Source organism: Acinetobacter sp. Lyrl_1, assembly GCF_051948795.1.
GTDB lineage: Bacteria > Pseudomonadota > Gammaproteobacteria > Pseudomonadales > Moraxellaceae > Acinetobacter > Acinetobacter towneri.
The window spans coordinates 1-42,990 of the sequence record NZ_JAYJLK010000022.1 but is presented as its reverse complement, the minus strand read 5'-3'; the positions used below and the strand labels follow the sequence as shown (position 1 = coordinate 42,990).

The window sequence follows — 42,990 nt, the reverse complement described above, 5'->3', positions numbered from 1 at the left end:
AGCCACCATCCAAAAAATCTTTGAGCATTATGCCAGCCAAAACCCAACGATTGATCAAACCGATGGCGTGAGTCTTGACTTTGGGGCATGGCGTTTGAATGTACGTGCTTCAAATACTGAGCCATTATTGCGCTTAAATATTGAAAGCCGTCGTGATCAAAACCCACGCCCAATGCAGGACTATGTGGATGAGTTGACGCAATTGATTCAAGCTTAATCTGAAAAATTAAAATAATATAAACAATGGGAGTCAAAACTGACTCCCATTTTTATGCTCTAAACCTTGTGGCTGAGTGTATAGCTAGAATCACTCATCTTAACAATAACCATTCGGATTCTGCTTTTGCCAGTTCCAACTATCGGCCAACATATCTTCTAAGGCATATTGTGGTGTCCAGTCCAGTTCTTGCACGGCACGACTATTATCTGCAAAAGACGTGGCCACATCGCCTTCACGACGTGGTGCAAACTCAAATGGAATCTGCACACCATTGACCTGTTCAAAAGTATTCTTCACTTGCAGCACCGAAATTCCATTACCCGTACCAATATTCCAAGCACGGCAACCCTGGGCAGTCAAACGGTTATTCAAGGCACATAAATGCGCGTTGGCCAAATCGACCACATGAATATAATCGCGCACACCAGTACCATCTGGTGTGGCATAATCCTGCCCAAAAATTGACAGTTTTTCACGACGTCCCACCGCCACTTGGGTGACATAAGGCATTAAATTATTTGGAATACCTTGTGGGTCTTCGCCAATGCAGCCACTTTTATGTGCCCCCACAGGATTAAAATAACGCAATAGCGCAATCGACCAACGTGCATCGGCAAGGGCTGCTTTTTGTAAAAGCTGTTCCACAATCAGCTTGGTATAGCCATAGTTATTGCTTGGCATACCCGTTGGCATCTCTTCATTCAACGGCGAAATATTGGATTCGTCATATACTGTAGCCGATGAACTAAACACCAGTTTAAACACATGCGCGCGTTGCATCGCCTGGATCAAGCTAATTGAACCCGCAATATTGTTGTCAAAATAGCTCAGTGGAATTTGTTGGCTTTCTCCCACTGCTTTGAGTCCTGCAAAATGAATCACTGCATCAATTTGATGTGCAGCAAACACAGCATCCAAAGCAGCAGCATCACGAATATCACCCTGAATAAACTGCAAGGTTTTGCCCGTCAGTTGCTGCACCCGCGCCAATGACTCTGCCGAGCTATTGGACAAATTATCTAGCACCACCACGCTGTGCCCTGCATTCAGCAACTCGACACAGGTATGTGAACCAATATAGCCAGCACCGCCTGTTACTAAAATATTAGCCATCTATTTTTCCTAATAAAATTTTTAATAAACCTTGAGTCGATGCATCGAGTGCCGATAAATCCTGCTGCTGCCCATTTAAAATAGGCAAGAGCTGATTGGCAATTTCCTTGCCTTTTTCTACACCCCATTGGTCAAAGGGATTGATATTCCACAGCACCGATTGCACAAAGACTTTATGTTCATATAGAGCAATCAACATGCCCAAGCTATACGGATTGAGTTCTTGCAATAAAATACTGCTACTTGGCTGATTACCACTGTACTGCTTATATGCAGCTAAGCCATCTAATTCCTGCTGATCTAAAGCCTGATTACCAAAGGCCAAAAGCCGCGACTGTGCCAAGCAGTTGGACAAGGCCAAATGATGCTGCTCCACCAAAGCCTCAGCATTTTCGGCATAAGTAAATTGATTGGCATTATAACGCTGCACAGGGGCAATAAAATCACAGCTGACCGCATGTGTCCCTTGGTGCAATAATTGATAGAACGCATGCTGTGCATTCGGCCCAACTTCACCCCAGACAATTGGGCAGGTATCTCGCTCAACTGCTGCACCATTGCGCTGAATGGATTTACCATTCGATTCCATTTCCAATTGCTGTAAATACGAAGCGAAGTATTTTAAACGTCCATCATAAGGCAAGACCGCATGGGTCTGAATATTCAGGAAATTATTATTCCATACGCCCAGCAAGCCCATCAGCACTGGGATGTTCTGATCAAATGCAGCTGTTTGAAAATGCTGATCAACCGCATGTGCACCTGCTAAAAACCGCTGAAAACCCGCAACGCCAATGGTCAGGGCAATCGGTAAGCCAATACACGACCATAACGAATAGCGACCACCCACCCAATCCCAAAGCAAGAGCTGATTTTCAGGACAAATGCCCCAAGCGGTCATTTTATCTGCTTTGGTGGATACCCCAATAAAGTGATGTTTCAGAATTTTCGCGTGTGTGCCCAAAGCCTTTTCTAGCCATTGTTTCACCGTTTGCGCATTGGATAAGGTATCAATGGTGCCAAAAGACTTGGACGAAATAATAAATAAAGTGGTCTCAGGACGCAGACGATGCAGCAATTCAGATAGTTGGCTGCCATCCATGGTGGACACAAAATGTACATTCAGTGGTTTTTCTGTCGCCACTTTAAAATCAGATAAGGCTTGGGTCACCATCAACGGGCCTAAATCTGAGCCACCCACACCAATATTGACCACATCCTGAATCACTTCACCCGTGGCACCACGGTATTGGCCTGCATGGATTTTTTCCACCAAGGCATACATACGCTCAAGCTGGGTATGCACTTGCTCAGTCAATGCAGCGTAAGCATCGGTCTGATCGGAAGCACTTGCTGCTGGGCTGGTCGCAGGCAAACGCAAGGCCCAATGCAAAGCGGGTGCCTAAACCTGCAACAGGTAAAATGGCTTTTTTAATCATCTCAGATACCTAATTTCACACAAATTTTTTAGTTAAATTTTACTCATCAACAAGTTGAACTGACTTACTTCAACTTAGTTTTTGAAATTTAGTTCACCTTAATTTCTGTCCCACGGACATAACCATCCACATAGTGTTCAAGCTGAGCTAAAGCCCAGTCGATATCACTTTGAATTGCGGTTAAGTCATGCATACGCTCAAACACCATCAGTAATTCATCCAACGGATACATTTTTTCATAAGAACGTAAAATACGACTGTGCTGGGTCACTTCGGTATTATCGGCATCAATCAACAATTCTTCGTAAAGTTTTTCGCCTGGGCGTAAGCCTGAATATTGAATTTCAATATCACCTTCCTGGCTGCCTGTTTCTCGTACTTTTAAACCACTCAGTGCAATCATTTGACGGGCCAAGTCCTGAATGCGTACAGGTTCCCCCATATCCAGCAGGAATACATCGCCGCCTTGCCCCAACGCACCCGCCTGAATCACCAATTGCGAGGCTTCTGGAATGGTCATAAAGTAACGGGTGACTTCAGGATGAGTTACGGTAATAGGCCCACCTTTGGCAATTTGCTGTTTAAACAACGGCACCACCGAACCCGATGAACCCAAGACATTCCCAAAACGGACAATGCTAATTTGGGTCTGATCTTGCGCTTCTGCCATGGCTTGACAATACAATTCTGCCATACGTTTAGACGCCCCCATGACATTGGTGGGACGCACGGCTTTATCGGTAGAAATGAGTACAAATGTTTCCACACCTGTTTTGACCGCTGCATTTAAGCTAAATGCCGTACCAATGGCGTTGTTTTTCAAACCTGCCAATGGGTTACATTCTACCAAAGGCACGTGTTTGTAAGCAGCTGCATGGTACACGGTTTGAACCCTATACTGTTCCATCACTCGCTCTAGTTTGGCCTGCTCTAGCACTGAACCTAAAATTGGGATAATCGTGACATCGCTATTTAAGCGTAATTCTTTGTCAATGCTGTACAACGCAAATTCGGTCAGTTCATAAATTACCAAGGCTTTGGGTTTGTTTTTGACAATTTGACGACACAATTCAGAACCAATGGACCCCCCCGCCCCTGTAACCAAGACCATTTTGTCTTGAATATTTTTAGCCAACAGTTCGGGGACTGGCGGCACAGGGTCACGCCCGAGCAAGTCAATAATATCGACTTCCTGAATATCCGATACGCGAATTTCACCATCGACCAGTTTGGTCAGTCCTGGAATTTCTGTAATTTTAATATGTGCAGGTTCTAAAAATTTGACGATCTCGCTTTTACGCATCCGTCCTACAGAAGGCAGCGCAATCAGAATTTCATCGACATTTTTTTTAGCTAACAATTTTAATGCGCTGTCTGCGTCATAGACTTTTAAACGTCCCAACTGCTGCCCAGTGAGTGACGGATCATCATCTATAAATAATACGGGTAAGTGTTCATCGGAATTGTATAGTGCCGCTGCAATTTGCTGTCCTGCATTGCCTGCACCATAAATCGCCACACGTTTTTTTTGTACATCGGCTTGTAAATAAGAACGCACGATAAAGCGAATAAAACCGCGGCTAAACCAGACCCATGCGAACATGAGAAATCCGAACATGAGCGGAATAGAAGTGGGAATAAAGGCATCGGTAAAGTAAGCCAACGCATATAACCCTGCCACAGTCAAAGCAGTACCCAACCCCAATTTGACCATAAACAGTTCACTGTAGGTACGCACAATAAAGCGATACACCCCAAAAATAAACAGCGATACAACGGCAATCACACTTGCCCATACCGAACCAAAAGCCAAGTTAGGCACCACTTCTGCGCCTAAATCAAACTGGCGGATGGCATAACATAGCCACAGCAAGACAGGAAATATACAAAAGTCCAGCACCATTAAAAATGCAAGTTTGACTAAGCGGGGGGATTCTACAGCAGGTTCGAAAATGGATTTCATAAATATACAATTATTAATATTTGAATTTTAAAACACCGTATTACTTTAATGCAGAATACAGGTTCCAACCTCTAAAAATGAATGTGCGGCGATAGTTTGACCACCTGCGACTTTTACCCCCACGCTTAAATGGGCAAATTGCTCAATGACCACATCATGATCTAATAATGTACCAATATTTAAAATTACGCCATCGTTGATCACAGTTTTACGACTAATTACACACCCTGCCATCACACTCACCCCTAGACCGATGTCAGCTGTTGGACTCACAACTGTTTTAGGATGAATCACCGAAGTCAATTCTATACCCAAGGCTCGCAAGGTCTGTTGCCATTGCTGCCGTAATGTATTATTGCCTACCGCCACAATCGCTTGAAGCTGCGTATTCTGCAACTGATTTAAATTGGCAATATTTGTCACAATGTTATATTCCGCCACATGCTGTATTTCAGGCCAACGGTCATCAGCAAACATAATCTCTTGCCATTGTCCACTCAGTTCTGCAGCTTCTGCAACGGCCAAACCGTAACCCCCTGCACCTAAAATTAACAAGCTGGGTTTATTAAGCATCTGGATGACCTGCCTTGAATTTTATAGCCACAATTAACAATGGTATATAGGCAATCAGTACTGCCAATTCAGGGTACGCCCATGCTTGTGTAACCGTCATATAAGCGATAGGAAATAACCACAATAGGTTAATCGCAGCAACCGCCAACGTCACGGGGGTATGACTCCCGCATCTACGCGATAAAATTTGATAGCTATGGCTTCGATGTGCATCATACATTTTATAGCCGCTCAATACGCGTTTTATGAGGGTATAGGTCGCATCGACCACAAATACACCTAGACAAGTGATCCACGCACAAAACAGTGCCAAGTTTTCTTTGAGGGCGATGAGTGCCAAAATACCCAAAGTGAGGCCGAGAAATCCGCTACAGGCATCGCCCATAAAAATTTTAGCTTTGGGAAAGTTCCACAATAAGAAGCCAAATACACAGGCGGCCAATAACCACAATATGTCTGAGTTCAATGTGGTGTTCAGTACATAATACAAAATGGCCATGCTAACGACAGTGGTAATGGCTTCGACACTGGCAATGCCGTTAATGCCATCCATAAAGTTGTATAGATTGAGCAACCATACCAAAAATAATACTGCAATAATATTGGCGATAAAACCAAGTTGCAGACCATTAAAAGCTGTAACTTCGCTAAAGCCACCCAAGCTGATGACCACACCAATGGCTACTAAGAAATGTACGGCTAAACGCAGCATGGAGTTAATATGCCCATGGTCATCTAAAAAACCAAGTAAAGCGATGACAAAACCCGCTGCCATAAGAGTTAAGCCAATATGTAGTGTCAATTGTTGGCTATAGATTAACACCGACAGTGCCAATAAGTAGCTACACACAACCGCAACACCACCACCGCGTGGCGTAGGTACACTGTGGGAACTACGTTCATTGGGGTTGTCTATAATATTTTTCTTTAGGGCGTAATGCCGCATGTAGCCTGTGAACAGTAATGTCAGTATAAAAAATACGATGCTCAGTGCAAAAATTGACATGCGTAAATTACTCTTTCATTTTTAAATAATTTTGACCCGCTTGCAGCATCGCTTGCTCGGTACTCAATGGCGCTGTCCAACCCAACAACTTCTGAGCTTTAGTCGTATCGACCTCTAGTGACTCAAACAACTGCTCATAGAGTTTGGATTTGCCAATACATGCTGCGCCTAGTTTCATAAGCGGTTGCGGAATATAAATAAAACGTGCGGGTTTTCCCATGCCCTGCTTTAAATATTGCACTAGCTCACGTGTAGAAATACGAGCTTGATCTGCGACTAGAAATGTTTGATTGGCTGCATTTGGATGTCCAATACAGGTTTGAATAAAGTCTACCAAATTTTCAAGCGCAACAAAGCTGCGTTTATTGTTTGTGCCTGCAAAAGGTAAAGGTAAATTGCTCGCAACTAGTTTGAGTAGTCGAGCAAAGTTACCTGGTGCATGAGCGGCATAAACTAAAGGTGGGCGAATAATGACGAGCTCTGTGTCTGATTCTGCAAACAGCTTTTTGAGCTCTTGTTCGGCTTCTAGTTTGGAAACTGCATAATCTGCATGAGGTTGTGGTATAGCATCTTCTGTAAATAGCTGCTGTAATGTTACTGAACCATTCACACCTATAGAGCTCATAAATATAAAGCGTTTTACTTTTTTATCTAAAGCCTGACGTGCTAATTGTAAAGTACCTTCCACATTCACTTTGCGAAATTCGCTCAACGGGTCTGTTGTTTGTTCATTTAAAATATGGGCACGGCCAGCTAAATGAATAATGACGTCTATATTGTTGGGTAAGTCTGCTGCAAAAATACTAGCAGCAACAAGTTGTTGGATATTTTCAGAAAGTACGTGATTCTGAGTGCGGACTAAAGCAATCGTGTCATACACACTACTCACCCGTTCAGTCAGAGCTGTACCAACAAATCCTGTTGCACCTGTAATTAAAACTCTCATTATTTTAAAGACCGCATTGATAATACCTGAGTATAGACATCTAATGTTTTATGCAACATTGTATTAAAATTAAATTGAGTTTCATACAAATGACGACTGTTATTACCTAATTGTAGACGCAAATTTTTATTCACAATTAGTTCTTGAAGTGACTGAACTAAAATATCAATATCCCCTTTTGGGATAAGATATCCATTTTTAGAACTAACACTTTCCTTTACCCCTCCCACATCAGAAGCAATAATAGGTAAAGATGTACTCATTGCCTCCAATATAGTCAAAGGAAAGCCTTCATAATTTGAAATTAATACAAAAATGTCAGCCAGATTCAAAACCTCTTTAACTTTAAAACTTTGACCATGAAAAATGATTTTTGAATCAAGATTTTCATAGGTAGCCAATTCTTGACATTTTTTAAGATTTGGTCCATCGCCTAAAAAATCTATTTGCCAAGTTAAATGAGCAGGTAGTTTTGAAAGTGCTTGTATCAAAAAATATTGATCTTTAGGATCTTCAAAACGTGCAACCATAATCAATCTTACTATAGAGCTAGATTTTTCGATTGCAGAAGTTTTTATATCTGGTACACCATTATGAATAGTCTGAACCAACTCTGGTGTTCCAACGTTATGTTTAAAACCATGTTGTCGGTCATATTCTGAAACTGTAATAATATGATCTGAAAACTTAGTCATGAAACGTTCTAAAGTCGCATATATTTTTTGTTTTCTAGGGCTTACTCCATCAGTAAAAGCCCACCCATGTGCCGTAAACACTACAGGTAAATTTAAGGATTTAGCTGCTAAACGACCCAATAAGCCAGCCTTACTCGAATGGCAATGTACTATATCTGGCTTCAGCTGTTTTAAATGTTTTTTTATTTCCCAAAAACCTAGTAAATCATCTTTTATAGAGATTTCTCTTTTTAAGTACTCTAATGAACTGAAATTTATATTATTTTTTTTTATCTCTTCAGTAAAAGCTCCTTCTCCACCTACCAAGATATGAACTTGATGCCCTTGACTGATCATACCTTTCGCTAGATCAAGTAGGTGTACGCTCGCACCACCAAGCACGTCTGAACGAGTTATAATATAAACTATGTTTAACATAAAGTTTTCATTCATTTCTATAAATTTTTAACCAGTTTTTAACTGATTTTTCTAGAGAAAATAATTCTTCCACACGTTGTCGTGCTTTTAAGTTATTTTCTTGTATCTCTAAAGGTGTTTTACTCACTGCTTTTTCCATTGCTTTAGCTAGCGCCTCACTATTTTGGGGTGGAACTAAAAGCCCTGTATCACCCATGACTTCAGCCACGCCACCACTATTTGTCGCAATAACAAAAGCGCCACATGCCATTGCTTCTGCAATTACCAGACCAAAGCCTTCGTAAGATGAAGATAATACAAAAAAATTAGCGATTGACATTAGAGCAGGAATATCTTCTCTTCTACCCAGGAGATTAACATTAGTGTTTAAATTATATTTTTCTATTAAAGCTTTTAGTTCCAATCTAGCTTGCTCATCACCATCACCTGCTATATAAAGTTTTAAATTATCAACTTTTTCTTGATGCTGAAGATAAATAGAAAATGCTTTTAATAAATTGGGATGGTCTTTTGCTGCATGAAAACGACCAACTGCAAGAAAAATAGTGGTAGAAGCATCAACACCTAAGTTTGATCTAACCTCATTGAACTCATATTTACATTTATTGAAATAATTTAAATCTATACCGTTATAAGTGGTTAAAATTCCACCTTTAGGTACGGCACCTAAATTCTCAAAATTTTGACTCGCTGCCAGACTAACGTTTGTTGTTATATCCGCTAAATTATGTGTTAAGCGATAAGCGCACATTCTCAAACGTCCACCCTCATTATTGCTGTGTGCAGTACATATAAGGCGTGGAGTTTTCACAAAAAAACGACAAAGGCGTGCAAAAAGATTGGCATGTACCATATGGGCATGTACAACATCAGGTTGAAAATCTTGAATTAGTTTTTTATATTTTTTTGATGCTGAATATAATCCATAAAGATTATTCAAATCTAAAGGTATTATATCCACATTAACATTTTTAGGACGTACTAAGACTTCTCCTGTAAGGTAAGCAATTTTAACTTGGTGACCTAACATAAACATTTGATCGGCCAAGTTGGAAACAACTTTTTCAGCACCCCCTCCTCCTAGACCAGTAATTAAATATAAGATTTTCATTTTTTTGATTTCAAACTAATTAAAAAATATATTATAGTATAAAAAATAATTAAAGCCCATAGCCCAGATATACTTGCTCTATTTAACATAAAAATTTGAGTTAAAAAACAGATAAATAAACCCTGGAAAAAACCATTATGGTTAAATCGATCTGATATTTTATATAAAACAACCCCCCAATAGTAATTAAATAACAAAAACAATGGAAGAAACCCAAATGAAAAGGCATAAAAATCACCTAATAAAGACCACCCTAGACCAAACCCTTGAGAAAATGTAGAAGGCGACAATCTATAAAGCAAATTATTTGAAAAAGTTAAATTATAATTATATATGTCATAAAAAAAACTATAAAATATCTGAATACCGGGTATTAAAACTTTTAGATAAGCTAAAATAGGATAACTATCGTTTAATACCCCCATATTAAATACCATCATAGTTGTACCCTGATTATAAAAAATATCTTCTAAAATAATTAAGAAAAAATCATTATCACTAGTTGCTTGACGAGCCCCAGACAAGGAAGCCAAGTCGTTGGCAAAAAACATTAATAAAAAAATACTTAAAACAAATAATATATGCTTTAAATGAATTTTTTTATTTTGCAGATATAGCCATGTCACAAAAAAAAGCCCAGCAATAAAACCAGAACGTGAACCCTGTAAAACAGAAGACAACATTATTAATAAATAAATAAAAACATTTAACCTAAAAAATATTAAACAAAATTTATATTTTTCCTTATAAACATATTGTATAGCCATCATGGAAACAAATAATGCAAATACTATTAAACCTAAGGAGGAAGAGTAAACACCATCTTGACTTTCGAAAATAGACATATATCCTTCACTAATAGCCTTAGAGATTAATAAATATGAACTATATAAAGAATACCCACCTAAAAATGGACTTATTACACTCAAAATAAATAAAGTATTAGTATTTGGATCTAAAATAATATTATTATCACTAGTTTTCTTGACATTATTCAAAAAACCATAAGTAAAAAATACTAAAGCTAAATTAATTAAAAAAATTGATTTAATTTTCTCTTCGTCAGATAAACAATAATAAAAACCAAATTCTAAACAAAAAGTATCCGACTGCAAAAACAGATTAGAAAAAAACCTCCCACAAATAAACAACCCAAAACCAAGCAAATAGATTAACACTAGTTTAAAAATATGGTTTTCCGGTGAGTTTTTAACACAATAATAACCACTAAATAAAATATTTATAATAGTAGAAACTGAAAGTATTATATCCATAGAAAATAAATGAAAAAAAAGCAATGCAACAAAAATATTCGTTAGCATAAAAACTAGGAGAACATACTTATTTAAATTCATGAATATACCATTAAAACAAAATATTAAATCTTGATAAAATTAACATAAAAAATCTAACAAACATGCTTAAGAAACCTTTAGGTTTATTTAAAAATTTATCATCAGTTTTAGATAGATAGTAAAACCTCCAAAAATTTAAAAGAGCCCTAAAATTATGATAAAAACTTAAATTGTAATTTATAAATTCATAATAATATAATAAGGTAGAGTTTGGTGAATTTTTTCTAATATTAATAGAATTATGTGACAACCCCTCTTCTTGATATTCACAACAATATATAATATCATTAAAAAAAAGCATATTATATTTGGTAGATATTCTATTCCAGATCAAGGCTTCTGGACAAAATTTCTCTCGCTTATATACAGGAAATTTGTAATCTAAGAGAATTTTCTTTTTAAATACTTCTGCTTTATCACCTATAATATTATACTTATATCTAAAGTCCAAATAACTACAAACTATATCTTTCGTCAAATTATTACCTACAACTTTTCCATTAAAATCAGATTTCAATCCACATATACCAGCTAATCTAGTATAATCTGGTCTATTTATAATCTCTTTTATTTTATTAGAAATAATATAAATACTATTTTCAGGTAAAATATCGTCGCTATCTACAAAAAAAATATAATCATATCTTGCTGCTTCAATTCCGATATTCAATGCAGTATGCTTCCCACCATTATTTTTTTTAATGTAACTGATCTCTATTAATTTTTCAGCTTTAACTGTCATTATAAATTTTTCAGTATCATCTACACTTCCATCATCGACAACAATCCACTCAAAGTTTAAACTTTTTTGGCTCTTTAAACTTTCATATAACCTTGGCAATAAATGAGCTCTATTGTAGGTAGCTGTTACAATGCTAATCATATTATACTCTTTTAAACTTTCTAAACTTCAAATTGAATACAATTTGTAATATATATGCTTTTCCATATCCAAAACAAAAAATCAAAGATAATAGCTCAGATATTGTTACCGCGTATGCTGCACCATTAACCCCACATTTAGGAATAAGATTAATACATAAAATAAAATTGAAAAACAACGCCATTATTGTTTTTACCGCTAAAAAACGATAGCCTGAATATTTAATTATTAAACGAGACAAAAAGAAGTTTAAAACCCAAAATAATTGACCAAACAAAAGTATCTTAAACAACTGCACAGAAGGAAAATATTGTTCCCCATATAAAAATAACACAATATATTCAGCTGAAAAAATTAAAAAAAACACAAAAAAAACTGCAATAAAAAAAATAAAGTAAAATATTTTTCGGCTAAAAGCAATATATTCATCCACTGATGATGTTGCTATTGAATATATACTTGTCATATAAGATAAAATAAGCGTAGTACACACAATACACCAAGCACCTGCCAATATGAATGCCACATTATAAAACCCAACGTTTTTTACATCTAGTAGTATTGCTATTATATAGTTCGCTATCTGTGAATTAAAAACTGATGCTAATACAGAAAGCGTAAGAGGAATCCCTACTCCAAAAAAATACTTATAATATTTTTTCCTAAACTTAACCCCACCCACTTCTATTTTTTTAATATTTTTATTATAAAAATTTAATTTAATTAAAAAAGGGATCAATGTCATTGTTACTATTGGAATAGCCAAATAGTAATAACTAAACTCAAAAATTACAATTAGATAACGCAATATAAGAGTTACTATTAACCCAACAATATTTGCCAATACATTAAACTTAGCACGTAGCGTACCCTCAAAATACGCATTAGAAAGATCAATACTATTAAAATAGTAAGCTATTGCTGTTGCAACTATAAATATAAAACCCAATAAGCTTGCATTAAACCATGAAAAAATCAAAACCAAACTACTAATAAAGATATATATATAAGTTATTAAAATTAGAGAATTAGTGAAAAAAAAATGAATAAATGGTTTGTTTTGACTAACATATTTAAAATAAATTTGATCTAAACCTAATTGAGAAATAGGCTTAACTACTAAAAAAATTGAGCCAGCTAAAGCAATTTCACCATAAATAGTTGGACCTGTATATTTTGCAACAGCTGAAATCACAAAAATTAGCCCAAATAAGGATATAGCTTTTTCTATAAGCATCCACATTGAGTTTCTGATTCTTGGGTCATCTACAACCTTTTTAATTGAAACATACATTTTATTTATAATCGAATATCCACATCTAACTGATTTAGAATATATTTTAAATCGTATAAAACATATTTTTCTTTTGCCACTGCTTTAAACTCATCTATAGACATCAGTTTAAACTGATCATGCGCAACTGCTAAAATAATGGCATCATATTTAGCGTTCGCCAAACTAGAAACAGGGTCTATACCATATTCCTTTGCTGCGTCTAACGGATCTACCCACGGGTCATAAATATCTAAATCTAAATCATATTCTTTTAAAGCTTTGACCATATCTACAATTTTAGTATTGCGAATATCTGGACAGTTTTCTTTAAAACTCAAGCCCATCACTAAAATTTTTGAACCAACCACTTGTATACGCTGCTTCACCATCTCTTTAATCAATTGTGTTGCAACATATTCACCCATACGGTCATTTAAACGACGTGCCGCTAAAATAATTTCTGGATGCAAGCCTAAAGACTGTGCTTTATGCGTTAAATAATACGGGTCTACCCCAATACAGTGCCCACCGACTAAACCTGGACGGAAAGGTAAAAAATTCCACTTGGTTCCCGCAGCCTGTAAAACCGCTTCAGTATCAATACCCAACTTATTAAAGATCACGGCCAATTCATTAATTAAAGCAATATTCACATCACGCTGGGTATTTTCAATGACCTTAGCGGCTTCAGCCACTTTTATACTCGGTGCTTTATGCGTACCTGCAGTCACAATCAGTTGATAAACTGCATCCACAAAGTCTGCAACTTCCGGGGTAGAACCCGATGTTATTTTTAAAATATTGGTCACACGGTGCAGCTTATCGCCTGGGTTAATCCGTTCTGGGCTATAGCCTGCAAAAAAATCCTGATTGAATTTTAATCCAGACACTTGTTCCAAAACTGGAATACAGGCTTCTTCGGTAGCACCTGGATATACCGTAGACTCATACACCACCACATCGCCTTTTTTAAGTACCTTCCCAATACTGGTAGAGGCTTTAATGAGCGGGGTCAAATCAGGTTGTTTAAATTCATCAATTGGGGTTGGAACAGTCACAATAAAAAAATTGCAACTGCATAAGTCATCTAAATTGGCTGAGTAGCTTAAATGTGTCGCTTGTTTAAGTTCTTCTGACGACACTTCTAAGGTATGATCATGCCCACTTTGTAATTCTTGTATGCGTTTTTGCTGAATATCAAAACCCACCACAGGCAACTGCTTACCGAATTCAACCGCTAGAGGTAACCCGACATAGCCTAAACCAATAATGGCAATTTTTAGGTCTGAAAGCTGTAGCATTTGAGCGCCTTTAAATTTATATCTGTGTTTTATGAAGAACAAATCTTTCGGCAGGAATACTAGCAGAAATTCACAAAATTACTATTGTGTTTTGTGCTTAAACCACATGAAAAATAGCATAATGTAATTTAATTTTTTCTAGGCATGCACTTTACCAAATAGGTATCATACTTTTTATGTATTGTCTTTCTCAGGAAATTTAACTAGATATGAAAATTTATCATAAATAGCTATGTACCTATTTTATAAGTTCAGTAAAATAGTATTAATTTATTTTAAATTTTTAAATATTAATAACAGGATTTCGCGTGCGACACATTCAACTGACTGTTTTATTGGCATGTGGTATTGCCACCACTGGTTGTGCAGTCACCTCTGGCTTACAAACTTATGACTTACAGCAGCAAGGTGTATTCACTACCGACTTAGGTACAAAAGTTAATGTTATTCCTTTGACTCAAGACAGCATATATGCCTCACAACCTGCGGTGCATAATATTCAACAAGAATATGCTCATCTGTTCAATACAACACAACGCCAGTACCGCTTAAGTTCAGGCGATATTTTATCTATTTATTTATGGGCGTATCCTGAAATCTCTGGTAGTAATTCTGACACGAACAACGGCTATCAAATTGACTCTCAGGGCTATATTCAACTCCCCGTGATTGGACGCTACCAAGTTGCTGGAAAATCTTTAAACCAAGTGAACCAAGAGTTGCGTAGGCTATTCGCACGTTATTTAAAAAACCCAGATGTGATTGTGCGGGTTTTGTCTTACCAAGGGCAGCGTTACTCTGTGCAAGGGAATATTGAAAAGGCTGGGGTGTATCATCTCTCAGATCAACCCATCAGTATATACGCTGCACTAGGTGCGGCAGGAGGAATTAATGCACAACAAGGTGACAATTCCTCTATCACATTAACTCGCCAAGGACGTAGCTATACACTCAATAGTATTGAGTTAGAGCGTGCAGGGTATTCGTTACATAATCTTCTGATTCAGGCAAACGATACCATTTATGTCAATGCTAGAGAAAGCCAAAAAGTTTATGTTATGGGTGAAGCTGGAAAAAACCACGCTTTACCCATACGTTCAGAAGGTATGAGTTTAGGTGATGTTTTGGGTGAAAGTCTTGGTATTAACCCCTTCACTGCAAGCCGTAGCAAAATTTATGTTGTGCGTTATCAACCAAATGATCAACTTTCTGAAATTTATAATCTTAACTTGACCAGTATTGCTGACTTCGGCTTAGCGAATCAATTTAAAATGCGCAGCAATGATATCATCTATGTTGATGCGACAGGTTTAGTTCGCTGGCAACGTATTATTAATCAGATTGTACCGTTTTCGAATGTCCTTTATAACTTTGAACGTATAGGACAGTAGTGATCTCTTATGTTCTTGGTCTTCTAATTTGTATGATGTTATTTACGAATCTTAGTAATGAAAATTCTTCTATTTAGATTCATTAACAACAACATTCTATAAAGTTGACCAAGTGAGATCTCTAAGCCAATAAACTAGAGTTTCGACGCAACAGTTGTTGTCTTTGACTATACTTTCTACTTATTTTAAATGAATGATTATGAACCCAAATACCTCTTTAGACACTGAAGACACGATTGATTTAAAGGAATTATTTTTTTCACTTATAGAGCAGTGGAAAACTATTATTCTTTGCATTCTTATTGCTTTAGTCAGCGCTTTTTTATATTTAACGAGCACCACACCTATTTATCAAACTGACGCATTAATAGAGGTTAAATCAAACAAATCAAGCCCTCTAGCTGGATTAAGCTCGGAAATGGCTGCAATGGCAAGTTTTGCAGGCTTAGGTGGAGTTGGCGGTTCTTCTATACAAAGTGAAACTGAGTTATTAAAGTCTCGTGCTATTTTTGGAAAAGCCATTCAAGATTTACATTTAGATATACATTTCTCTCCTAAAATAAATACGCTTCAAAAAATTCTATCTAATGATCATTTTATTAAATCATATACAACTCAAGGTTTATCTATTTCTTTAAAAAATAAAAATCAAAATTTAAGTATATCTGAGTTTAAAATACCTAAATTTTATGAAAATAAAGAGTTGCTACTTGTTTTCAAAAACAATACTTATACAATTTTTGATAATAAAACAGAGCAGATTTTAAAGAAAGGAATAGTAGGTCAACCGCTAGTAGATGGTACTTGGAGTATTCATATTTCTGGCAACTTAACATCTGAACAAGAATTCATAATTCAAAAGAGTTCTTTACCGAATGCTATGTCTAATATTTTGAAAAAATTTAATGTCAGTGAAAAGGGTAAAGGAAGCAGTATACTCGAGCTCACCTATCAAGGTGAGAATCCAGAAAACATCCCGACTATTCTTAATTCAGTTTTAAATATTTACAAGCAACAAGATATCACTCGAAGTGTTATCGACAAAGATCAGCAAGTTGCTTTTTTAGAAAAGCAACTACCAGAGTTAAAGGCAGACTTAAATAACTCAGAACGTCAGTTCAATCAGTTTAGAGAAAAATATGGCACTGTGGATGTTAAAGGGGAGTCAGAACTTTATCTTAAACAAAGTATGGAACTAGAAATCCAAAAGGTTCAACTCCAGCAAAAACAAGCAGAGCTAGGTGCTCAATATACAGCTGAACATCCAGCAATGCAGGCTATTAGTGCTCAACTGAATGCTCTTAATACTAAAATTAATGAAGTAAACAATAAAGTAAAACAGTTGCCAGAAATTCAACGTTTATATTTACAGTATTATCGTGATGTTGAAATCAAAAATCAGCTATATACAGGCTTATTAACTACTTATCAAAGCTTGAATGTAGCTAAAGCAGGCGAATTAGGCAAAGTCAATATTATTGATTATGCAATCGAACCCACATCTCCTATTAAACCTAAAAGATTAATTGTTGTAGTTCTTTCTATTTTTATGGGCGGCTTTATTGGTATTTTAATTGCTTTATTACGAAATATGTTCAATTCTGGTCTTCGTAATATCGTACCAATCGCAAATCAACATCATTTAAAAAATCTAGGAAGAGTGATCTATAGTAATCAACTTGATAGTACTTCTAAATCTTTTACACCCTTATTAGCAGCTTCCCAACCAACAGCAATAGCTGTGGAACAAATGCGTCAAATTGCGACTACCCTCCAGCATCATGCGCAAAATGCAGCAAAACCGATTGTACAAATGCTAGGTGCACATAAAAACGCAGGGAATTCAACATTAATCGCTAACATTGCTATCGTTTTAGCACAAATGAATTTAAAGGTATTATTGGTTGATTGTGATTTAAAAGATGGGAAATTAAAGCAATTGTTTAATATTTCAACAAGCCTAGGTTTAAGTGAGTATTTAAACAATTCTGAAACTATTTTAAATTCGATTGTGAACCCTACATCACAAACCAATCTTGACTTGATTCATAGTGGTAACTTTTCTGGAATTTCTGCTACTTTACTCTGTAGTTCTAAAATGACTGTATTGTTAAATACTGTAACCTCTAATTATGACCTTATCTTAATTGATAATGCAGCAGTTCTAGAATCATCTGATGGTTCTATCTTGGCTAAATATGTTGATACTAATATTTTAGTCACACGATTTAATTCCACCACAACAGAACAAATTGAAACTGCTTTAGAGACTTTTAATAATTCAGGACATAATTTTCAGGGTGTCATTTTTAATATGACAAAAAATTAACTGAGTTAGAAATTTTATTTTTATGCTCTTATTTAATTCAAGAGTCCTACACGTTTACTAAAGTTTTAGGAGTTTTAAAATTAGTTTTTCAATTCCCTTAGCTAAATCTTAAGGTATAGGCTCTTCAAATCAATTGTTTTACCAAAGGCTCTGAAAATATAAATATGTCACAATCTAGAAACCTGCTTTTAATATTAAGCTTAAGCTCATCCTTAAGCTTTGCCCAAGGCATTGTCTTAAATGACCAAAACTTACGTACCGATTTAAACTGGCTAAATCAGCAAGGTGTCATTCAAATTAGTACGTCAACTTGGCCTATGAGTGGTGATGAAATTCAACGTGCACTTTCTCAAGCCAAAGTCAGCAACAACAATCAACAGAAAGTCATCGATGCAGTGGTGGCACATTTAAATGCCAATAACCAACTGCTCAAAGCCTCGCTTTTTGCAGAAACAGATCAAAAGAATATTCCACAAGCCTTTGGCGACCAACAAAAAGTACAATATCAAGCAGGTTTGGAACTCAATGCAGGCAATCAAAATTGGGATGCTAAAATTCGGGTCAATGCAGAAAAAGACCCACAAATTGATAACGATCAAGATGTCAATGTTGAAGGTTCCTATATTGCAGGCAAGCTTTGGAATCAATGGCTCATTGCAGGGCAAATTCCAACCTACTGGGGGCCTGCACATGACGGCAGCTTAATTCGTGGTGATGCTAGCCGCCCAGTTTACGGCGTAACCATGCAGCGTGCTGAACAACAAGCTTTCAGCAACAAATGGCTGTCTTGGATTGGTCCATGGCAATATCAAGCCTTTGCAGGTCAATTGCATGATTATGATGATGTACCCGATGCCAAATTGATTGGTTTACGTGTCACTGCACAACCGCTACCTTATTTCGAACTTGGGGCATCACGTATGATGCAGTGGGGTGGGGGTGATCGTTCAGAAAGTCTATCCACACTTTGGAATGCAATCAAAGGCAACGATAACTTTAATAACAGTGATGATGATAAATCTAACCAAGTTGCAGGTTTTGATGCACGCTTAAACCTACAGCCATTGCTACAAGTGCCAATGGGTATCTATGCACAATACGCAGGTGAAGATGAAGCTGGTGGCTTACCTTCAAAAAAAATGTATTTGGCTGGGGTAGACTATTCATCGAGCTATCAAAATATGCCGTTCCAACTCTATACCGAATGGGCAGATACCCGTACTAACGGTAAAGCACAAGGTATTACCTATAACCACCATGTCTACACTGATGGTTTCTATCAACATGGCTATCCTTTAGCGCATGCCATGGGCGGTGATGGACAAATGATTTCAGTCGGTGGTGATATTCGTTTTGATCGTATGAACCGCATGAATGCACGTATGCTGTTTGCCAAATTTGATCAGGCGGCTAATCGACCAGTGAGAGGCGAAACCAATAAAGCTTTCCCAGAAAAAGATCAGTTAAAAGCTTTGGATTTGACTTGGACACACTATTTACGCCCAGATATTCCACTTAAACTGAATGGCTGGATTAGCGATTCAGATGCCCATGGCAATGATGGTGGTGCATCGATTGGCATTGAATTTCCTTTAGAAAAAGGGCTGTTTTCATATTAAGTCTACCCGCTAGACCGAAATACTTCGTGGATGAGATCGACACCGATTTCATCCATTTTTCTAAGATTAAAAATTCAGCGCAACTCAATTATTTAACGCAAAATTTCAGGCAACGCCTTATAACTACCGCTTTTGCTTAATTCAATTTTCATTTTTTGCAGCATTTGATACGGTTGCTGCTGCACAAACATATTCACAAAACTTAAAGGAATGGCACCTTCAGGGTTGGCATAGCCATAGGTACTGACTTTGACTTTGTGATTACCCAGTTTCTGAAAGGTCCAGTCGCCTTCGTAATCCTGAATACGCACATAATCTGGGTTCAAGGGATAGCCCCCCTCAATGGCTTTATTTTGAATACTAACCATACCTTGCGCATCTTTACTCATTTTACCTTTGACCACTAAATCACGATCTTTTAGCGGAAAAGGAAAATCCAGCACCATATACAGCAAGAACTCACCTTTTTGGTCATCGCGTGACAAGACTTTCACGCTGCCTACATAAGGCACCCATTTCACAGCATGATCAACATCTAAAATTAGAGCAGCTGCTTTTTCTAAAGGCACATTAAAGGTGGTTTCTGCCTTGTATAAAAATACAGGACTAGACTGCTGTTGATAGGTCCAGACTTTAATATTGTTTTTATGAATACTGAGTTTGGCATGTTCAAGGCTTTGCGCATGCGTGATACAGCTACAGGCGATCATGCCAAGAATTGGCAGAATTTTTTTCATTATCTTGTGCATCTTATTTTAGTTTTATGTGGGGTCTGATGCGTCATCATCCATGACATCAGACCCTAGTTTTAGCGGTAGATTGAAAATTGTTCAAGTCATTTTTATCTATTTCGGATTCCTGCGCAGTTTTTAAACCTGAATATCGTTAAATCCAAGTACATCTTTCATATCGTATTTACGCGCTTCGCGTCCCACCACCCACGCTGCAGCACGCACGGCACCTGCAGCAAAGTTCATGCGGTTGGTGGCTTTGTGGGTAATTTCCACACGCTCGCCATCGGCAATAAACATCGCGGTATGTTCACCCACAATGTCGCCACCACGAATGGTCTGGAAACCTATACTTTTACGCTCACGTGGCCCTGTGTGTCCTTCGCGGCAGTAAACAGCGTCTTGTTTTAAATCACGACCTAAGGTTGCTGCAATGGCCTCGCCCATCATCAATGCCGTGCCTGATGGTGCATCGACTTTATGACGATGATGCGCTTCAATCACTTCAATATCTACACTATCACCAAAGACTTTGGCTGCCAATTCCAGCAGTTTAATAGATACGTTTACCCCAACTGAATAGTTGGCGGCATACACCACTGGCGTCTGTTGAGCCGATTCTTCTAAGACAGCTTTTTGTTCATCGTTCATGCCTGTGGTGCCAATCACAATCGCCACGCCTGCTTCACGACAAAGCTTTAAGTGCTGTGCTGTGGCGGCTGGTGCGGTAAAGTCGATTACGACATCACAGTCACCCAATACTTGCTCTAGGCTACCCACTACTTTTACACCCAATGTGCCAACGCCTGCCAACTCCCCTGCATCTGCACCCAACAGGCTGCTTTCTGGGCGTTCAACTGCTGCAGCCAATTGATAGCCTGCTTCCTGAACGGCCTGAATTAAGATGCGTCCCATACGACCGCCTGCGCCTAATACACCAATGCGTGGAGTTGCTGACATAGCATATTCCTAAAATAGATTCTAAATTGTGCTTACTATATCAAAACTCGCTGCTCAGACTAAGTTTGCTGCGCAAGTTTCTGGGTTTATTTTTATCGGAAAATTACTGTCTTTGGGGGAGTAAGTCAGACTTTAGATCATACTGGCTAATTTTTAGGAGATTTCCATTAAAAATTTAGCAGCAAAAAGCTGTTTTTTATGTGAATTTCACAAATTTGCAAACTTGTATGCGCAGACTAGCCTGCACGCATGAGAACAATTGCAAAAATGAAAGGGGATTAACATGCATTCAAAGAAAATGGTCGCAGCATTACTGCTCAGCATGACCGCAGGACACGTTTTGGCAGAACCAGCAATTCAAGCAGGCGATACACTAGAAAGCCTATCTAAAGTCCGTATTAGCGTAACGCTACAAGAACCGTTAGCAGTTGATGTAGATGCACCTGAGCTTGAAACAGAAGCAACTGAAAATACAGTTCAACCACAAACTGCCGTTGAAACTACAAGCTCAGAAAATGCAGATGTTTTAGAAATTGATGTGCCTGAAGTCGAATAAGATTATAGGTTACATAACAAAAAAGCACCAAGCGTACCAAACAAAATACCAGCTCATTAATTGGCTGGTATTTTGTTTGAATTCTAATAAATATTAGATACGCGGAAAGTCATCCGCAACTGTTCGAGGCAGGACTACATCAAAAAGTTAATGTTTCTGCGATTAAGCCGTTTATTGACGACATTGGACGAGTTTTTGCGGATGACAGATGGTTTTGGCTACTTTTCCCGAAAGAAAAGTAGCATTTGAGCTCCAAAAATTGGATTAAAAAAGAGAAGACTCCCCCATGTCTATTATTTGAATAATGAAAAATATCATCAACTAAATTTCAAATAATATGCCACATAACTGCACACGGCAAAAAACTAAATTAATCAAACAAACGATCAAAGAAAGACTTTTTCTTTGGTGATGACTGGCTGCCCTCACCTTCCATCGTCGCCTGTAACTCTTTTAACAATTCACGCTGACGTGCAGTCAAGTTCACTGGTGTTTCCACCACGATACGGCATAACAAATCGCCCTGCATGCTGGTGCGTACAGGTTTTACCCCTTTACCACGCAAACGGAACAATTTACCTGTTTGTGTTCCCTCAGGTACTTTCAGACTGACACGACCATCAAGCGTTGGAATTTCAATTTCCTTACCTAGGGCTGCATCAGCAATGCTAACAGGCACATCCATATACAGGTCGGCACCATCACGCTGGAAGATTTCATGCTCACGCACCACCACTTCTACGTATAAGTCGCCCGATTGACCATCACGGATGGCTTCACCTTTACCAGTTAAACGTACACGGTCGCCATTGTCCACGCCTGCAGGAATAGTGACTTCCAAGGTTTGCTGACGGTCAGCAACACCCGAACCATGACATTGGTTACATGGGTTTTTGATGATTTTGCCTTGACCACGACAGGTACTACAGGTTTGCTGTACCGAGAAGAAACCTTGTTGCATGCGTACTTGACCCGCACCATGACAGGTTGGACAGGTTTCAACATCATTTGGATTTTCAGAGCCTTTACCATCACAAGCGTCACAAGGCGCAGGTGCTGTAAAGGTGATGGTTTTCTTGACGCCTTTGACTGCTTCTTCAAGCGTCAATTCCATCACATAGCGTAAGTCTGAACCACGGCGTTGACGTTGCTGGCCACGCCCCCCCCCACCAAAGGCTCCACCGAAAATATCCCCAAACTGGCTAAAAATATCTTCCGCACTGAAACCACCGAAGCCGCCAGCACCACCGCCCATACCACCTTCAAAGGCTTGATGGCCCATACGGTCGTACATGCTGCGTTTTTCGCTGTCTGACAGAACTTCATACGCTTCTGAAGCTTCTTTAAACTTCTCTTCAGCTTCAGGATTGTCCGGGTTACGGTCTGGATGATATTTCATCGCCAACTTACGGTAGGCTTTTTTAATTTCATCATCACTAGCGGTTTTAGAGACGCCCAAAACCTCATAATAATCACGTTTAGCCATGTCTGGCGATGCTCCTCACGGAATTCTATTTAAAACTTAACTGAAGTCTGAAATTGGGGTCAAACTGAGTTTTACAAGGGAAAGCTGTTAAAAATTTTAGCTGAAGTGCTTTAGATGAAGTTCAAGCCATTAGAACACAGCTTTATTTTTCAAAAATTTGGATAGCCCTTTAATCCAAGCATTGATTAAAAATAAGAAGGCAATCACGGCAAAGACCACACCTGCCACGGTGCAAGCTTTGACCCATAAAAAAGCATCCCAAGGAAAGAAAGCCAATGGAATAAACCACAATGCAGCAAACATTGCCAATACCGTATAAATCAGCACATTGCGCATGACCCATAAAGCCTGCGCCTGTAACCAGACTTCAGTGCTATCGACCACGATCACTTTACGGGCATACCAATAAGCTAACGCACCACTCACCACAGTAAATAAAGCAAAAAACATAAACACGTAAGAGATCGCAACCGAACGGCGCAACTTTAACAAGTTATCTTGCTTCATAATGTGATTTAACCCCATCTGTGCCATGCTTTATTTTTTAATCTGGCGCATGCTGTGACGTATGCAAAGGCTGAAAAATATAAGGTGCTACTATATTGAAATTTTCCAAGTTTCGCACCCGTTATTATGTCACTTTTACAGATTATGTGGATTTTTTTTCACTTTAAACCACTGTGCATACAGTGCAGGTAAAAAGAACAGCGTCAACAAGGTTGCCACAATTAATCCCCCCATAATCGCCACGGCCATCGGGCCAAAGAAAATACTGCGAGAAAGTGGAATCATGGCCAAAACGGCCGCTAATGCTGTGAGTACAATTGGACGGCAACGGCGTACCGTGGCATTAATGATTGCATCCCACTGTGACTCTCCTGCAAGAATGTCTTGTTCAATCTGATCAATTAAAATCAGGGAGTTGCGCATGATCATACCTGACAAGGCAATTGTGCCGAGCATCGCCACAAAACCAAAGGGTTTGTTAAACAACAATAAGAACAAGACCACGCCAATGATGCCTAGCGGAGCAGTCAAAAATACAATAAATGCACGTGACATGCTGCGTAGCTGAATCATCAACAAGGTCATCACCACAGCCAAGAAAAACGGCATACCTGCATTAACTGACTTCTGACCCCGTGCTGACTCTTCAACCGTGCCGCCAACTTCAATTAAATAGCCACTTGGCAAAGTGCCTTTATAGCTTTCAAGCTCAGGTTGGATCTGATTCACCACCGTTGCAGGCTGCAAGCCTGTACTAATGTCCGCACGCACAGTAATGGTTGGCAAACGATTTCGATGCCAAATTAAACCTTCCTCAAAACGGTATTCAATTTGCGCAATTTGTGCCAAAGGCACCGATGTTCCACGTGAAGTCGGTACAGCCAAACTGCTTAAGGATGCAACATCTAGGCGCTCACTTTGATCGCCACGTAATCGAATTTCAATCAGCTCACGTTTTTCACGATATTGATTAATTGCCGCACCACTAATGGAACTATTCAGGAAGTTAGCCAAATCCAGACTGGATACCCCCATTTGACGGGCACGGTCTTGATCAATTTGTAATTGAATGACTTTGCTTGGCTCACCCCAATCTAAATGCACATTGGTGGTATTCGGGTTGGCACTGACTGTGGCAGCCACTTGCTGTGCCCACTGTCGTACTTGAGCAAGGTCTTCTCCTGAAACACGGAATTGTAATGGATAACCTACAGGTGGGCCATTTTCAAGCAAAGAAACGCGGGTACGTACTTCAGGCAACAATAAACGGATTTGCTCCGATAAATTACGGCGAATTTCATCTCGGTCATCTAAAGATGAAGCCAGCACCACAAATTGCGCAAAACTGGCTTGCGGCAATTGCTGATCTAGCGGTAAATAAAAACGTGGCGAACCTGTACCTACATAAGCCACATAATTGTCGATGCCTTCTTGTTGTGCCAAAAAGTCTTCCACTTTTTTGACTGCGGCCTCGGTGGCTTTGAGCGATGCACCTTCTTCAAGTTTTAAATCGACCAAAATTTCTGCCCGATTGGAAGGTGGGAAAAATTGTTGAGGTACCAATTTAAACATGGCAATGGATAGTACAAATATGCCAACTGTGATTGCAATGACGGTTTTTCGATAGCGCACACAAGTATTAACCCATCCACGAAACACTTGATAAAAGCGGGTTTGATATGGGTCGTGTAATTCACCTGCGTGCTGTAGCACAGGCTGCGGTTCAGCTTGTTTGCGTACACGCGCCCAAAGACGTTGATACCACGGCGCTCGCTGTGCATGGCGCTGAAAATCTGGCAATAATTTATCGCCCAGATAAGGTACAAACAGCACGGCAGCAAACCATGACACCACTAAAGCAATGGTCACCACTTGGAAAATTGAACGGGTATATTCCCCTGTACTTGAGGCTGCTGTGGCAATGGGTAAAAAACCTGCTGCGGTAATCAATGTCCCTGTCAGCATAGGGAAAGCAGTGGTACGCCACGCATGGCCTGCAGCTTGCAAACGGCTATAGCCCTGCTCCATCTTAATTGCCATCATTTCAATGGCGATAATGGCATCATCCACCAACAATCCGAGGGCTAGAATAAGCGCACCGAGTGAAATTTTGTGCAGCCCGACATCAAACAAATGCATGCCTGCAAAAGTCATCGCCAAGACCAGTGGAATGGAAAATGCCACCACCAAACCTGTACGAAAACCCAGTGAAAAGAAGCTGACCAAGAGCACGATAATCACCGCCTCAGCCAACACTTTCATAAATTCATTGACGCTGTGTTTTACCGCAACAGGCTGATCAGAAACTTTTTGCAGTTGCATGCCCAAAGGCAAGGTCTTTTGCAAACGGGCAAATTCAGTTTCCAGATTTTCACCCAAAGCCAGAATATCACCGCCTTTACGCATCGACACCGCAATGCCAATGCCGTTTTCACCCATAAAGCGCATACGCGGTTGAGCAGGTTCGCTAAACCCACGATAAACTTCGGCAACATCGCCCAGTTGAATGGTGGTGCCATTCACTAACAGCGGCATTTGTTTTAGCTCATCAACACTGTGCAACGCACCGCTGACACGTACCTGAATACGGTCTGAATGGGTTTCAAAAAAACCTGCGCTTGCCATGCTGTTTTGTTGTTGTAAGGCTTGCTGAATCGCGGTAACAGGAATACCGAGTTGCGCGGCTTTGGTGTTAGATAACTCAATCCATATTTTTTGATCTTGTAAACCCACCAAATTAACTTTGGCTACATCTTTGACCCGCTGTAATTGTAGCTGCAAACGGTCGGCATATTCTTTGAGGGTGGCGTAGTCATAGTCTGCGCCTGTCAGCACATAAATATTGCCAAAAGTGTCGCCAAACTCATCATTAAAAAATGGGCCTTGTACCCCTTGTGGCAGTTCATGGCGAATGTCATTGACCTTTTTACGCACCTTGTACCAAACATCTGGAATTTGGCTGGAGCGCATAGAATCTTTGGCAATAAAAGTCACCATGGACTCGCCCGGACGCGAATAGGCCATGATGCGTTCATAATCGCCCGTGCTCATCAATTCTTTTTCAATACGGTCAGTGACTTGTAAGGAAACCTCTTTGGCACTCGCTCCCGGCCAATAGGTTTGAATCACCATCACTTTAAAAGTAAACGGTGGATCTTCACTTTGTGCCAGTTTGGAATAAGAAAAAATCCCGACAATGCCCAACAGCAGTATCAAGTAGACCACTAAACCTTTATTTTTCAGTGCCCATTCGGATAAGTTAAAATTCATATTTTAACGCTCCGTCTGTGTGGCCGCAGAAGCTGCCTGAGCTGTTGGATTGACTGCCTGTACAGCTTGATTGTCACGGTTAATCGGGTGGATTTTTTGTCGATCACGCAGTAAATGCACCCCACCCATCACCACATAATCTTGCGGCTGTAAGCCACTCAGTACAGGCACGCTGTCACGTCCATAAGCGCCCAATGTAACAGGAATTTGGCGCACGGTTGAGTCTGGCTGTAAGACCAAAACAAAAGCTTGTTGCCCTGTTGCCGACACGCTAGATAAAGGCACATATAAACCCTGATTGGCTTGGCGAGTCAGAAATACCCGCGCACTTTGCCCCAATTGAATCTGTGCATTGCCTTCACGTAAAGCCACTTTGACTTTAAAAGTACGCGACTGATCTGCCGCAGGGGAAATTTCTCGAACCGTACCTGCAAAACGGGTATCGGGTTGTGACCATAAACTTACCGTTGCCTCTTGCCCGACTCGAATTTCACCCACCGCTTGTTCAGGCACGCCAATCACGACTTCACGCTCCCCATCAATCGCCAATTGATAAGCGACCTGCCCTGCCGCTAAAACCTGCCCAACTTCAATATTGCGTTCAGTAATCACACCATTTTTTGTGGCACGTAACTGGTTATAGTCGGTTTGATTACTGCTGACTGCATAATTGGACTGTGCCTGTTTCAACTGTGCCATAGCATGTTGATATTGGTTTTTGACTGCATCATATTGCGAGCGACTGACGGCATTCATGGGTAATAATTGCTGAAAACGCTGTAACTCATCACTGGCAATTTTTGCAGCAGATTGCGCACTTTCCAGTTGCGCACGCGCGGCATTGAGCTGTAATGCGGCATCTTGCACATCCAGTTTTGCTAAGACTTGCCCAACTTTGACCTGATCTCCCACATCGACAAAACGCTGTGTAACTTGCCCTGCAACCCGAAATGCCAAAGCCGTTTGCTGACGTGCTTGCACCTCGCCTGCATAGCTTTTTTGCTCAAGATGTAAACTGCTGGGTTGGGTTACCATTACCAAAGGGACTTCCTGTTCAACCTCGTTTTTTTGCTTACTGCATCCAATTAGGGTGATACAGCACAGCAGCATCAGGCTGGCAATGAGATTCTGAGTCGTGTTCATCAGGTTTGCTCTTATTTAAACGTTTTTTTTAGGGCAGAATACGGTAGGGTTTGCTGACACTTCGTCTATGTTTGCGACAGCGCATATTTTTAGCTGATATAAGGCATGAGGCAGGAAACTTAGTCATTCTAAGTAACTGACTCATAACGTAATAGCAGTAAAAAATATGCTTGTTCCAAAGGACTGTGGCTAAAACTTTCTCAGATTGCTTTATGAAACTTGGTAATAGTCTCGCTATTCCCTTCGTTTCATGCCTGATCTGCTCAGTTTTAGCCTACAGCGCAAGCCATTTATGAAGTGCGTGCAACCCCCTATATTAAATTGATTATTTTTTAATTAATATACCACTGGGTACATTAATTAAAACTGAAGCGTCATTTTCCAGTTGTACTGATGCAAATTAGGATGAGCGTGTGCAGATTCATGTCGGACGACCAAAAGATTTAGAAAAACGCCAACGCATTTTAATGTCGGCAAAACACTTGTTTTTAAAGTTGGGCTTTCATGGTTCTAGTATGAATCAGATTGCACGTGAAGCAGGCGTGACCAAATTAACGGTGTATAACCACTTTCAAGACAAAGCCACGTTATTTTCCTGTGCCATTGAAGAAACCTGTGAAAGTCTGCTCAAAGCACAACCTTTGGACTTGACTGCACATAGCAATTTTAAGCAGGCCTTATACCAAGCCTGTAAACTGTCCTTGAACTTAGTCAATATGCCTGAAGCGATTAAATTAGAACATTTGCTGATGGAACTGGCCTCGGAACAAAATCCGTTGGCATTGCAGTTTTACAATGCCTCACATGCCAAACTTCGCGCGATGTGGGAAAGCTTCTTTCGCCAAGCAGTAGAATTGCAGTTTATTCAGGCAGATGAACCTAAAACGCAAACCGAATTGATCGTTTCCTTACTGCATGGTTTACGTCACCATGAAGTTTTGCTCGGTGTACGTGCCGTGCCCGATGCTGCACAATCTCAAAAGATTATTGAAGATGCAATTGGTATTTTTATGCTGCGTTATGGCTGAACAAGCTAATTTCGCAGCCTCACCATGTGAGATCTAACTCTCACCTTACACATATACGAATGATCAACTGACTCACATCTCCGCCCTGTATTTCTCTCCTAAATACTGCCGTTTGGCACTATAACTTCAGATGCACAAAATCCATGCAACTTTTGTAGATAGCCCGCTTGGATTGTAGCTAAATCGGGGTATAGTCTTAACAGAGTAGAAAAACACAGAACATGGAGAACAACGAATGATTCAACAAATTGATGCTCCTCTACGCGATGACGTACGCTTACTTGGCAACTTATTGGGTGAAACCCTCAAGTTACACGCAGGACAAGATTTGTTTAATCAGGTCGAACAAATTCGTGCCTTATCTAAAGGCGCGCGCGATGGACAAGCCGAAGCTGAAAAACAACTCGAACAACTGTTTTTAAGTCTGGAAGATGATGAAATCTTACCGCTCACCCGTGCCTTTACCCACTTTTTGAATTTTGCCAACATTGCCGAGCAATATCATGTGGTGCGGAGCCGTCGCCAAAGCGAATTTGATGAAAATGGCGTTTCTCCAAACCCGTTAGATCACTTATTTATCAAGTTTAAAGACAACCAAATTTCTGCAGAAACACTCTTTCAACAAGTCTGCGAGCTAAAAATTGAGTTGGTTTTAACTGCGCATCCGACTGAAGTCAGCCGTCGTACCCTCATTCAAAAATATGACGATATTAATGACTGCTTGTTTAAAATGGATCAGCAAAAACTGACACCACGTGAACGTCAGGCAGTTTTGGCAGATTTAAAACAGCTGATCAGCTCGGCTTGGCAAACCGATGAAATTCGCCAACATCGCCCAACCCCTGTCGATGAAGCCAAATGGGGCTTTACCACCATCGAACAAACCCTGTGGAATGCGGTGCCTAAATTCATGCGTGAATTAGACAGCATTGTGCAGGAACATTGTGGACAAAGCCTACCGCTGAGCGTTGCACCTGTACGTTTCGCCTCTTGGATGGGCGGTGACCGCGATGGTAACCCGAATGTCACTCATAAAGTTACTCAAGAAGTGCTGTGGCTGTCACGCTGGAAAGCAGCAGAACTGTATTTACGTGATATTGAAAACCTGCGTTGGGAACTCTCCATTCAGCAATGCAGCCCAGAATTGGCAGATGCTTTGGGACATTTCCATGCCGAGCCGTACCGTGAATATTTACGCGACACCCGAGAACGCCTAAAAGCCACCCGCGACTGGTTAGCAGCGAAACTGCAAGGCAAAGAGGCTGATGACAGTTTGGTCATCAAAAGCAAAGACGAACTGTTACAGCCTTTATTGCTGTGTTATCGCTCGCTGACGGCTTGCCAATTATCAGACATTGCGAACGGCAAATTGTTGGATTTAATTCATCGTGTGAATTGTTTCGGCATTGAATTACTAAAACTGGATATTCGCCAAGAGTCAGGACGTCATCGTCAAGCCATTTCTGCCATTACCGAATATTTAGGTTTGGGCAATTTTGAAACTTGGACTGAACAAGCGCGTCAGAACTTCTTGCTTCAAGAGCTACAAAGTAAACGTCCGTTATTGCCAAAATTCATGCAAGAACCTGCACAAAGCCTGATTCAACATCCCGATGTGCAAGAAGTGTTTGCCACCATGCGCACTTTGGCTGCACAGCCGCAGGAAAGTTTGGGCGCTTATATTATTTCCATGGCGGAATATCCAAGTGATGTATTGGCAGTGTTATTGCTGCAAAAAGAAGCGGGCATTCAGCATCCTTTGCGTGTGGTGCCGCTGTTTGAAACCCTGAAAGACTTGGATGGGGCTGCCCAAACCATGAATACCCTATTTAATATGCATTGGTACAAACAGCATATTCAGGGCAAACATGAGGTGATGATTGGCTACTCAGACTCCGCCAAAGATGCAGGTTTCATGTCTGCCAACTGGGCACAGTACCGCGCGCAGGAAGAACTGACTGCGGTAGCGCAGCAACATGCTGTGCAGCTGACTTTATTCCATGGTCGTGGTGGTTCCATCAGCCGTGGCGGTGCGCCAACGCAACAAGCATTGTTCTCACAACCTCCAGGGTCTATTTCAGGTGCAATTCGCGTCACCGAACAAGGTGAAATGATTCGCTTTAAATTTGGGCTTGAAGGGGTTGCCTTACAAAATCTGGAAGTCTATACCGCTGCAACCTTAGAAGCGACGCTGATGCCACCACCTGTGCCGAAAGCAGAATGGCGCGAGCTGATGGATAACATGACCGAACTTTCGGTGCAGGTCTATCGTCAAACCGTGCGTGAAAATCCGCATTTTGTGAAATATTTACGCACTGTCACGCCAGAGCTGGAATTGCAAATGTTGCCACTCGGTTCACGTCCCGCGAAACGTAAAGTGAGCGGTGGAATTGAATCCTTACGTGCCATTCCATGGGTATTTGCATGGACACAAATCCGTTTGATGCTGCCTGCTTGGTTAGGGACAGGCGCAGCAATTAACCAAACGCTCGATCAGGGACAAAAAGCCACTTTGGATGAAATGCTCAGCGATTGGCCGTATTTCCAGACTTTGATTGATATGCTAGAAATGGTGTTGTCTAAAGCCGACAGCAATATTGCCCTGTACTACGAATCTAACCTGACCGATGACGAAGACTTAAAACAACTGGGTGAGCAACTCCGTCAACGTCTGCGTGATGCTGTGACGACCCTACTGACCCTCAAAGGTGAATCGCAATTGCTCAGCAGCAATGATGTGCTAGATCAATCGATGCGGGTGCGTAAACCTTATTTATTGCCACTGCATTTGCTACAGGCAGAATTGATGAAACGTCGTCGTTTGTATTTGGCAGAACAGCATGCCGAACATACCCCTGTCGATCATGCCCTCATGGTGAGTATTGCAGGGATTGCAGCAGGCTTACGCAATACAGGTTAAGACCTAACGAATAGCACAACAAGCAGAGTCATGCTCTGCTTGTGGCTCATTCACTCACTTAAACATGATTTGGGACGGATGACTACATATTAGGCTAAGTAGAAAAAATCATAAAAAAACATGATAACTGGCATTTTTTATGATTTCTGTCTCAACTTATTTGAATTATGCTTAGATTAGACAATAAATAAGAGTTTGGACTTGCCTATGCCAGAAAGCTCTACAATGACGACTTTATTAAAGCTAAAAATTTTTAATATTTTCAAGGGTATAAAAATCTCCTCAGTTTAAATAACATCCAAAAATCACGTGTCGTCAGTGGCTTGGTTTTTTTCTTTCATTTACTCTTTTTAGTGGTACTTTGGCTCAGTCAAAGCCAACCCCTGTTTACCCCATACATGCTGCCATGGGTATTGGGTTGTTTAATATTGTATTTGCTGATTGCCTTGGTCTTTATATGTCATCAGCTATCGTATTCCTGAAAATCAGACCACACTCTATTATTTTCCAATTCTGTGTTTAGGCTTTTATAGCAGCTCACTCATGAGTATTGGCTATTTTCTGGGTCAAATGACGGTACTCACAGGCGTATTTACCATTGGCTCCATTTTTACAGGCTTATTGTTGTTTAAACGCAGCATTATCTTTTGGGGCACCATTCCCTGCTTGGTGGTATTTTACGGTGGTTCTTTGCTGACCTTGCGCAATATTATCCCCTATGCGCCCGTTTTTCAGCCCTATACGTTTACCAGTGCGGAATTCCAAAATTTCATGCTCATCAATAACTTGATTGGCAGCACCATCATTGGTGTTCTGTTGGCCATTTTATTTAATACTTTTTTGGGACGCTGGATGATTCGTGAAGAACATCAGCAACAACTAATTCTGCTTGATCCACTCACCCAAACTCTCAACCGACGCGGTTTAAGCATAAAATTCAACCAACTGGTGAATCAAAAACAATTGGCGGGGCAAAACAAAGAACACATCTGCCTTGCCCTGCTCGATTTAGACTGGTTTAAGCAAGTAAATGATCGCTATGGACACGATGGAGGGGATCAGGTACTCAAGCAAATTCCAAAAATTTTGCAAAAAAATCTACGCAGTGAAGATATTATCGGACGTTTTGGTGGCGAAGAATTTATGATTATTTTCTCCAATACCTCACCGCAAATTGCCCAAAATGTACTGGAACGCTGCAGAATTGCCATTGAACAACATCGTATTGCCTATGCAGAACATGAGATTCAAATTACCGCAAGTTTTGGTTTAAGTGCCTTATATATTTATCATGCAGATCAACATGAATTAATTCAGCGTACTGATGCTGCGCTGTATAAAGCCAAGCAAAGTGGACGTAATAATGTGCAGCAAGATATTGAATCATGAATATTAATTTTGTATAAAATACAAACAAAAATCGCAGGTCATACAATTTTTTTTAAACTGCGACTATCACTAAGTGACTGCAATACATTCTTTAAATTTATAAATAAAATTACTTATTTATATTAAATGTAAATTTTATCAAATAGTAAAATTTAATCCTAAAAATAAACAGCTGGTCAGTTTCCTCGCAAAATTTTTAAAAAATTTATGCAATACAAGGGTATGATGTGCTCAATTTAGCTTTTGAGTGCTTACTTTATGTCCAATTGGTTTCCCAAATGGCGCCCTTATGAAGGCAGCATTGATGCACGTCCTGTAGGTACCAATGAGTATCTACCGCCTGCACAAACCGTTGTATTGGGGATACAACACGCGTTTGCCATGTTTGGTGCTACTGTACTTGCACCTTTCTTAATGGGCTTTGATCCGAACCTTGCCATTTTAATGTCAGGGATTGGTACCATCCTGTTCTTTTTCATGACAGGTGGGCGTGTTCCAAGTTATTTAGGCTCAAGCTTTGCCTTTATTGGGGTGGTGATTGCTGCCACAGGCTATGCAGGCGCAGCAGGCGGTTTAAATGCCAATATTGGGGTTGCGGCAGGCGGGATTATTGCCTGCGGTATTTTATATGCCCTGATTGGCTTTTTGGTGATGGCTACTGGCACCCGCTGGATTGAAAAATTAATGCCACCTGTGGTGACAGGTGCGGTGGTGATGATCATTGGTTTAAACCTTGCTCCTGTCACGGTCAAAGCGGTTGCAGGCAATCCATTGAATATGTGGATGGCCTTGGTGACTGTGCTATGTATGGGCATGATTGCCGTATTTACCAAAGGTTTACTGCAACGCCTCTTGCTCCTGATTGGCTTGCTCATATCGTATCTGATCTATTTTGTAGTCACCAATGTCATGGGTTGGGGGACGCCAATTAACTTCGCACCGATTCAGCAAGCCGCTTGGTTTGGCGTACCAGACTTTCATGCGCCTGTATTTGATGTGAATGCCATGCTGATTATTGCCCCAATTGCCTTCATTTTGGTGGCAGAGAACTTGGGACACATTAAAGCAGTAGGTGCCATGACTGGTGAAAACCTCGATCCACACATTGGTAAAGCCTTTGTAGCCGATGGTGTTGCCACAACCCTTGCAGGTGGTGTCGGTGCACCGGGTATGACTACCTATGGTGAAAACATTGGGGTGATGGCTGTTACCCGCGTGTATTCCACGATTATTTTTGTGGTGGCGGGGGTCTTTGCTATTTTCCTTGGCTTATCACCAAAATTTGGGGCAATCATCCATACCATTCCTACCGCCATTTTAACGGGCGCTTCGATTGTGGTATTTGGTTTGATTACCATTGCTGGCGCGAAAATCTGGATTGAAAACAAAGTCGATTTTTCTAAAAACAAAAATCTGATGGTGGCTGCCGTGACCATTATTTTAGGAACGGGTGACTTTGCGTTGCAATTGGGCAGCTTTAACTTGGGCGGGATTGGGACAGCAACTTTTGCAGCCTTGTTCCTGAACTGGTTCTTTAGTTTGCGTGATCCCTCTTAATCAGAACTTGCGGTCATTTGCTTGAACCTAAGCAAATGCCGAAACAATGCAAAAAGACCGAACAACAGTGATTGTTCGGTCTTTTTTTACCTCAAACGGTCTGTCTAGAATGAACCGTTTTTAAGAGATAATGCTTTTACTTGGCTTATTTCTGTTTTTTAAGCTCTTGCTTAAGTTGCTTCAATTTGCCTTTATGTTTTGAAATCTTTTTCAAACGTGCTTTGATTTGTTGCTTCAAAGATTTAACTTGCTTAGCCATGGTATTACTCCTTAGTAAGGCTATTCGTTGCCATTGTGTTGTTTCACAAAACTACGAATAAATTTTCTTAATTCACGAGCAGCACTAGTATCAAGTTCTTCACATAAACGAATAAATTCATCACGTTCAGTACTATTAATACGAATTAAAAGTTGTCCATCTTTCTTGCCTGTCTTTATTTTTTTGATTTGCTCATTCATTGCTGATCTCTCCAAAATAAAGACTGCTTTGCAAAAGATGTATATACAATATATATACTTTTTAAAATAAAGCAAACTTACAATGTTAAAAAATGTAATAAAATCATATTCTTTTTTTTACCAATACTTTTTAAAAACCCAGCAAAGCCAAGACAGACAAGGCTTTGCGCTTAAAACCACCTGCAGAAAAAATAAGCAAATTATTTTTAAAAATTATGCTTTGAATACCAAGATGGCATATAAATACGCGGTTTTACCGCAAAAACGCAAAGTTTGGGCTGCGTTTGAAGCATCGCCCAAACTTAGGGATAGATCAATTAAGGACGGAATTCTTTTAATTCACGCTGAATAAAATGCTGAATCATATCGTGATACAAACGCTCGACCATGTCAGGATCGACTGCATGTTGCAGAGCCAAAGTACGGACTTTTTCAATCACTTCTTTCACGCGCTGCGGTGACTGTACATCTTCCACAGTCTGTTTATGGCGCATGGCCTGATCGACATAAAACTGACGCGATGCAATCAGTTCAATTAAAGCCACATCAATTTGGTCTATTTTGTCACGTGCTTGTTGTAATGAGTTTACTTTTTCATTGTTCATGGGCTTGGGCTACACTTTCAGTTTCGGTTTCGTTTTCACTCTTATACTTTTCTTCTAACACATTACTGAAAATACTTTCAATCATCCACACCCGATATAAGCTGTTAAACACGTAGCTTTGCCCATCTATGCGCAATTCCAACACAGGAAAATCGGGCTGAGATTTCATTTCACACAGCATATCGTTTTCTTTGAGCAACTCGGTCACATCGGCTGTGGTCAGTTGATCTAACTCCAGTTCACGCTGCATACGCTCAAAATGCGCTTTAAAGGATAAATCCTGTCCCCTCGTCCATACCGCCTGCAAAATGCGATACATGGCATCCACACGCTGTTCTTCAGGCGCACTGTAATACAGTTGTGCCATTTGATAAGTCGCCTGCTCAGTCGGGCGGCAAAACGGCGTAAACGCAACATCAGTACGTTTAGATAAACGTGTTGCCAAACTCCAGTCAAACCAGTCGCGTCCATGATAAGACAAGGGATACACATTCAAATGGATATTGTAATAGGCAGCTAATTCTTCTTTGATATACGCCAATAACAACCAAGAAATCGGGTCTTCCAGTGCAATATGCAAATCCAGTTCAGGGTCGAGTGCCTGAATTTCATTGAGTTCTTCGGCATCACTAATTAAATGTTCTCGCCATTCAATGTGATTGATCAAGAAAATAGGATTATCGGTGAGTAATTTTTGTTGTTTTAAACGGCGTGTCAAACGCAATAAATCATCGACCGCATGATATTTACGTCCACCAAACTCAAAATAACTGGCCAATACAGGTGCATCATCAAAAACCCGTTCAGGAAAATCCTGAATTTGATGATGACGGCTGGACATGGCATATAAAGTGCGTAATTTACCCGACTGCTTTTGCCACAGCATGTGGAACACATCTTCGAGTAAATACAAAAAATCCTGACCACGTAACGGCGTATGCCGCAAAATGGTTTCTGCCTGCATTAAGGCTTCTGCAGTCGGTGATTCAGGGCTATCGTGAAAACTAAACCGATGTTGTTTGGCAAGAATTTGTGCATCTTGAATACAGTAATTTTGCCATTCTGCAGCCGACATTTGATTCGGTGCATCGCCACTTTGCCGCGAAATCACCACGGTTAAAGGTTTTAATTCATCGGCCAGAATATCTTCTAATTGCGGCAACTCCTGTACCGCCAAATAGCTATATACATCATCTAGACGCAAATGCACACTCAGTCCGTGTTCCGTGGGCAACACCGCTTGCCGAGATGGTTTTTGATAAAACCAACTCGATCTGATCGGATCGAACCAACGGCGTAACAGTGACATGAGATCAGCCTCTAAAAAGAAAATCCTTGTGGTTTGGGGACAAGCCACATGCAAATCATGTGCGCTCGTCCTTCAATAGTACACAAGGATTTATATCAATTCATATAAAAATGATCAATTAGACCTCTAAATTCAGATCAGTCACTGCACCTTTTTCTGCGCCCGATGCCAATTTAGCAAATTTCGCCAATGCACCATGGGTATAGTTTGGCTTTGGTTTGACCCATGCCGCTTTACGTGCTGCCATTTCCTCTTCCAACACATGCCAAGTCATTTCACGGGTTTCGGCATTAATCGAAATTTTATCGCCATTTTTCACCAGACCAATTGGCCCGCCTTCATACGCTTCTGGGGTCACATGCCCAATCACAAAACCGTGACTGCCACCCGAAAAACGTCCATCGGTAATTAACGCGACTGAATTACCCAAACCTTTGCCAATAATTGCAGAAGTTGGTTTCAGCATTTCTGGCATACCCGGGCCACCTTTAGGGCCTTCACCACGAATCACCACCACTTCACCTTCTTGCACTTCACCATCTAAAATGCCGCGCATCGCGCCAATTTCACCTTCAAAAACGCGTGCAGGGCCTTCAAAATACAAGCCTTCTTTGCCTGTAATTTTTGCCACTGCGCCCGTAGGTGATAAGTTGCCTTTTAAAACCACCAAGTGCGAATCTTTTTTGATTGGTGCATCAAACGGTAAAATAATTTGCTGACCTTCAGGATAATCGGCAACATCGGCCAAGTTTTCTGCCAAAGTTTTACCTGTAACCGTTAAGCAAGAACCATCAAGCATGCCTGCATCTAGCATGCGTTTCATCAACGGTTGAATGCCGCCAATGGCAATCAGCTCCGACATTAAATACTTGCCCGATGGACGTACATCGGCCACCACTGGGGTTTCCTGACCAATACGCACGAAATCATCCAGTGTGAGTTCAACCCCTGCAGAATGTGCCATGGCAATCAAATGCAACACACCATTGGTCGATCCACCCAAAGCAATCAATACTTTAATGGCATTTTCAAAGGCAGATTTGGTCATAATGTCACGTGGTTTAATATCCAGACGTAACAGATTCATGACCGCTTCGCCTGCGCGTTGGCAGTCATCCATTTTATCTTGAGAAACAGCTTCTTGTGCTGAAGACCCCGGCAAACTCATGCCCAATGCTTCAATGGCCGATGCCATAGAGTTGGCGGTGTACATGCCACCACAAGAGCCTGCACCTGGCAAAGCCACTTCTTCAATTTGTTTGACCTGAATTTCGTTAATTTCACCTTTGGCATGCTGACCCACGGCTTCAAACACCGAAATAATATCGGTATGTCCTGCACCCGGTTTAATAGTGCCGCCATAAACAAACAAGCCCGGACGGTTTAAACGCGCCAGTCCCATAATGCAGCCCGGCATGTTTTTATCGCAGCCACCAATTGCAATCACACCATCATAGGCCTGACAACCCACCACGGCTTCAATTGAGTCGGCAATGATTTCACGTGAAACCAGTGAATATTTCATGCCTTCGGTGCCGTTTGAAATACCGTCTGAAATGGTGATGGTATTGAAAATAATGCCTTTACCACCCGCTTGATTCACGCCTGTTTCCGCTTCACGCGCCAAGCCATCAATATGCATATTACATGGTGTGACATTGGCCCAAGTCGATGCAATGCCAATAAATGGACGAGTAAAATCTTCATCCTTAAAACCCACCGCACGCATCATGGAGCGTGCAGGTGCATTTTCAATGCCTTCATAGACTTCGGCTGAATGTTCGCGGATATTCTGTTTACTCATGGCTGATTCCTTAGCAAGATGGGTGAAATGACGTGCTCATCATGACGATTTATTTTATTTTTCATTGTATCGAAAGCGGGCAGGATGTAAACGAAAATGCCTGTCTAATTTCATTGCTCAAATTTGCTGCACTACTAACATTGCTCAATGCAGGCTCATAAAAAAAGCACCCCAATTTTGGAGTGCTTTTTTGTGGCAGCTTAAATTGCTAAGTACTGCTTAGATTTCACGTACCGCACCTTTTGCCGCACTGGTAGTGTGCATAGCATAGGCTTTCAACGCTTTAGAAATTTTACGTGGACGTTCTTCTGCAGGATGCCAGCCTTTAGCTTCTTGCGCTTCACGACGTGCCGCCATGGTTGCGTCATCTACCGCCAAGTGAATGCTGCGGTTTGGAATATCAATTTCGATACGGTCACCATCTTCAACCAGACCAATCGCGCCACCTTCAGCCGCTTCTGGAGAAACGTGACCAATTGAAAGACCTGAAGAACCGCCCGAGAAACGACCATCAGTCAGTAATGCACATTCTTTACCTAAACCTTTCGATTTCAAATAGCTGGTTGGATAGAGCATTTCTTGCATACCTGGGCCACCACGTGGGCCTTCGTAGCGAATCACCACCACATCACCCGCTGTGATTTTACCGCCCAAAATCGCGTCTACTGCAGCATCCTGACTTTCAAAAACACGTGCTGTGCCGTTGAATTTCAAAATAGAATCATCCACCCCTGCAGTTTTTACAATACAGCCATCTAAAGCAATATTGCCGTAAAGTACCGCCAAACCACCATCTTTAGAGAAAGCGTGTTCTGCATTACGAATCACACCATTGTCACGGTCACCATCTAAACGTGAATAGTAACGGTCTTGTGAGAATGCTGTTTGGGTGGGTACGCCGCCCGGTGCAGAACGGAAGAACTGGTAAACGTCTTCATTTTCGGTACGGATGATGTCCCATTTATCCAAAGCATCTTTTAAAGTCGCTTCGTGAACTGTGCCTACTGAAGTGTCCAATAAACCTGCGCGATCCAGCTCGCCTAAAATAGACATAATGCCACCCGCACGGTGTACATCTTCCATGTGAACATCTTGTTTTGCAGGCGCTACTTTACATAGTACAGGCACTTTACGTGATAAACGGTCAATGTCATCCATGGTGAAATCCACACCTGCCTCATTGGCAGCCGCCAACAAGTGCAGTACGGTGTTGGTTGAACCGCCCATGGCAATGTCCAACGTCATAGCATTTTCATAAGATGCTTTGGTTGCAATTGAACGTGGCAATACGCTGTAATCGTCTTGTTCATAATGGCGTTTGGCCAATTCCACAATCAACTGACCTGCTTTATCAAACAGTTTTTTACGGTTGGCGTGAGTTGCTACAATTGAACCGTTGCCTGGTAAAGATAAACCTAGAGCTTCTGTTAAGCAGTTCATTGAGTTTGCAGTGAACATCCCTGAGCATGAACCACAAGTTGGACATGCAGAACGCTCATATTCAGCAACTTCTTCATCCGTATAGTTGTCATCTGCCGCCACAATCATCGCGTCAATCAAGTCAATCGCGTGTTCATTGCCACGAATTTTGACTTTACCTGCTTCCATTGGGCCGCCAGACACAAACACCACTGGAATGTTCAGACGCATAGCAGCCATCAGCATCCCTGGTGTGATTTTGTCACAGTTGGATATACACACCATTGCATCGGCGCAGTGTGCGCTGACCATGTATTCTACCGAGTCGGCAATCAAGTCACGCGATGGCAATGAATACAACATGCCGTCATGACCCATGGCAATCCCGTCATCTACAGCAATGGTGTTAAATTCTTTGGCAACACCACCTGCCGCCTGAATTTGCTCTGCCACCATTTGACCGAGGTCTTTTAAATGCACATGGCCAGGTACAAATTGGGTAAATGAGTTGACCACCGCAATAATCGGCTTACCGAAATCTTCGTCTTTCATACCCGTTGCACGCCATAAGCCGCGTGCACCCGCCATATTTCTTCCGTGTGTCGATGTTTTTGAACGATAGTCAGGCATTATAAAGTTCCAACTTGGTTGTGCTGAAATGAATCTGAAATTCATTCTGGCGAAATAATACTGTTTGCAAGATCTGTATCACTGCAAAATAGTTTAAGAGTCTTTCTATTTTACTACAGCTTGAGGTAGTAAGGCTGCTGCTTTACCAACTTTATGATGGATAAAAAGTGACGAGAACCCACAGCACCTTGTTGATCATACTGAAATGAACTACTCAGTGCTAAAGCAACCGAGTTTCCGTGATGCAGCCTAAGCTGCACACTTCTCTTTTGACGCTTCATCGGTACAGCGAGAAAAAGCTTTAACACTCTTTTTCGTCTTACGAACACCTCCACGCCCACTAGATGACAAGTGATTGTCATCCAACAGTGTTCCACTGTCTAAGATTAATTTTACTGCCCTCTGTTTAATCACCATTGCTGCATTATGATCTGCATTGTCAATGTGTCTACAATTCACGCATTTGAACCTGTCTTGGCTCTTGCGATTGTCGGGGTGAGTGTGACCGCATGAAGCGCACTCTTGACTGGTGTAAGCAGCAGGGATACTAAAAACTGCTTTTCCTAATCGTTCCGCTTTGTATTTCAGGAACGATGCGATCTGGTACCAACCTACATTGAGGATCGCCTTGTTTAAGCCAGCTTTCGCTTTGGCTTTATTTGGAATGAAACGACCTAACTCATCTTTTTTCGGTGCAGGCTTCTTAGTCATCTGCTTGGTATTTAATTTCTCAAATACAAAAACTTTACCAAATCCATTAACCAATGCATGGCTAGTTTTGTGGGCAAAATCCTTGCGGATATTAGCTTTCTTTGCATGATGCACCGCAATATGATGTTTAGTTCTTGCTCTGCGGTTAGAGTCTTTTTGTTGTTGTGATAGTTTCCGTTGCAGGCGTTTGATATAGCGATCCGCTTTAGATAGGTGATTCTTCTGCTCTTTGGAGAAATCAAATTCTTTATGCTCTGCATGAACAGGGATAACCACGCCACGATCAATACCAACCACAATGTCTTGTAGCTGTTCTGCTGTCATACCACGTAGATATTCTAGATGTTCTTCGGGCTTGATTACTTGAATATCCTGATCATCTTCATAGCAAAATGACACAAAGTATTGACCACGTTCTTTACGGATGTAGAGGGATTTAGGCTCGTTAAAATCAGCATGAATCCCAAACTTTAAAATTCCGATGTTATTGGTTTTCGTACCAATAAATAGATGCAGTTTGCCAAACTGGTCAGGCTCGAATCTGAACAACTCACGGGTGAGGTAAATTGAGCCTTTATCTGTTTTCTTTTTACGCTTCGGACGACCACAAATGCCACTTTTAAACCTATCAAGAGTTTCTTTCCAATTGCTTGCTGAATTTCTCAGGATTTGGCTAGGGCATTGTTTTAGCCATGCGCTGAGTTCTTCTGATTTAAAGTGTGAGTATTTTTGATCTTGCGTTTCATAATATTGATTGTAAGGAGTGAACTTACGTGCAAAGCCACGGAAGTATTTATCCACTGGAGCGTAAAACCTCGTGGTTCAGCACGAGGATATAAGCGACTGGAGTAAACCATATGAACGACACA

32 protein-coding genes and 2 pseudogenes are annotated in these 42,990 nt (G+C 40.6%); 10 read left to right on the top strand and 24 right to left on the bottom strand.

Translation table 11 applies throughout. The annotated features are described in order from the left end of the window. Positions 1-217: pseudogene (locus tag VF675_RS08535) on the top strand (phosphomannomutase CpsG); the annotation flags it as partial. A gap of 99 nt (positions 218-316) precedes the next feature. Here VF675_RS08535 and galE read toward each other — a convergent pair. From galE to tviB, 12 genes and pseudogenes are all read right to left on the bottom strand, one after another. Beyond that, positions 317-1,333: a UDP-glucose 4-epimerase GalE gene (gene galE, locus VF675_RS08530; protein WP_440205080.1), complete on the bottom strand. Its 1,017-nt coding sequence runs from the start codon at positions 1,331-1,333 to the stop codon at positions 317-319. Beyond that, a pseudogene (gene pgi / locus VF675_RS08525) lies at positions 1,326-2,729 on the bottom strand (glucose-6-phosphate isomerase); the annotation flags it as partial. The gene galE and the pseudogene pgi, both read right to left, overlap by 8 nt. Positions 2,730-2,860: 131 nt before the next feature. Next, positions 2,861-4,735, bottom strand: coding sequence for a polysaccharide biosynthesis protein (locus VF675_RS08520; RefSeq protein WP_440205079.1), 1,875 nt, complete (start codon positions 4,733-4,735; stop codon positions 2,861-2,863). 45 nt (positions 4,736-4,780) lie between these two features. Continuing rightward, positions 4,781-5,308, bottom strand: coding sequence for an acetyltransferase (locus VF675_RS08515; protein ID WP_440205078.1), 528 nt, complete (start codon positions 5,306-5,308; stop codon positions 4,781-4,783). Further along, positions 5,301-6,314 carry an MraY family glycosyltransferase gene (locus VF675_RS08510; RefSeq protein WP_440205077.1) on the bottom strand — a complete coding sequence of 338 codons (1,014 nt, stop codon included), beginning with the start codon at positions 6,312-6,314 and terminating at the stop codon, positions 5,301-5,303. The genes VF675_RS08515 and VF675_RS08510 overlap by 8 nt, the downstream gene beginning before the upstream one ends. Positions 6,315-6,321: 7 nt before the next feature. Further along, positions 6,322-7,260 (bottom strand): NAD-dependent epimerase/dehydratase family protein, encoded by a 939-nt coding sequence (locus VF675_RS08505; RefSeq protein ID WP_440205076.1) that lies wholly within the window; start codon positions 7,258-7,260, stop codon positions 6,322-6,324. Continuing rightward, positions 7,260-8,387, bottom strand: a complete 1,128-nt coding sequence (locus VF675_RS08500; RefSeq protein ID WP_440205075.1) for a glycosyltransferase family 4 protein — start codon at positions 8,385-8,387, stop codon at positions 7,260-7,262. The genes VF675_RS08505 and VF675_RS08500 overlap by 1 nt, the downstream gene beginning before the upstream one ends. Further along, entirely contained in the window at positions 8,380-9,483 is a 1,104-nt protein-coding gene (locus VF675_RS08495; protein WP_440205074.1) for a glycosyltransferase, read from the bottom strand. Before VF675_RS08495 ends, VF675_RS08500 begins: the two co-directional genes overlap by 8 nt. After that, positions 9,480-10,838 carry an O-antigen polysaccharide polymerase Wzy gene (gene wzy, locus VF675_RS08490; protein WP_440205073.1) on the bottom strand — a complete coding sequence of 453 codons (1,359 nt, stop codon included), beginning with the start codon at positions 10,836-10,838 and terminating at the stop codon, positions 9,480-9,482. Before wzy ends, VF675_RS08495 begins: the two co-directional genes overlap by 4 nt. Positions 10,839-10,848: 10 nt before the next feature. After that, positions 10,849-11,721, bottom strand: a complete 873-nt coding sequence (locus tag VF675_RS08485) for a glycosyltransferase family 2 protein (protein ID WP_440205072.1) — start codon at positions 11,719-11,721, stop codon at positions 10,849-10,851. Position 11,722: 1 nt separating this feature from the next. Further along, positions 11,723-13,015, bottom strand: a complete 1,293-nt coding sequence (locus VF675_RS08480) for an oligosaccharide flippase family protein (RefSeq protein ID WP_440205071.1) — start codon at positions 13,013-13,015, stop codon at positions 11,723-11,725. 5 nt (positions 13,016-13,020) lie between these two features. After that, complete coding sequence (gene tviB / locus VF675_RS08475) at positions 13,021-14,298, bottom strand: Vi polysaccharide biosynthesis UDP-N-acetylglucosamine C-6 dehydrogenase TviB (RefSeq protein WP_440205070.1); 1,278 nt, start codon at positions 14,296-14,298, stop codon at positions 13,021-13,023. Between the two features lie 308 nt (positions 14,299-14,606). Here tviB and VF675_RS08470 point away from each other — a divergent pair, with 308 nt between their 5' ends. From VF675_RS08470 to VF675_RS08460, 3 genes are all read left to right on the top strand, one after another. Then, positions 14,607-15,689, top strand: a complete 1,083-nt coding sequence (locus VF675_RS08470) for a polysaccharide biosynthesis/export family protein (protein ID WP_440205069.1) — start codon at positions 14,607-14,609, stop codon at positions 15,687-15,689. A 199-nt stretch (positions 15,690-15,888) separates the two neighbouring features. Next, on the top strand, positions 15,889-18,018 hold the full coding sequence (locus VF675_RS08465; protein ID WP_440205068.1) for a GNVR domain-containing protein: 2,130 nt from the start codon (positions 15,889-15,891) through the stop codon (positions 18,016-18,018). Between the two features lie 164 nt (positions 18,019-18,182). Further along, positions 18,183-19,637, top strand: a complete 1,455-nt coding sequence (locus VF675_RS08460) for a capsule assembly Wzi family protein (RefSeq protein ID WP_440205067.1) — start codon at positions 18,183-18,185, stop codon at positions 19,635-19,637. Between the two features lie 92 nt (positions 19,638-19,729). Here the strand turns inward: VF675_RS08460 and VF675_RS08455 are convergent, their stop codons facing one another. Both VF675_RS08455 and dapB read right to left on the bottom strand, forming a co-directional pair. After that, positions 19,730-20,347 (bottom strand): START domain-containing protein, encoded by a 618-nt coding sequence (locus VF675_RS08455; RefSeq protein ID WP_440205081.1) that lies wholly within the window; start codon positions 20,345-20,347, stop codon positions 19,730-19,732. A 159-nt stretch (positions 20,348-20,506) separates the two neighbouring features. Next, a complete protein-coding gene (gene dapB / locus VF675_RS08450; RefSeq protein ID WP_440205066.1) occupies positions 20,507-21,328 on the bottom strand; it encodes a 4-hydroxy-tetrahydrodipicolinate reductase in 822 nt (273 codons plus the stop codon). A gap of 283 nt (positions 21,329-21,611) precedes the next feature. Here dapB and VF675_RS08445 point away from each other — a divergent pair, with 283 nt between their 5' ends. After that, the gene (locus VF675_RS08445) at positions 21,612-21,884 is read left to right on the top strand and encodes a hypothetical protein (RefSeq protein WP_286396985.1); all 273 of its coding nucleotides are present in this window, start codon (positions 21,612-21,614) and stop codon (positions 21,882-21,884) included. A gap of 370 nt (positions 21,885-22,254) precedes the next feature. Here the strand turns inward: VF675_RS08445 and dnaJ are convergent, their stop codons facing one another. The 4 genes from dnaJ to VF675_RS08425 form a co-directional block, all read right to left on the bottom strand. Continuing rightward, positions 22,255-23,370, bottom strand: coding sequence for a molecular chaperone DnaJ (gene dnaJ, locus VF675_RS08440; protein WP_440205065.1), 1,116 nt, complete (start codon positions 23,368-23,370; stop codon positions 22,255-22,257). Between the two features lie 129 nt (positions 23,371-23,499). Continuing rightward, positions 23,500-23,877 (bottom strand): hypothetical protein, encoded by a 378-nt coding sequence (locus tag VF675_RS08435; RefSeq protein ID WP_225531277.1) that lies wholly within the window; start codon positions 23,875-23,877, stop codon positions 23,500-23,502. Between the two features lie 135 nt (positions 23,878-24,012). Then, positions 24,013-27,147, bottom strand: a complete 3,135-nt coding sequence (locus VF675_RS08430) for an efflux RND transporter permease subunit (RefSeq protein WP_440205064.1) — start codon at positions 27,145-27,147, stop codon at positions 24,013-24,015. Positions 27,148-27,150: 3 nt separating this feature from the next. Then, on the bottom strand, positions 27,151-28,290 hold the full coding sequence (locus tag VF675_RS08425) for an efflux RND transporter periplasmic adaptor subunit (protein ID WP_440205063.1): 1,140 nt from the start codon (positions 28,288-28,290) through the stop codon (positions 27,151-27,153). Positions 28,291-28,703: 413 nt separating this feature from the next. Between VF675_RS08425 and VF675_RS08420 the strand changes: the two genes are divergently transcribed. From VF675_RS08420 to VF675_RS08405, 4 genes are all read left to right on the top strand, one after another. Next, positions 28,704-29,318 carry a TetR/AcrR family transcriptional regulator gene (locus VF675_RS08420; protein WP_019837343.1) on the top strand — a complete coding sequence of 205 codons (615 nt, stop codon included), beginning with the start codon at positions 28,704-28,706 and terminating at the stop codon, positions 29,316-29,318. Positions 29,319-29,553: 235 nt separating this feature from the next. Next, on the top strand, positions 29,554-32,238 hold the full coding sequence (gene ppc / locus VF675_RS08415; RefSeq protein WP_131261313.1) for a phosphoenolpyruvate carboxylase: 2,685 nt from the start codon (positions 29,554-29,556) through the stop codon (positions 32,236-32,238). Between the two features lie 441 nt (positions 32,239-32,679). Next, complete coding sequence (locus VF675_RS08410) at positions 32,680-33,627, top strand: GGDEF domain-containing protein (protein WP_004970350.1); 948 nt, start codon at positions 32,680-32,682, stop codon at positions 33,625-33,627. 258 nt (positions 33,628-33,885) lie between these two features. Continuing rightward, positions 33,886-35,184, top strand: coding sequence for a solute carrier family 23 protein (locus VF675_RS08405; RefSeq protein ID WP_440205062.1), 1,299 nt, complete (start codon positions 33,886-33,888; stop codon positions 35,182-35,184). 279 nt (positions 35,185-35,463) lie between these two features. On the opposite strand, the gene VF675_RS08400 is transcribed toward VF675_RS08405, so the two are convergent. Next, complete coding sequence (locus VF675_RS08400) at positions 35,464-35,643, bottom strand: hypothetical protein (RefSeq protein ID WP_004970356.1); 180 nt, start codon at positions 35,641-35,643, stop codon at positions 35,464-35,466. 82 nt (positions 35,644-35,725) lie between these two features. Between VF675_RS08400 and VF675_RS08395 the strand changes: the two genes are divergently transcribed. Then, complete coding sequence (locus VF675_RS08395) at positions 35,726-35,995, top strand: hypothetical protein (RefSeq protein ID WP_136143458.1); 270 nt, start codon at positions 35,726-35,728, stop codon at positions 35,993-35,995. Here the strand turns inward: VF675_RS08395 and VF675_RS08390 are convergent. The 5 genes from VF675_RS08390 to VF675_RS08370 form a co-directional block, all read right to left on the bottom strand. Beyond that, positions 35,961-36,248: a chorismate mutase gene (locus tag VF675_RS08390; protein ID WP_179988877.1), complete on the bottom strand. Its 288-nt coding sequence runs from the start codon at positions 36,246-36,248 to the stop codon at positions 35,961-35,963. The two genes, VF675_RS08395 and VF675_RS08390, sit on opposite strands and share 35 nt — an antisense overlap. Further along, on the bottom strand, positions 36,238-37,557 hold the full coding sequence (locus tag VF675_RS08385; protein ID WP_440205061.1) for a hypothetical protein: 1,320 nt from the start codon (positions 37,555-37,557) through the stop codon (positions 36,238-36,240). Before VF675_RS08385 ends, VF675_RS08390 begins: the two co-directional genes overlap by 11 nt. A 118-nt stretch (positions 37,558-37,675) precedes the next feature. Then, positions 37,676-39,361, bottom strand: a complete 1,686-nt coding sequence (gene ilvD, locus VF675_RS08380; RefSeq protein ID WP_440205060.1) for a dihydroxy-acid dehydratase — start codon at positions 39,359-39,361, stop codon at positions 37,676-37,678. Between the two features lie 219 nt (positions 39,362-39,580). Continuing rightward, on the bottom strand, positions 39,581-41,410 hold the full coding sequence (ilvD, locus tag VF675_RS08375) for a dihydroxy-acid dehydratase (RefSeq protein ID WP_019837334.1): 1,830 nt from the start codon (positions 41,408-41,410) through the stop codon (positions 39,581-39,583). Between the two features lie 249 nt (positions 41,411-41,659). Beyond that, positions 41,660-42,922 carry an RNA-guided endonuclease InsQ/TnpB family protein gene (locus tag VF675_RS08370; RefSeq protein ID WP_440205059.1) on the bottom strand — a complete coding sequence of 421 codons (1,263 nt, stop codon included), beginning with the start codon at positions 42,920-42,922 and terminating at the stop codon, positions 41,660-41,662. Positions 42,923-42,990 lie beyond the last annotated feature (68 nt).

What these genes read in the sequence shown, in the direction of transcription:
- galE (WP_440205080.1), bottom strand. Translation starts at nt 1,333, where the DNA reads ATGGCTAATATTTTAGTAACAGGCGGTGCTGGCTATATTGGTTCACAT.
- VF675_RS08520 (WP_440205079.1), bottom strand. Translation starts at nt 4,735, where the DNA reads ATGAAATCCATTTTCGAACCTGCTGTAGAATCCCCCCGCTTAGTCAAA.
- VF675_RS08515 (WP_440205078.1), bottom strand. Translation starts at nt 5,308, where the DNA reads ATGCTTAATAAACCCAGCTTGTTAATTTTAGGTGCAGGGGGTTACGGT.
- VF675_RS08510 (WP_440205077.1), bottom strand. Translation starts at nt 6,314, where the DNA reads ATGTCAATTTTTGCACTGAGCATCGTATTTTTTATACTGACATTACTG.
- VF675_RS08505 (WP_440205076.1), bottom strand. Translation starts at nt 7,260, where the DNA reads ATGAGAGTTTTAATTACAGGTGCAACAGGATTTGTTGGTACAGCTCTG.
- VF675_RS08500 (WP_440205075.1), bottom strand. Translation starts at nt 8,387, where the DNA reads ATGAATGAAAACTTTATGTTAAACATAGTTTATATTATAACTCGTTCA.
- VF675_RS08495 (WP_440205074.1), bottom strand. Translation starts at nt 9,483, where the DNA reads ATGAAAATCTTATATTTAATTACTGGTCTAGGAGGAGGGGGTGCTGAA.
- wzy (WP_440205073.1), bottom strand. Translation starts at nt 10,838, where the DNA reads ATGAATTTAAATAAGTATGTTCTCCTAGTTTTTATGCTAACGAATATT.
- VF675_RS08485 (WP_440205072.1), bottom strand. Translation starts at nt 11,721, where the DNA reads ATGATTAGCATTGTAACAGCTACCTACAATAGAGCTCATTTATTGCCA.
- VF675_RS08480 (WP_440205071.1), bottom strand. Translation starts at nt 13,015, where the DNA reads ATGTATGTTTCAATTAAAAAGGTTGTAGATGACCCAAGAATCAGAAAC.
- tviB (WP_440205070.1), bottom strand. Translation starts at nt 14,298, where the DNA reads ATGCTACAGCTTTCAGACCTAAAAATTGCCATTATTGGTTTAGGCTAT.
- VF675_RS08465 (WP_440205068.1), top strand. Translation starts at nt 15,889, where the DNA reads ATGAACCCAAATACCTCTTTAGACACTGAAGACACGATTGATTTAAAG.
- VF675_RS08460 (WP_440205067.1), top strand. Translation starts at nt 18,183, where the DNA reads ATGTCACAATCTAGAAACCTGCTTTTAATATTAAGCTTAAGCTCATCC.
- VF675_RS08455 (WP_440205081.1), bottom strand. Translation starts at nt 20,347, where the DNA reads ATGATCGCCTGTAGCTGTATCACGCATGCGCAAAGCCTTGAACATGCC.
- dapB (WP_440205066.1), bottom strand. Translation starts at nt 21,328, where the DNA reads ATGTCAGCAACTCCACGCATTGGTGTATTAGGCGCAGGCGGTCGTATG.
- VF675_RS08445 (WP_286396985.1), top strand. Translation starts at nt 21,612, where the DNA reads ATGCATTCAAAGAAAATGGTCGCAGCATTACTGCTCAGCATGACCGCA.
- dnaJ (WP_440205065.1), bottom strand. Translation starts at nt 23,370, where the DNA reads ATGGCTAAACGTGATTATTATGAGGTTTTGGGCGTCTCTAAAACCGCT.
- VF675_RS08435 (WP_225531277.1), bottom strand. Translation starts at nt 23,877, where the DNA reads ATGAAGCAAGATAACTTGTTAAAGTTGCGCCGTTCGGTTGCGATCTCT.
- VF675_RS08430 (WP_440205064.1), bottom strand. Translation starts at nt 27,147, where the DNA reads ATGAATTTTAACTTATCCGAATGGGCACTGAAAAATAAAGGTTTAGTG.
- VF675_RS08425 (WP_440205063.1), bottom strand. Translation starts at nt 28,290, where the DNA reads ATGAACACGACTCAGAATCTCATTGCCAGCCTGATGCTGCTGTGCTGT.
- ppc (WP_131261313.1), top strand. Translation starts at nt 29,554, where the DNA reads ATGATTCAACAAATTGATGCTCCTCTACGCGATGACGTACGCTTACTT.
- VF675_RS08405 (WP_440205062.1), top strand. Translation starts at nt 33,886, where the DNA reads ATGTCCAATTGGTTTCCCAAATGGCGCCCTTATGAAGGCAGCATTGAT.
- VF675_RS08400 (WP_004970356.1), bottom strand. Translation starts at nt 35,643, where the DNA reads ATGAATGAGCAAATCAAAAAAATAAAGACAGGCAAGAAAGATGGACAA.
- VF675_RS08395 (WP_136143458.1), top strand. Translation starts at nt 35,726, where the DNA reads ATGTTAAAAAATGTAATAAAATCATATTCTTTTTTTTACCAATACTTT.
- VF675_RS08390 (WP_179988877.1), bottom strand. Translation starts at nt 36,248, where the DNA reads ATGAACAATGAAAAAGTAAACTCATTACAACAAGCACGTGACAAAATA.
- VF675_RS08385 (WP_440205061.1), bottom strand. Translation starts at nt 37,557, where the DNA reads ATGTCACTGTTACGCCGTTGGTTCGATCCGATCAGATCGAGTTGGTTT.
- ilvD (WP_440205060.1), bottom strand. Translation starts at nt 39,361, where the DNA reads ATGAGTAAACAGAATATCCGCGAACATTCAGCCGAAGTCTATGAAGGC.
- ilvD (WP_019837334.1), bottom strand. Translation starts at nt 41,410, where the DNA reads ATGCCTGACTATCGTTCAAAAACATCGACACACGGAAGAAATATGGCG.